Raw genomic sequence first — 54,309 nt, forward strand, 5'->3', positions numbered from 1 at the left:
GGCCCTGCCTGATCTGCGCCAGCAGCGGAGCGTCATCCAGGTTGAGCACCTTCACAGCGATACCGGTCTCCTGCGTGAACGGCGTGTAGATCGCCCTCTGCAGAGCCGCACCGTAGGAACCACCACTGTCACGGACAACCACCGTCTTGCTGTCCTTCCCACCGGTGCCGGTGGAAGCGGTGCGGCTGGTGCCGGTGCCGCAGGCGCTGAGGGCGGTCGCGGCGGCGAGACCCGCCGTCGCTCCGCCGACGCCGCGCAGGAAGAGCCTGCGATCAATACGGGCGTCTCTCATGGTGTGCCTCCTGGGGGTGGTGCTAAGGGGAAAGAGGGACGGCTGGGCTGGGGGTCTGAGGGTTGGGGGTCCGCCTCGCCGGATCCGAGGCCCGCGCCGGGGTTCGGGAGGGTGTCGATTCGCGTGGCCGTGTCGCGGGTCCTACGGGACGGCCAGGGCGGCCGGTTCCGCGCCGGGGACGACGGTGAGGGCCGTGCATGCTGGGGAAGATCCGCCCCTCGGCCGGGGCGTGGACCGTGTGTTCAATGCGTCGGCCGGGTCGATGACGTGGGCGGGGCGAACGCCCTCGGCCGGGTACTTCGAGTTCTGCGCTGGAGTCGCCGACAAGCTCGGCGGTGGTTCTTCGGGGCTGTCCGTGCGCAACGATGTGCGTCGCGAGTCAGATGCCGAGCATGGTGTTGAGCTCGTCCAGGGACTTCACGGTCACGTAGTCGTAGCCGTGGGTCACGGGGTCGTAGCCGCGGTCGAGGAGAATGAGGTTGCGGAAGCCCATGTCGTGCATCGGCATGTGGTCGTAGCGGGTGTGCGAGGCGACGTGCACGAAGTCCTCGGGGGCGGCGTCGAGCTGGTCGAGCATGTACTCGAACGCGGCGTAGCGGGGCTTGTAGTAGCCGGCCTGCTCCGCGGTGAAGACCGCGTGGAAGTCCGCGCCGAGCTTGGGCACGCTCTCCGCGAGGAAGGAGTCGTCCGCGTTGGAGAGGATCACCAGCTTGTAGTTCTCGCCCATCTTCTTCAGCGGCTCGGGCACGTCGGCGTGGGGGCCCCAGCTGCGGACGCCGTCGGCGAACCGCTTGCCCGCGTCCGGGGCGGCCTTCACGCCCCACTTGCGGCAGACCCGCTCGAAGGAGTCCTGCAGCACCTGCTCGTAGGGGTAGTACTCGCCGCGGACCTGGTCGTAGCGGTAACCGCGGAACTCCCGGACGAACTGGTCCCAGTGCTCGGCGGGGATCTGGTCGCCGACGAGCTCCCGCGTGATGGGCGTGATCGGGTACTCGATCAACGTGCCGTAACAGTCGAACGAGACGTACTTCGGGCGGAACTGAAGCGAGGGAATGGGCATGAGGGTGCTCCGCTTTCTTGTTTTACAGAGGTGGATGGGCGGTCGTGTGCCGTGGATCAGGCGGCGCCGGCTCCGGCCGGTGCGAGGAAGCCGACGGGATGGTCCGTGGTGCCGTCGAGTGCCAGATCGGCGGCGATCTCTCCCATGGCGGGCGAGAGTTTGAAGCCGCTGCCGGAGAAACCGGCCATGACGACGATGTCGTCCTCGCCGGGGAGATGACCGACGAGCGGGTTTCCGGACTCCGTGTAGCCCTCCATGTAGACCGACAGCCTGATGGGGTCGGGATTCAGATCGGGCATCAGCTCGGCGATGAGCTCGCGGAAGGTGGCGAGTTCCTCCGGGCGGACCGTGCGGTCCACCCGTTCGGGGTCGGGTACCGGCAGATAACGGGCGAGGGAGAGGCCCAGCTTGACGGAGATGCCGTCCGGTGACGGGAGCCCGTAGCAGTCGTGCGGTGCGCTGCGCACGAAGGCGGGGGCGCCGCCCGCGAACCAGTCGTGGCGGGTGGGGATGTGCCAGGAGCTGATCAGCCGGCGGATGTCCACGGACCGTGGGAGGTCGGGGAGCAGGGTGTTGATCCAGGGGCCCGCGGTCACCACGGCGGTGTCGACGTGGTCCGTGCCCTGGTCGGTGATGATGTGCACCCCGCCCCCCGCCGCGGGGACGATCTCCCGCACCGGGGTGTAGCGGTGCAGCCGGGCGCCCAGCTGTTCGGCGCGGGCGGCCGCCGCCTGGACCGACGCCTCGGGCCTGATGATGGCGCCCTCGCGGTCGAGGACGGCGGTGTGCCCGTCCGGGAGACGGTGCTGCGGATAGCGGCGGGCGAGTTCGTCGCGGTCCAGTACCTCGTGATCCAGCCGGTGGGTGGAGCTGGCGGAGAGGAGGAGACGCATCGACGGCGAGGCGGTCTCACCCATCACCAGGCATCCGCTGCGGCGTCGCAGCGAGAGGCCGGTTTCGCGCTGGAGCCGGTCCCACATCCGGTCGGCGAGTCGCAGCAGGGGAATGTAGCCGGGTTCACCGAGGTGGACGGCGCGGAAGATGCGGCTCTCGCCCCCGGCCGCGCCGCGGTCGTGACCCGGCGCGTACCGGTCGTAGCCGATGACCTCGGCTCCGCGGGCGGCCAGTCGCCACATGGCCTGGCTGCCCATGCTGCCGGCGCCGATCACGGCGACGCGCTTCGGGATGCGCATGAGGTCGCTCCTTTCGCCGGGCGGCCTGGGTGTCAGTGGTGCCCCGGCACGGTGGGGACACCGTGCGGATCCCTTCGATTCGGGTCCCTTGGGGATGGCGTTCACTCTCGACCCAGGCGAACACGCAGGTCAAGCCACACTGTGTTCCGCCTCGGGACCTTATCGAGACGATGTGTCACGGCGAGCTCGCCGGCCACGGAAAGTGCCTTGCCCCTCTTGCCACGATGATGCGCCGGTGCGAAGGTGACCCCCGATACCTCGGACGAAAGCACTCCCTATGCCGGCCAAACGTCCCGCAACCGGGCAGTTCCCGACCATCACGGAGGTTCTGAGCCTCCCCGTGCTGGCCGAAGGGATGCCGCGCGTGCTGGCCGGCGAGTCACAGCTGAACCGTGCGGTGCGCTGGGTGCACGTCACCGAACTGCTCAACCCCGCCGATTTCCTCGAGGGCGGCGAGCTGGTGCTGACGACCGGCATGCCCCATCCCGAGGACCCCTCCGAGCTGCGTGGCTACGTCGACCAGCTCGCCGACGTCGGCGCGGCCGGCCTGATCGTGGAGCTCGGTTACCGGTACCAGAGGGTCCCCGACGAGCTGGTGGCTGCCTGCCGCGCCCGTGAAGTGCCGCTGGTCGAGCTGGCCCGCGGCGTCCGCTTCATCGACGTCACGCAGACGGTGCACGCGCTCATCCTCGACGCCCATGGGGCGCTGCTGCGCCGCGGCCGGGACATCCAGGACATCTTCACTGCCCTGACGCTGCGGGGCGCGGACCCCGAGGAACTGGTGCACACCACCGCCGAGCTCACCGGGGCCCCCGTGGTGCTGGAGGACCTCACCCACCGGGTCCTGATGTGCGAACTGCTCGGCCGGCCGTACGAGCCGGTGGTGTCGGCCTGGTCCCGGCGTTCCCGGGCCACCCCGACCCCGGAGAAGATCACGCCGAGCGGCCCGGAGGGGTGGCTGATCGCGCCCGTGCAGGACCACCAGGGGCCTTGGGGGCGACTGGTCCTGCTGGAGGGCCGGCTGAACCCGGAGCCCGACCCGGAACACGTCCTGGTCCTGGAGCGCGCGGCGGTCGCCCTGAGCATGGCGCGTCTGGCCGGGCCGGCCTGGTGGGAGCGCCGGGCCCACCGCTCGGTGCTGCGGGACCTGTACGAACGGCGTTTCCGCTCCCCCGCGGACGCCCGCGCACGCGCCGAGGCACTGGGGCTGCCGACCCTCGGGCACCGCCTCTTCGCCGTGGTCATCCGCCATACGCACACCGGTACCGGGGAACACCTCGACGAGCGGATCGCGAAGGCGATGACGCAGACCGGTATTCGCGCCCTCGTCGGCGAGACGGCCCCGGGCCGGATCGGCGTCCTCCTCGCCCTGGCGCAGGCCAGTGCCTGGCAGCCGGTCGCCGAGCGGATGGGCCGTCTGTGTCGCGAGGAGCTCGGCCCCGAGGCCGTCGTCGCCGTCGGACCGGGCGTGACCGACCTCTCCGGGATCGCCCGGTCGTGGCAGGAGGCCGAGCAGACGGCCGAGGCCATCACGCCCGACTCACCCGACCGCTGGTTCTACGTCCCCGCCGACGTCCGGCTGCCGGAGCTCCTGGGCGTGCTGCGGGAGGACGTCCGCCTCCAGCGGTACGCGGAACGCCAGCTCACGCGTCTCATCGAGCACGACGACCGCAACGGCGGCGACCTGCTCCCGGCACTGCGCGCGTATCTGACGGCGGCCGGGAACAAGTCGGTCGCGGCGAAACAGGCCGGCATGTCCCGGCAGGCGTACTACCAGCGCCTCCACACCATCGAACGACTCCTCGGCTGCGATCTGGAGTCGGGCCTGCAGTGCACGTCCCTGCACGTCGCGGTGCTGGTGCTGGACGCGCGGGCAGCGGCGCCCGGCGGGTGACGAGGTCAGGTGTCGCGCAGGGCCGCGTCGATCGCGCCGAGTGAGCCCGTCAGCCGTCCGTAGTCGTCGGGGTCCAGCGGCGCGACCAAGTACCGCTCGACGACCTGCGCGTGGGCGGCGGCGGCCCGGAGGAACACCGTACGGCCGTGATCGGTCGACTCGACCAGGACGCTCCTGCGGTCCCCCGGAGCCGGCACGCGTCGCACCAGCCCGGCTTCCTCCATGCGGTCGACGAGCCGGGTGATGCCGCTGCTGGTGAGCGTGAGGTCGTCGGCGAGCCGGCGCTGCGAGATCTCCTCGTCCGGCCGCCGGCACAGCCTGATGAGGACCTCGAACATCGTGTGGCTGATCCGGCACTCGCGCCGCAGGGCCGTGTCGATCCGCTGTTCCAGGCGGGTGGCGGTCTTGATCAGCAGTCCGAAGTCGTGAACGAGCCGGCTGTCGGCGGCTCGGGCGGCTTCGTCGTCGTCTCGGTGCACGGTGTCCACCCGCCCACTTTACTGCCTCCTCACCAACTGCCGTCTCAATTACTGAGCAATCAATTGCTGAGCAGTCAACGAAATTATAAGGTGAGCGCCGACGCAGGAGAGACAGGCGGCAGAAAGGGAGATCGGTGGACCTCAAGCACTGGCTCGGCAGAGCCAACGACGTGATACAGGAGTGGGCCGACGGCTTCGGGCCCTACGAGCGGCACCCGTCCCTGCTCGTCGAGGACGACCGCTTCGCCGCCACCTTCGAGGAGTTCACCGGGCGGCTGAAGGACAACTACCCCTTCTTCCACCCGCACTACGCGGGACAGATGCTCAAGCCCCCGCACCCGGCGGCCGTGGTCGGCTACCTCACCGCCATGCTGATCAACCCCAACAACCACGCCCTGGACGGCGGCCCCGCCACCGCCCGGATGGAACGCGAGGCCGTCGCACAGCTCGCCGCGATGTTCGGTTACGACACCCACCTCGGCCACCTCACCACCAGCGGCACCATCGCGAACCTCGAAGCCCTCTTCGTCGCCCGCGAGCTCCACCCGGGCCGTGGCATCGCCTACAGCGCCGACGCCCACTACACCCACGGCCGTATGTGCCGTGTGCTGGGCATGGAGGGACACGCGGTCCCCACGGACGACCGGGGACGCATGGACCTCGACGCGCTGGAGGGCCTGCTGCGCGGCGGCCGGGTGGGCACGGCCGTCCTGACCACCGGAACCACCGGGCTGGGGGCCGTCGACCCGGTCCACGAGGCCCTGCTCCTGAAAGAGCGCTACGGCGTCCGGCTCCACGTCGACGCCGCCTACGGCGGTTTCTTCACCCTGCTGGCCGGTGCCGAAGGGCCCGAGAGCCTCGCCCCCGAACCCTGGCGGGCGATAGCACGGTGCGACTCGGTCGTCGTCGACCCGCACAAGCACGGACTCCAGCCCTACGGCTGCGGCGCCGTCCTCTTCCGCGACCCCGAGGTGGGCCGCTTCTACCTCCACGACTCGCCGTACACCTACTTCACCTCCACCGAGCTCCACCTCGGTGAAATCAGCCTGGAGTGCTCCCGTGCCGGCGCCTCGGCCGCCGCCCTGTGGCTCACCTTCCAGCTCCTCCCGCCCACGCCCGACGGTCTCGGCCGCGTCCTCGGGGCCGGCCGCCGGGCCGCCCTGCGATGGTCCGAGCTGATCAGCGCGTCCGACGCCCTGGAGCTGTACCAGGAGCCGGAGTTGGACATCGTCAGCTACTTCCCGGCAGTCGAACCCGCGACCCTGACCGGCGTCGACGCGGCGTCGGCACGCGTGCTGGCGGACGGCATGGCCGATCCCGAGCCCGTGTACCTGAGCACCCTCAAGGCAGACCGTGAGGCGTTCACCGCACGCCACCCGAAGGTCACGGCCGACGCCGACGGCGCACGCATCCTCCGCAGCGTCCTGATGAAGCCGGAGTCCGAACACCACGTGGAGCACCTCCACGACCGGGTCGAACAACTCATGCGGCCGCGCCCCGTGTGACCAGGATCGACAGTGGGCGCAAGGCACGTTCGGCCCTCCCCGCTCCCCCGTACCGCCGCCACTCCTCCCGGCTCTTTGCGGGGTCACCGGACGTGCCCCCTTGCCAACGGTCCACGACAGCCGTATTGTCGTATGAACGTAAGGCTTACGTTCGTAATATAAAGGTAAGGGAGCTCGTGATGGCGACAACTCAGCCGGTGGCGCTCGTGACAGGTGCCTCATCGGGGATCGGCAAGGAAACGGCCCGCGCCTTCGTCGCGGCGGGTTTCGAGGTGATCGGCACCGGCCGCAAGACCTCCGGGCTCACCCCGCCCGCCGGCGTGACGTACCTCGATCTCGACGTGGCCGACGACGACTCCGCCTCCGCCGCCGTCGCACAGGTGATCGACCGGTTCGGACGCATCGACGTCCTGGTCAACAACGCAGGCGTCGGCGCGGCGGGCGCGGTCGAGGAGAACTCCCTCACTCAGGCCCAGAGCATCCTGAACATCAACGTCCTGGGTGTCATCCGCATGACGAAGGCCGTCCTGCCGTACATGCGCGCCCAGGGCGGCGGACGCATCATCAACATCTCGTCCGTCCTCGGCGTCGCCCCTCAGCCCTTCATGGCCCTCTACGTCGCGTCCAAGCACGCCGTCGAGGGCTACTCCGAGTCGCTGGACCACGAGGTCCGCGAGCACGGCGTCCGGGTCCTCCTCGTCCAGCCCGCCTACACCAAGACCAGTTTCGACACCAACGCCACGCAGCCCGACACCCCGCTGCCCCTCTACGCGGAGCGACGACGCATCTTCGACGAGGTGATCGCGCAGGCGATGAAGGACGGCGACGACCCCGCCGTCGTCGCCAAGGTGATCGTCACCGCGGCCACCGACAAGAAGCCGAAGCTGCGCTACACCGCCGGCCCGCTGGCCTCACGCGTGACCACGGCGCGCCGCCTCGTCCCCGCCGGAGCGTTCGACAAGCAGATCCGCAAGAACAACCGCATGCCCGCCTGACCGATGTAGTCACGCAGCAGCAACGTCAGCAAACCGTCCGGCCAAGTCGGACCCCGCCGACATCGCGCGGATCGCCATCGACGGCATCGCCGCCGGCGCCTACGAGATCCTCGCGGACAACGCCGCCCGCCAGGCGCAGGCCGCGTTGGCCGGAGGCTTCTCCGCGCTCGACAACCTGATCGTCACCACCGCCCTCCCCTCCATCCGCGAGGACCTCGGCGGCGGTCTCGAAGACCTCGAATGGACAGTGAGCGCCCACACCCTCACCTTCGCGGTCCTGCTCATGTTCGACGAGTCCCTCGGTAACCGCTACGGCCCCCGAAGACTGTTCGTCATCGGGCTCGGGATCTTCATCGCGGCCTCGGCCGCGCTCGCACCGGGGATGGGTGTACCGCGCGTGCGGCGCAGGGCGTCAGGGCCGCGATAGTGACGCCGCTGACACTCACCCTGCTGTCGGCCGCCGTCCCCGCCGAGCTGCGCGGCACGTCCTTAGGCATCTGGGGCGCGGCCAGCGGCATCGCCGTCGCCGCCGGACCGCTCATCGGCGGCACGCTCACCGAGTCGGCACTGTTCTGGCCAGCGGCGGACTGTTCGGCATCGTGGTCCGAAGGCATCGGCGGCGCTCCGGTCGTCACGGTGGGCATGACCCTGAACGCGGCGTGAGGTCAGCATGGCCGTCGGCGTCGCGTCGCCGGCCTTCGCTGCCCGTAGTTGGACCACTCCCCCGCCGGCAACGGCTCCTGGTGCTCAGCTCACTCGGGCGACCTCATGCGAAAGCCCGGCCCGGGGACGCTCTCGATGTCCTTCGCTTCCACCGGGTGCCCTCGTTCGCAGCGAATCCGGACGTCGACGTGCGCGCCGCACTCGCGGTGTCGCGCCAGTATCGCCGGCCCCTCCGGGTCGGCGCGGTAACGGTCACCCCACTGCAGCAGCCCCATCACGGCCGGCACCAGATCCATACCCTTGGAGGTGATCACATACTTCGGCCGGCTCCGCGAACCGGGCTCCTTGTACGTCTCGGTCGCCAGGATCCCTTCCTGCACCAGCATCCGGAGCCGCGTCGCGAGGAGGTTGCGAGGACAGCCGAGGACGCGTTCGAACTCGCTGAAGCGGGACGAGCCGTACCAGACCTCACGCAGGATCAGGATCGTCCACTTCTCGCCCACGATTTCGAGAGTCCGCGCGATCGAGCAGTTGGACGTGTCCCGGTCGAGTCGGGGGTCCATGCCGGTGTGCTGAAGCACTTCGGTCCACGCATCCATGGGAGCGATGCTAACCGGGTTTTAGTTTACTTTCAGATACTCAGCTATCCAGCGATCAAGCCCCCGGCACCCACTACCGCTCCAGGAAGTCGAGGGCTTCCGCCACGAACCGCTCATGGAACTGGAAGAGACCTCCGTGACCGGCGTCGGGATAGACGACCAGGTCGGCGTTCGGCAGTCGCCGGGCCAGGTCGTAGGAGTTCTTCGTCGGCACCATCCTGTCGCTCTCACCGTTGGCGACGAGCACGGGCTGACGGATGACCGAGAGGTCCCGGGGCCGCGCGAGCCCCCAGCGGTGGATGGCCTTGAGCTGGGCGAAGTACGACGTGAGGGAGATCGCCTTGTCCCGGTCATGGGTGCGCTCCTTGAGGCGGGCCAGGAACTGCTTTCCGGCTCGGCGCCCACCCGCGGTGCGGGTGAAGAAGAGGAACTGCTTCGGGCCCTGAAGGGTGAACGGGGCCCGGACGGTGTCCAGATGGGACAGTCGGGTCACGTTCTCGATGCCCTCGCCACCCGCGGGGCCGGCGCCCGTGAGGATCGGCTTGCGGACGAGCTGCGGTTCGTCCTGCGCGATCACCTGGGCGATCATGCCGCCCATCGAGAAGCCGTGGATGTCGACCTGCTTGAGCCCGAGTCCCCGGATGAAGGTGCCCCTCACACACTGAGCACACCGCACCTACCACCCTGCGGCGGCTTCGCGGACACCGGCCAGGGAGCTGGTGCGTCAGACGCGCTGGTCGGCGGCGTCCAGCAGGGTGAGGGCGTTACTGATCCCCTGATCGAGGAGCTCCTCGGCGAGTCGACGGTCCGTCAGGGCCCGGGAGAGCTGCAACGTCCCGGCGAGCAGGCCGAGGAGACTGAGCGCCTTCACGCGCGCGGAGGGCGGGTCCTCGGGCGCCATGCGGGAGGCGATGCCGTCGATGAGGATCAGCACGCCGTCGGTGTATGCCTGCCTGGTCGCGTCGGTGCAACGCCCGATCTCGTCGAGCAGAGCGGCGTTGGGGCAGCCGTCGCCGAGGCTCTCGCGATGCTGGGGCGAAAGGTACCCCCGCACGATCTGCTCGACTCCGGCACGACCGGGCGCAGCCTGCGCGACGACATTCTCGGCCTGCACCTTCAACTGGTCGGCGAGTGCCGTGGTGACGAGGTCGTCTTTGGACGCGAAGTGGGCGTAGAAGGCCCCATTGGTCAGCCCCGCGTCCTTCATGAGCGTCGAGACTCCGGAGCCGTCGATACCGTCTTGCTTGAACCGGCGGCCCGCCGTCTCGATGATCCGCCGCCTCGTCTCCGCCTTGTGCTCTTTCCCGTACCGCACCACAGCACACGCTCCTTCACCGGCTTCGCCAGTCTATGATATTGCGAGCGTAATCCAAAGAGTCGACAGCGGTGACGGCCTGCCGTCCCTCCCCCGTGCCTGCGGAGTCACACCCGAGGGGCGGGTACCGGGAAGAGCATGCAGCTGCTGGTGGCGTGAGCGAGGATACGATCCTTCGCGTCGAGCAGCTGGGCCTGCGCGAGAGCGGTTTGGCGGCCCTTGCTGACGACCGTGCCGACGGCCCGCACGGGGCCCGTGTCCACGGTGATCGGCCGCAGGAACTTCACCGTCAGGTCGAGCGAGGTGTATGCCACGCCCTGCGGGAGGGTGGACTGGACGGCGCAGCCCGCCGCCGAGTCGAGCAGGGTGGCGAAGACGCCGCCGTGGACGCTGCCGATCGGGTTGTAGTGCTCCTCCCCCGGCGTCAGGGAGAAGACCGCCCTGCCGGGCTCCACCTCGTCCAGGGCGAAGTCGACGGTGTGACTGATCGGCGCCCTCGGCAGCCGCCCCGCCTGCACCTCGCGCAGGAAGTCGATGCCCGCCATGCGTCCGGCAGCTTCCGCCGAGATCGCGGGATCGTCCCAGTGATATGTACGCGTTCGCCCCACGGTCCGGCGCCCTTCGCTCCGACTGTCAGCTGACTTTTCCAAGTGAAGCTAGGCTTCTGCACAGCTGACTGTCAATGCTGAAGTCAGCCCCATACGATGGCGGGATGGAGTGGCTTGAGGCGAGCACGGAGAACTGCCCCGTCCAGCGCACGCTCGAAGTGATCGGGGAGAAATGGACGCTGCTGATCCTGCGTGACGCCGTCAACGGCGTCCGCCGCTTCGACGACTTCCACCGCCACATCGGCCTGTCGGAAGCCGTCCTCAGTGACCGCCTCCGCAAGCTGACCTCGGCCGGCATCCTGAAGACCGCCCCCTACCGGGAGCCCGGCAGCCGCTCCCGCAACGAATACCGCCTGACCCGCAAGGGCTGGGACCTGTGGCCCGTTCTGATGGCGCTGAGCCAGTGGGGCGAGGCCTACACCCTCGGATCCGAGGATCCTGTACTGGACGTCCGCCACACCGAGTGCGACGCCCCGGTCCGCGTCGTCGTCGAGTGCTCTGCGGAGCACTCCGCCCTCACTCCCCGCGAAGTCACCGCCCGGCTGGGAACGGGTGCCCGCCTTCGGTCGTGAGCTGATGAAGTCCATCGACCGCGCAGCCATCACTGCACCGCACAGGCCTTGACGGCTCCCCGCATCCAGCGACGTCACCACGCCTGGCCGAGCAGCAGCCGAGACCCCGGCTCAGGTGGGACCAACACCCCAACTCCTGAGTTTACTTTCCTATACTCAGGGGCTAGCGTCATGGCCATCAAGATGACCACCGGGACCCCCACACACAGAAAGCCGGTCGGCATGAAGGCATTCGTCGTCGAGAAGTACGGCAAGGACGGCGCCCGCGCCGCAGAGCTGCCCGAGCCCACGGTCGGAGACCGAGACGTCCTGGTCCGAGTGAGCGCGGCCAGTATCAACCCGCTGGACAAGCTGGTCCGCGACGGGGAGTTCAAGCAGGTCCTGAAGTACAAGCCTCCGTTCGTGCTCGGCCACGACGTGGCCGGTGTCGTGACGCGGGTCGGCTCCGCCGTACGCGGCTTCGAGGTCGGGGACGAGATCTTTGCCCGTCCGCGCGACCTGCGGATCGGAGGCTTCGCGGAGTTCATCGCGATCGACATGGACGATGTCGCGCCCAAGCCGGCCTCCCTCAGCCTGCAAGAGGCAGCCGCGGTGCCGTTGGTGGCCCTCGCCGCCTGGCAGATCCTCGTCGACCGTGCCCATGTCCAGCCGGGCCAGAAGGTGCTCATCCACGCCGGGGCCGGCGGCCTCGGCTCGACGGTCATCCAGCTCGCCAAGCACCTCGGCGCCACGGTGGCGACAACCACGAACACCGAGACCGAGAAGCTGGTCAGGGACCTCGGCGCCGACGTCGTCGTCGACTACACCAAGGAGGACTTCTCGAGGGTGCTGTCCGGCTACGACCTGGTGCTGGACTCCGTGGGCGGCGCGAACCTCGAGAAGACGCTGACCGTGCTCAAGCCCGGCGGCCTGGCCGTCAGTGTCGTGGGCCCGCCGGACGCCGACTTCGCCAAGCAGCTCGGCGCCCCCTCCTTCCTGGGCCTGATCATGAACGCGCTCAGCCGCAAGGTGCGTAAGAAGGCGAAGGCGCTGGGCGTGCGCTACGAGTTCTTCTTCATGCAGGCCAACGGCTCCCAGCTGCGCGAGCTCGGCGCCCTCTACGACAGCGGGCAGCTCCGCCCGGTCATCGACAGCACCTTCCCGTTCGACCGGACGCTCGAGGCGATGGCGCACGTCGAGCAGGGCCGCACCAAGTCCGGCAAGGTCGTGGTCTCGATGGTGCCCGACAACGGCTGAGACCGTGCCGGCCACCGCCCCTCCGTCCGGCAAGGGGCACGCATGCTCAGGAGGGCAACGTCCGTCCGCCGGACGACGCACCCTGCCAGTGGGGAGTGCGGTCCTTGTCGACCAGGGCCGCACGCACGCCCTCCAGGAAGTCCGGTGTGCGGATGGTCGTGCGCGTGAGGGCAAGTTCGGCGGCAAGGCACTCGCGCAGCGTGCGCTGCCTGCCCCGGGCCAGCAGTGCGTGAGTGATCTCCAGACTCTGCGGCGAGGCCGACTCCAGGGCGGCCAGCGCGGATGCGGCCCAGGGCGTGTCGAGGTGGCGCAGGCGCTTCTCGATCTCACCGAGGGACGGCGCGCCGAACGCCCAGTCCACGTCCCCGCGTACCTCCGCCAGCCCGCTCTGCGCCACCGGGGAGCGGCCGGCGAGGCGGTTCAGGATCACCTCCACCGGGTCGTCGGGGTGGTCGGCCAGAGCATGCCCGACCGCATCGAGCCCCTCCGCGGGGACGAAGTGCGTGGCCAGCCCCGAGTACAGGGCGTCGGCCGCGTCGAGCCGGTGCCCCGTCAGTCCCAGGTACATGCCGATCGCGCCGGGCAACCGCGGCAGAAAATAGCTGGCCCCGATGTCCGGGAAGAAGCCGATCCCGGTCTCGGGCATCGCCAGCACCGCGCGCTCGGTGACGACGCGGAAGCCGCCGTGAACGGACAGACCGAGACCACCGCCCATGCACACGCCGTCGATGAGCGACACGACCGGCACGGGATACTCGGCGATCCGGGCGTTGAGCCGGTACTCGGAGGCGAAGAACCGCTCACTGGCCTCGGCGTCCCCGGCGAGGCTGTGCTCGCGGATCGTGCGAATGTCTCCACCGGCACAGAACGCCTTCGTGCTGGTACTCGCGAGCACCACGGCGGACAGCGGCGTGTGCTCCCACTCGGCGAGCACCCGGTCGATGGCGGCGACCATGCCGGTCGTCAGGGCGTTGAGCGCCTTGGGCCGGTTCAGGAGGATGCGGCCTACGCCCCGGTGGACGTCGGCGAGTATCTCGGCCGCAGCGGTGTCAGTCATGGGTCGTCATCTCGTTTCCGCGCGGGGTGGGCACCTCGAGATCCTGACACAGGGCTGCGCCGACGCCCCGGAACGGCCGACCATGCCGTCCGGCCTACGGTAGTTGTGTCCGACGCGGTTCCACACGCAGCCACCACCGTCCCTCGATGCCACAAACAAGTGCGCGACGGGAACGTACGAGGATGTCTTCCGCGCCAGCACCGCGGACCCGGAGAGTTTCTGGCTGAAGGCGGCAGAGGCCATCGACTGGGATGTCACTCCGCGACAAGCCCTGGACTCCTCGGGCACACCGTTCCACCGCTGGTTTCCCGACGGGCGGCTCAACGTCTGCTTCAACGCGCTCGACCGGCACGTCGAAGCCGGCCGAGGCGAACAACCCGCGCTCGTCTACGACTCCCCCGTGACCGACACCCGCCGCACCTACACCTACGCGCAGCTCAGGGACGAGGTGGCGGCCTTCGCCGGAGCGCTCGCACAGCCCCCCCCCCGGAAGCCGGACGGTAGGAAGCGTTCTGGAGGGGCGATGCGTCAGCGCACGCCTGCCGCGTCGAGCAAGGTGATCACCGTGGGCGCGATGAGACCCGTCAGCTCGTCCGCTCCGATGCCCGCGCGGGCGCTGGCACCATCGAAGACCAGGCTGAGCTGCCGGGCCAGCAGGCCGGAATCGCTCGCCCCGGCCCGCTCGGCCTCGGCGCGGAAGAAGGCGGTCAGGTTCGCCTTGACCCCATGGGCGACCCGGCTCGCGGGATGACTCTGGTCCTTGAGCTCGATCTGCGCGGCCAGGTAGGGACAGCCGTGGAACTCGGGCGCGCGCGACAGCGCTTCCACCTGCTCGAAAACGTGCAGGATCCGCTCCCGGGGTGAACGGTCGTCGTCCGCCGCGGGCAGGAGTGCCGCCACGTAGGCGGAGGTGCGCCGCTCCAGACTCGCCGCCAGCAGTTCGTCCTTGCTCTGGAACAGCTGGTACATGGAGCGCTTCGACACCCCTGCCGCCTTGCACAGCGCCTCGACGCCGATGCCGACGCCTTCTCGGTAGGTGAGTGTGGCCGCCGCCTCCAGCAGCCGCTCCCTGGGGCTTTGTCTCACTTCGGTGGTCATACCGCGAGGTTAACCCAAAGGAAAGCAAATGAAAACCGATCGGTTTCCAAGGTGGCGGCCGTGCGGAGGCTCGGCGAGTGATGGCCCCGTCCTGGGGGAGGTGGAGGGTGGCCTGCGCTATGCCGGGGTCACCGTCTTCTCGGGCGTCGCCTCCACCGGGATGCGGTGCAGCCCCTTGCGGTCGTACCACCCCAGTACGCCGAAGCCGAACAGTGCCGCCGCCACGAGGCCGGCCGCCATCATGACCCAGCCCCGGGTCAGGCCCGCGTCGCCCTGGGCGTCGTAGCAGAGGATCGAGCGGATCCCGCCGGTGATCTGCCGCAGCGGCTCGAATTCCGCGAGGAAGCGGTAGAAGCCGGGCAGCGCCTCGATGGGGGTGGTGGCCCCGGCGGTCGGCACCGCCATCCCGATGAAGACCAGCGTGACCACCAGCATGCCGGGCGTGCCGAAGACCGCGAGGAGGCTGAGCGCGCCGATCCCGGCGACCGCGATGGCGCACACCGAGTACAGCCACAGCAGCGGCAGATGCGAGGCGTCCATGCCCATGATGCCGACCGCACCCGCCATGACCAGGGTGCCCATCAGCAGGGACAGTGCAGCCATGAGGGTGCCGCTGATGGCGAGGGTCTGCGCCCGGGTCGCCCGGATCAACGGGCGGTGCAGGCGCAGCGGGCCAAGTCGTTGTGGGTGTAGCCGAGGGTGTGGTCGACCTGGCAACTGATGACGTTGGCGGAGAGCATGCCGACCACCACGAGGGTGAGTGCGTAGTAGACGCCGTCAGGCCCAGACCGCTGTGCGGGTCGAGCGGATGGCCGTCCTCGACGGTGACGGCGGCCGGGTCGGCGAGTAGGAGGCGTGCCGCGGCGGGCAGTTCCCCCTGCTGGGCGCCGGTCCGCGCGGTCAGGTCGGCGGGGACGACGAGCGCGCCGTACAGCCGCCCTCGCCGAGCTCCTCCTTCAACTCCTTCTCGTCCATCACCTTTCAGTCGATCTTGCCCCCTCCCGCGGTGGACTTCGCGATCGACTCGGTGATCCGAGCTCCCAGGTTGACCTGGCCCACTCCCTCGTCCACGTTGACCAGGCCGACGGGCAGCTTGGTCATGTGATCGACCGGATCGATGTTGGCGCCGACATAGAACACGGCGAACAGGAGCGCGAGTACGCCGTGTTGACGCCGTTGGCGATCCACAGAGGTGTGGCGCACAGGACGCGGAAGGGGGGACCGCCACTTATGACGTACGCGTCTCCCGTTCGGTGGACGCGGCACGCTTCGCCGGGGGCTGCCAGCCGCCGGTGACTTCCTTGACGGGCTTGTGGGGGAATCGGCGCCGGGCGTACTCCTGCGCGGGCGAGCCCGGCAGGACGTAGAGCGTTTCCTTCTTGTCCTGGAGCGGTCGCAGCACGGTGTCCATGAACGACTTGCGGTCGTCCAGGTACGGACCCAGGACGTCCTCGCCGGCGGGGCAGACGGCGAGGCAGTAGCCGGACTTGTAGCCGGGAGGAGAGCTCAGGCTCTGCCACATGGAGGCGCTCTCGGAATCGGTGACCCGGGAGCGGTAGTCGGCGGCGTCCTCGCTGTCGGCCACGGTCTGCGCCCAGTCGGTGAACCCGCTCATGAACTCGCGGTAGTTGTGCGTGGTGCAGGCCAGCGCGTCGAAGGCGCCGTCCTTGGCGATGGCGCCGACCGGGCAGGCCGCGACGCACAACTTGCAGTCGATACAGGGGTTGTAGTCCAGCGCCTGCCCGTACTCGCTCACCTCCGCGTCCACCAGCACGGTGACCAGCAGGACGAAGCTGCCGAACTTCGGGTGGATGACGTTGCGGTGCAGCCCCATCACGCCGAGCCCCGCGGCCACCGCGACGGTCTTGTGCGCCACGACCCAGATCCGCTCGCTGGGAAAGTGGTCCATCTCCTGGGGGAAGCCGACCGACGGATTGAGCGCGCGGTAGCCGGCGTCCTGCAGCGCCTGGGTGACGCCGCGCGCGGCATGGTTGGCCTGCTCGTCGGCCTGGTGGAACTCCTGGTTGGCCACGCTGCGGGCCGGGGAACGGCAGTTGTCGCGGTTCATCCGGACCGCCATCGCGATCAGAGTGCGGGTGCCGGGCAGCGCGGACTGCGCGTACTCGCGCTCGCCGGCCAGGTCGGGGTGGTCCAGGCTCACCGCGGCCGCGTCGTCGGCACCGGCCGCCAGGCACAGCTCGCGCAGCCAAGCCGCGTCGATCACCTCCGGTGGGCGCACCGCGTCACCGGCCCTGCGTCGAGCGAGTACGGCCTGGACCGAGGGGTGGGCGGCCAGCTTCGCCGGAAGCCGGGGACTCGGCGGTTGTCCCTCGGCGTCGCGCGCGGCAGTCATCGGTGCTCCTAGTGACTCGGGTCCGGAACTCGCCCGCCTGCACGACGAGAAACCGATCAGTTTTCACCACCGTAAACTGATCGGTTTCCGCACGCAAGCCCGAGCTACAGGCCGCCCCGAGCCGCCTAACGGGAGCACCGACGGAACAGGGGCGACGAGTGACCAGGCACCGCCTCCGTTTATGTTTGCTTGCGTTCGGAAACCGATCGGTTTATTGTGAGGGAAACCGATCGGTTTCCTATTTCTTGTGGAGGCGGTCATGACCGCTCTGAAGGGCGCAAACGTCTTCGTCACCGGTGGCAGCCGGGGCATCGGCAAGGCGCTGGTGGAAGAGCTGTACGCGCGTGGGGCCGCCAAGGTCTACGCCACGGCCCGCGACCCGCGCAGCGTGACGCACCCCGACGCGGTCCCGGTGGCGCTGGAGGTCACCGATCCGGCCTCCGTGGCCGCGGCCGCCGCACAGGCCGAAGACGTCACCGTACTGATCAACAACGCCGGTGCCGCGGTCGGTGCCTCCTTCCTCGACTCCCCGGTCGACGACGTGCGCCGGGAGTTCGAGACCAACTTCTACGGCCCCCTTCTGCTCACCCGGGCCTTCGTGCCGATCATCGAGCGCAACGGCGGCGGCCACATCCTCAACGTGCACTCCGTGCTCTCCTGGCTGGCCCTCGGCAACTCCTACAGCGCGTCCAAGGCCGCCCTGTGGTCGCAGACCAACTCCCTGCGCCTGGAGCTTCAGCCGCGCGGCATCTCCGTCACCGGACTGCACGTCGGATACGTCGACACGGACCTGGCAGCCGGCGTCGACGCGCCCAAGTCCGCCCCGAGGGACATCGCCGCACTCGCCCTCGACGGGGTCCAGACAGGCGCGTACGAGGTGCTCGCCGACGACATCACACGGCAGGTCAAGGCGGGCCTGGCCGGCGACCTGACCGGGCTGTACCCCCAGCTGGCCAAGTGATCCCCTCACTGAACAGGAGTCAACGAGATGCCCAGCACCAGCCAGGACCCCAGTCCCACGATTCACGTCCCCGGGACCACCAGTCACACCATCGCCCCGCGGGCGGGACACAGCCACGAGGGAACGCTGCGCTACCTCAAGGCGGGCAGCGGCGCGCCCCTGGTCCTGCTGCACACCGTGCGCACCCAGGCGGAGCACTACCGCCTCCTCATCCCGTTGATCGCGGACCGGTACACCGTGTACGCGCTCGATCTGCCGGGGATGGGCTACTCCGAGATCGTGCCCGGGGCGTCGTACGACGAGCCGGCCATGCGCGCGGCCGTCGAGCGGCTCCTCACCGAACTCGACCTCCATGACGTGACGTTGGTCGGAGAGTCCATGGGCGCGGTGCTCGCCCTGACCACCGCGGCCGATCTGCCGGAGCGGGTCCGGCGCGTCGTCGCGGTCAACACCTACGACTTCCGCGGCGGGATCGCCCGCTCCAGCCTCCTCGCCCGCGTGGTGATCAGCGGTGTCCTCACGCCCGGGTTGGGCCCGGTGATCGCCGGGGTGGAGCCCAAGCCCGCGCTCACCAAGATCCTTCAGGGCGGCCTGGGCGACAAGAGCGCACTGCGCGAGGACTACGTGGACGAGCTGCTCCAGGTGGGCCGTCGCCCCGGCTACCCGACCGTCGCCCGGGGCGTGTACCAGGCCCTGCCCAGTCTCATCGCGGCCCGCCCGCGCTACCCCGAGGTCAAGGCCCCCGTCCACCTCGTCTACGGCGAGAACGACTGGTCCCGGCCCTCGGACCGGGAGGCCAACAAGAAGCTGCTGCCCGCCGCCGACTTCACCCAGGTGCCGAAGGCCGGCCACTTCATCGCCCTGGAACGGCCCGATGTGCTGGCCGACTTGCTGAACGCGGTGGCGTAAGCGTCCCGAGACCGCCGTGGTCACCCCCCCTTTCGGGGTGTCGCGTGGGTGGAGACCCGATCAACCATGTCTCGCGAAGGTGCCGTCGCAGGCAATGGAGCAGCACATGGCGGAGATCCAGATCGAGTGCGACGTACCCGCGGAGATGCGTGACGGCACGGTGCTGCGCGCGGATGTCCACCGGCCCGGCAGCAGCGGACCGTGGCCGGTCCTGCTGAGCAGGCTGCCGTACGGGAAGCAGATGGCCCTGGCGCTCGCACTCCCAGATCCCCGGCGGCGGCTCGGCGTGGCTTCATGGTGGTGCTCCAGGACACCCGCGGCCGATTCGCCTTTGAGGGCGAGTGGGAGCCGTGGACGCACGAGGAGAGCGACGGGTACGACACCGTACGGTGGGCTGCCGCCCTTCCCGGGGCGAACGGCTCCGTCGGCATGATCGGCGCAGCTATTTCGGCAACACGCAGTGGATGGCGGCGCTGTCCAACCCGCCGGAGCTGAAGGCGATCGCACCGACGGTCACGTGGTCCGATCCGGACGACGGACCGTGGACGCGCGGCGGCGCGATCGAACTCGGTATCACCGCGCCGTGGACCCTCATGATGGGTGCCGACGCGCTGATGCGCCGGCGGGGTCCTCGATCCCGAGCTTGGACGTACCGCGGGGTGTCCACCGGGCCGGGCTGACCGCGTTGAACCGGTCGATCCACTTACCGTCGGCGGCACGGCCCATCCACGCCGTGGATGGGCCGGATACGGGATTCGGATCGCGCGGAGCATGGCGATGCGGCCCCCGGCGGCCCATAGTCGCAGCTACCCGCACGCCGCTGTCCGGACCAGCCGCCGACGTGCGGTCGTCCCCAGCATGCCGTGTGCCGTCGGCGCCCGAGAAGGCATGCCCACCCTCGTACGCCTGCCCCTGGAGTCGCCATGCCCGGTTCCGTGTCCCCGACCCCGCCCTCCGCCGTGGTCGACGACGGTGCTCCTTCGCCCGTCGCCGTGTCGGGCCCCGCTCATGCGGTGCGCCTGACGCTGCTGATGGTGGGCAGCTGTCTGCCGATCCTGGGCGCGGTGCTGATCGCCCCGGTGCTGCCGAGGATGCAGGACCACTTCGCCTCGACGCCGGGTGCGAAGGCGTTGGTGCCCCTCGCGCTGACCGTTCCGGCGCTGTCGCTGGCGCTGCTGGCACCGTTCGCCGGGGTGATCGTGGACCGGCTCGGCCGCAAGCGCCTGCTGATCGTGGCGACCGTCCTGTACGCCGTGTTCGGAACGGCGCCGCTCTGGCTGGACTCGCTGGGCGCGATCATAGCCAGCCGCGCCCTGGTCGGCGTCGCCGAGGCCGCCATCATGACCTGCTGCACCACACTGATCGGCGACTACTACAGCGGCCGGCAGCGGGTGAAGTACCTGGCGCTGCAGGCCGTGTGCACCTCCGCGTCGGCCACCGCCTTCTTCGTGGTCGGCGGCGCCGTCGGAGCGGCGGGCTGGCGCGTGCCCTTCTGGATCTACGCCGTGGCCCTGGTGATCGCCCCGCTGATGGCCGCCGCTCTGCCCCACCCGGCGGCCCGCGCGGCCACCCACGAGGCCCCGGCCGTGGCCACGACCGGGCGTCCGTTCCCCTGGCGGCCGCTGGCGGGGATCTGCGCCCTCACCTTCTTCGGAGCGATGGTCTTCTACACGGTCCCGGTGGAGATGGCGTACCTGCTCGACGACATCGGTGTGGAGGACCCCGGCGTCATCGGTCCGGCCACGGCGATCGCGAGTGCCGCCACCGTGGCCGGAGCGGTGATCTTCGCCCGGCTGAAGCGCTCCCCGGACCCGATGCTGCCCGCAGTCTTCGCGGTCTGCGCGGCCGGTTTCGGGGTGATGTTCCTCGCCGGCAACGCCCCGCTGCTGGTCGTCGGGGCGGTGGTCAACTGTCTGGGCACGGGCATGCTGCTGCCCGCCCTCCTCACCAGTGCCATGTCCCGCCTGGCGTTCGAGGACCGCGGCCGGGGCACGGGGCTGTGGACGGCGGCCTTCTTCGGCGGTGCGTTCGTCTGCCCGCTGGTGCTGCTGGGCCTGGAGTCGGCGGTCGGTTCTCTCGCCGGTGCGGTGGGCATGCTGGGGCTGGCCGCGGCCCTCGTCGCGGCGGGACTGCCGGCGGCTCGCCGCCGCGCGGACGCCGTCGCCCCCCAGCCGCTGCCGGAGCAGGCGGCCTGAACACAGCAGACGCTGCAGACGTAGCGAACGCGGCAGCGGACCGGCCGCACGCCCTGGAACCCGTCCCCACGGCGACCCGTGGGGACGGCTCGTGCCGGTCCCGGGCCGTGATTCAGAGCCGGCCCGGCGCCGGCCCGGCGCCCTGTCCGGCGGACGGTGCCTCCGCCGTGCCGTGGCCCGTCAGCGTCGCGCCCACCTCCGCGGCCTTCTGCCGCAGCCAGATGTGGGCCGCGTCCTGGGTGTGCACCCGGTGCCACCACATCGCCTCCTGCACCGGCACCGCCTCGAACGGGCAGGGCAGGACCCGCACCGCGGCGGAACGGACCGCCCGGCGCGCCAGACGCTCCTGGATCATCGCGACCCGGCGGGTGCCCTCGACCATGTGCGGCAGCAACTGGAAGGTCTGGACGGACACCTCCACGTGGGGGCTGATGCCGAGCATGCTCAGCTGGCGGGCGGCCGGGGCGTCGTAGGGGCGCTGGTAGACGGCCCAGGGCAGGCGGGCCAGCTGGTCGAGGGTGAGTTCGTGGCCGATCTCGGGGTGGTCGTCGGCGATCATGCACAGCCAGCGGTCCTGGTGGAGGTCGACGAAGGGGAAGCCGTCGATGACGCCGTGCGGCATCAGCAGTCCGTCGACCGTGCTCAGCACGGCGGCGGTGTTCTCCACGACGGAGGGCGCCGGGTGCTGGAAGGTGAGCCGGATGCCGGGTGCCTCCTGGTGCAGGACGCGGGCGAGCGCGGCTCCGAACACGGCCGCGCCGTAGTCGGCGGCGAGCAGGGTGAACTCGCGGGTCTCGGCGGCCGGGTCGAAGTCGGCCTGGCTGGAGAAGACACGCTCCAGCAGGTCGCACGCGGTGGCACTGCGGTCCCGCAGGGCCACACCGAGCGGTGTCAGCTCGTAGCTGTTGCCGGTGCGGGCGAGCAATTCGTCGTCGAAATGGCGGCGCAGTCGGGACAGCGCCGCGCTCATGGCTGGCTGGCTCAGCCCGACGCGCTCGCCGGCCCGGGTCACATTGCGCTCCTCCAGCAGCGCGCGCAGGGCGAGGACCAGATTGAGGTCGAGTCGGGACAGGTTCATCGGGCACCGCCTATGCGAGCAAGAGCCATCCACGTCATGGATTCGACGCATCCATAGGAGCGATTTCCGTGATCCGCCGATCGCGGTCACAGTAGACCGCAACCCAGCAGGAGGAAATCCGATGGCAACGCTCGTGCAACCTGCCGGCCCATTCGCGCTCGGCACGGTCTCCGCTGCGGACGGGGAACCGTTTCCCGGTCTCCTGGCCAAGGAGCGGGTGCTCGACCTGGGCAGAGCCCTGGACTGGGCACCGTCCGACGTGCGTGCCGTACTGGAACGCTGGGAGGAGACACTCCCCGTCCTGCACGCCCTGGCGGACGACGACGCTCTGGGCTGGCGGCCGCTGGACGGCCTGCGCGTGCACGCCCCGCTGGAGCCCCGCCAGATCTTCCAGTCCGGCGCCAACTACCGCCGGCACGTGATCGACCTCGAGGTCGCCCACCGCTCCCCCGACGACCCGCGCACCGTGGAGGAGGCCCGCGCGGAGATCGCCGCGGTCATGGACCGCCGGGCCGCCGAGGACCTGCCGTACGTGTTCATCGGGCTGCCCACCACCATCGCGGGTCCGTACGACGACGTCGTACTCCCCGCATGGGCCGAAAAGCCGGACTGGGAGCTGGAGTTGGCGGCCGTGATCGCCAGGCCCGCCTACCGGGTCTCCGTCGAGGAGGCCCTGGAGTACGTCGCCGGCTACACGATCGCCAACGACCTCACCGACCGCGCGACCGTCTTCCGGCGGGACATGCCCGCGATCGGCACCGACTGGCTGCGCTGCAAGAACGCCCCCGGCTTCACCCCGCTCGGGCCCTGGATCGTCCCCGCCGAGTCCATCGCCGACCCGGGTGACCTGCGGGTCACGCTGAAGCTGAACGGCGAGACCATGCAGGACGAGTCCACCAAGGACATGCTCTTCGGCGTCGCGCGGTTGGTGTCGTACATCTCGCAGACCTCCCGGCTCCTGCCCGGCGACCTGGTGCTGACCGGAAGCCCGGCCGGCAACGGCATCCACTGGGGGCGGCTGCTGCGCGACGGTGACGTCATGGAGGGGTCCATCACCGGGCTGGGTAGGCAGCGCACCCGCTGTGTGGAGGAGAAGTCATGAGCCTGGACCGCCACGACCCGGAGGGTGCGGTCGCCGAGGCCGCCAAGGCGTACTCCAACTGGGGACGTTGGGGCGAGGACGACGTGCTCGGCACGCTGAACTTCCTCGACGAGGCCAAGCGGCGAGAAGGCGCGGCACTGGTGCGCCGGGGCGTGAGCTTCTCCCTCTCGCAGCGGTTCGACATGGACGGCCCGCAGAAGGGCTGGCGCAGGCGCACCAACCCGGTGCACACCATGCTCGACACCGGCACCGACGCGGCGCTGGGCAACCAGGGCTTCCCGCACGGTATCGGCGGCGCGGACGACGTGATCGCGATGCCGCTGCAGTGCTCCACCCAGTGGGACGGGCTCGGGCACATCTTCGACCACGGCAAGGCGTGGAACGGGCGGGCGGCCGAGAAGGTGGTCACCTCCGACGGTGACCTTGTCACCGGCATCGAGCACATGGCCCCGTACGTGGCCGGTCGGGGCGTACTCCTGGACGTGGCCCGGGTCATCGGCGACGACGACGGCAGGCCGGAACTGCCCGACGGTTTCGCGATCACCACGGAGCACCTGACCGCGACCGCCGAGGCCCACGGCGTGAGCGTCGGACGCGGCGACATCGTCCTCGTCCGCACCGGGCGCCTCGCCCGCGCCCGGCGTGACGGCTGGGGCGACTACGCGGGCGGCCCCGCGCCCGGTCTGTCGTTCACCACCGCCGGCTGGCTGCACCGTACCGAGACCGCCGCGATCGCCACCGACACCTGGGGCTTCGAGGTACGGCCGAACGAGTTCGACAACGCCTTCCAGCCGCTGCACCAGGTCGTCATCCCCAACATGGGCCTGCTGATCGGCGAGATGTGGGACCTGGACGCCCTCGCCGAGGACTGCGCGGCGGACGGCGTGTACGAGTTCTGGCTGACCGCCGCACCGCTGCCCATCACCGGAGCCGTCGGCTCCCCGGTCAACCCCATCGCCGTCAAGTAACCCGCCCGGCCGACGACGCGCTCAGCCGCCCAGCGACCGGCCGCCAACCCGGTGCTCGCCGACCGCCCCGGCACCCGGCCGCCGACCCGCTCGGCCGCCGGCCATCGGCGCCGACCCGCCGCGTGCGGCGCCACCCTCCCCTGACAGCAGCGGCGCACCCGGTCCCGCACACCGTCCCGACCTCGCACCCCGTCCCCACCCCCGGCCCGCGCTCCCAGCGGGCGAGCCGCACACCGCCGCCCGAAGCCGCGCGGCCCAACCTCGGGAGGTTCCCCGACATGGCTGACACCCTCACCCACTCCCGACCTCGCTCGAGCGGGGGGAGCCCCACCGTCCTCGTCATCGGCGGGGGCGCCTCCGGCAACGCCGTCACCATCCTGCTGCGCCGTGCCGGTGTCAGCGTGGACCTGATCGAGGCCAAGCCCGACTGGAACGCCACCACCGGCTCCGGTATCACCCTCCAGGGCAACGCCCTGCGCGTCCTGCGCGAACTGGGCGTGTGGGAGCAGGTGAGCGCCTCGGGATTCGCCTTCGGCTCGCTGGGCATGACCGCCCCCGACGGCACCGTCCTCTTCGTGGCCGAGGACCTCCAGACCGGCGGCGACGACCTGCCCGCCACCCTCGGCATGCAGCGCCCGCGGCTCCAGCAGATCCTCATCGACGCGGTCCGCGCCTCCGGCGCCGACGTCCGCCTGGGCACCACCGTCGACACCCTGGAACAGGACGCCGACGGCGTCTCGGTCCGCTTCAGCGACGGCACCGAGGGCCGCTACGACCTGGTGATCGCCGCGGACGGCCTGAACTCCGCCACCCGCGCCGCGGTCGGCATCACCGACAGACCCGAGCCCACCGGCATGGCGATCTGGCGCATCGCGGCCCCCCGCCCCGAGGGCCTGACCCGCACGGACCTGGCGTACGGCGGCCCCGCCTACATCGCGGGCTACTGCCCCACCAGCGAGAACACCATCTACGCGTACGTCGTCGAGGCCAGCCGCGACCGGGCCTCCATCGACCCGGCCACGTACGCGGACGAGATGCGTCGGCTGGCCCAGGCCTACGGCGGTTTCTGGCCCGAGATCACGAAACACATCGACGACCCGGCCAAGGTCAACTACACCTGGTTCCACCGCCACCTCGTGGAGGGCCCGTGGCACCGCGGCCGGGTCGTGCTGGTCGGGGACGCCGCCCACTGCTGCCCGCCCACCTTCGCCCAGGGCGCGGCGATGTCCCTGGAGGACGCCTCCGTCCTCGCCGAGCTGCTCACCACCCGCGACGACTGGGACGACCGGCTCTTCACCGACTACCACGCACGGCGCCTGCCCCGCGTACGCATGGTCGTCGACGCCTCCGTCCAGATCGGCCAGTGGCTTCTCGACAGGGTGCGCGACGCGGACGTGCCCGGACTGGTGGGCCGCACCATGAACGCGCTGAAGGAACTCCCGTGACGGAACACCTGCCGACACCGACGATCGACGTCCACGCCCACCTCCTGCTCCCGGAGGTGGATGAGGCCGTCGCCGGTCACCCCGGCCTCGCCGAGGCCCGCGACCTCGACGCCCGCCGCAACGGGCCGGCGGCCCTGGCCGTGAACGGTCCCATGGTCGGCGCGCGCGTGCCGAAGCTGACGGACGTCACCGTGCGCCTCGCTGCCATGGACGCGGTCGGCGTGGACGTGCAGCTGGTGAGCCCCTCGCCGTCGCACTACCACTACTGGGCCGAGCCCCGGCCGGCCGAGCGGGTCTGCCGGCTGGCCAACGAGGGGACCGCGGCACACTGCGCCAAGGCCCCCGACCGGCTTCACGGCCTCGGGCTGGTCCCCCTCCAACACCCCGACCTCGCCGTCGCCCTGCTCGACCACGCACTGGACCAGGGCCTGAGGGGCGTGGAGCTGTCCTCGCACGCGCCAGGGCGGGGCGGAACACGAGCGGTGGAACTCTCCGACCCGCGGCTCACACCCTTCTGGGCTCGCGCGGAGGAGGCCGGCGCCCTGGTCTTCCTGCACCCGTTCGGCTGCACGCTCGACGAGCGACTGGACCAGTGGTACCTGTCCAACACCGTCGGCCAGCCCACCGAGAACGCCGTCGCCCTCTCCCACCTGATCTTCTCCGGCGTCCTGGACCGCCATCCGGGCCTGAAGCTGATCGCGGCGCACGGCGGCGGCTACTTGCCCACCCACATCGGCCGCTCCGACCACGCCTGGCGGGTCCGCCCCGACGCCCGGGACTGCGCCCGTGAGCCGAGCAGCTACCTGAAGCAGCTGTACTTCGACACCCTCGTCCACGACCCGCACGTTCTGCGGGAGTTGGTGCGCGCCGCGGGCGCGGACCGGGTACTGCTCGGCTCCGACTTCCCCTTCGACATGGGCATCGAGGACCCGTTGGGCGCGCTGGGCGCCGCGGACCTGCCCGACCCCGACTTCCACGCCATCCGCGGCGAAAACGCCGCCGCACTGCTCAACCTCGCCTGAGGAGGACCCCCATGAGCAACCGCCTGCTCACCCACCTGCGGCACGTCGACCTCGCCGTGCCCGACTACGACAAGCAGCTCGACTTCTACGCCGGCGTCTGGGGCCTGACCAAGGTCGCCGAGGACTCAGGGATCTCCTTCCTCGCCGCCGAGGGCAGCCCCGAACAGTACGTCGTACGACTGCGCCAGGCCGACGAGAAGCGCCTCGACCTGGTCTCCTACGGGGCGGGCAGCCCGGCCGACGTCGACACGCTGGCCGAGCAACTCCTCTCGCAGGGCGTGCAGTTGATCTCCCAGCCGGGAAAGGTGGACACCCCCGGTGGTGGCTACGGCTTCCGCTTCTTCGACGTCGACGGTCGCACCATCGAGGTCTCCGCCGACGTCGAGGCCAGGCAGCACCGCAGGGTGGAGGAGAAGGAGTCGATCCCGGTCCGTCTGTCGCACGTGGTGCTCAACTCCCCCGACCTGAACAAGACCCGTGAGTGGTACGAGCGCCACCTCGGCTTCCGTCTCTCCGACACGCTGGGCTCGCCGCACATGGGCGAGGTCATGCACTTCATGCGGATCAGCAACCAGCACCACTCGATGGCCATCGCCAAGGGCCCGCACACCTCCCTGCACCACGTCTCCTTCGAGATGCGCGGCCTGGACGAGTACATGCGCGGCTCGGGCCGTGTGATGCGCTCCGGCGCCCGCAAGCTCTGGGGCCCGGGCCGGCACATGGCGGGCGACAACACCTTCACCTACTTCCTCGACCCGCACGGCAACACCGTCGAGTACACCACCGAGCTGGAGGAACTGGACGAGGACACCTGGCACCCCCACGTCTACGACTTCTCGCAGCCCGAGGTCACCGACCAGTGGGGCACCGCGAACCCGATGAACGAACTCATCGTCAAGGAGTCGTTCAACGACGTCGACCGCGGCGTGTTCGTCGCGCCGCCGGTCTGACCGCCCGGCCGGCAGAGTCCTCCAGCCACCAGGGGCGCGGTGATCCGCTGTCCTGCCGTGACCGAACTCCGCGCCCCCGGCGCCTCCGTGCCTGCCCGCCCGCCCCACGCCGACTGGACCCCTCCCATGCGCTTCGCCACGTACGAACACCGCGACCAACACCAGGTGGCCGTCGTCGACAAGGACGGCACACTCCGCCCCCTGTCCGGTGTCCACTCCCTGACCGGACTGCTCACCGAGGCGGGCAGCATGCCGGAACTGCTCGACGCGGGCACCAGGCTGCTCGACGCCCAGGCCGGTCCCCACATCTCCGAAGTGCGGCTGCTGCCGCCGCTCCAGCCGCCCACCGTGCGGGACTTCGTCACCTTCGAGGAACACGTCGAGGGCGTACGGCGCTCCGTGGACGGGGCCGCCGGGATGCCGGAGCGGTGGTACGCGGCGCCGACCTTCTACTTCACCAACCCCTACGCGGTGTACGGCGCGCACGACGACATCCCCGTGCCCCCTGGGTCGAGCCTGCTCGACTTCGAGCTCGAGGTCGCCGCCGTGATCGGCAAGGAGGGCCGCGACCTCACCCCCGAGCAGGCCCGCGACCACATCGTCGGCTACACCGTCTTCAACGACTGGACGGCCCGTGACCTGCAGTCCGCCGAGATGAAGGTCGGCCTCGGCCCCTGCAAGGGCAAGGACACCGCCACCACGCTGGGCCCCTACCTGGTCACCGCCGACGAGCTGGAGCGGTACCGGGACGCGGACGACTTCCTGCGCCTGGCACTGACGGCGGAGGTCAACGGCGAGGTCGTGGGAAGGGACCTGCTGTCCAACATGAGCTGGACCTTCGAGGAGCTGGTCGCCTACGCCTCGCGCGGCACCGTCGTCCGCCCCGGGGACGTCCTCGGTTCCGGCACCTGCGGCAACGGAGGCTGCCTCGCCGAACTGTGGGGCGTACGAGGCAAGCAGGACCCGCCGCCGCTGAAACCCGGCGACACGGTCACGCTCACCGTCGAGGGCATCGGATCCGTCGCCAACACCGTGGTGCCCGGCCCCGACCCGCTGCCGGTTCCCGTCGCCCGGCGCCGCCCCCGGGAGCGGCCGTGACCAACCTCCACCCCAAGAGGCTCGCCGGCAAGGTCGTCGTGGTCACGGGCGCGGCCGGCGGCCAGGGCGCCGCGGAGGCCGAGGCACTCACATGCGAGGGCGCCCGGGTGATCGCCGCCGACGTGACGGAGGCCCCCGGCTGCCGCCGCCTCGACGTCACCAGTGAGACGGACTGGGCGGAACTGGCCGCCGAACTGCGCGAGGCGTACGGGCTAGTGCACGGCCTGGTCAACAACGCGGGCATCACCTGGCGCGCCGGTTTGGACGCCGTGCGCCCCGAGGACATGGCCCGCGTCCACGCCGTCAACGTCACCGGGCCGCTGCTGGGCATCCAGCACCTGGTGCCGCTGATGCGCGCGGGGTCGTCGATCGTGAACGTCGGTTCGTCGGCGGCGCTGACCGCCCACTACCCGGTCGCGTACACGGCCAGCAAGTGGGCGCTGCGCGGCCTGTCGAGGACCGCCGCCATGGAACTGGGGCCCCGTGGCATCCGCGTGAACATCATCCATCCCGGATTCATCGAGACGGAGATGACCGCCTCCGCCGCTCCCGCGTTCCGCGAGGCGAACATCCGCGAGACACCGCTCGGCCGCACGGGAACCGTCGACGAGATCACCCCGCTCGTCACCTTCCTCCTCTCCGACGAAGCGTCCTTCATCACCGGAGCCGAGATCCCCGTGGACGGCGGCCTCACCGCGCACGGCGGTGCCAAGCCGATCTCGGACGCCCTGCGCCGGTACGTCTGAACCGCTGGTGGCACCCGAGCAGGCCGAGGGGCTGCATACTGAACCTCGCCAGCAGGCCCGCCCGGAGTCCATCCCCGGCTCCAACGGCAGCAGCCGGCATCTGTCGCCGTTTGCAGAGCACGTACAGGATGCCCTGCCCCGCAGGCACAGCCGGTCGTCCGCCGGCTGCGGCCACGGCGGCAGCAGTACGCAGTCGATTTACCCAATCACGTCACCGGATGACGCGCTCGCCCGGCGGGCCGCCAGGAGCGCCGCGCGGATGTCCGCCGCCGCTCGCGGATCGGACAGGGAGCGGCCCGTCAGCTCCTCGACGCGGCGCAGCCGGTAGCGGACGGTGTTGGGATGGACGAAGAGACTTCGCGCCGCGTCAGCGGCGGAGCCGGCGGCGGCGTACCAGTGCTCCACGGTCTCCAGGAGACGAGCCCGCTCCGCGGCCGGCAGATCGAGCAGGGGCTGAAGGACCGCCTCCACCAGGTGCGCCGCCTCGGCCGGGGCCGCGGCGACGACCATCGCCAGCGGGTCGTCGTCGAACCGCGCGACGCCGGGGCCTGTGCCCTGGAGGCCGGCCAGAGCAAGCCGGGCGAAGCGAAGAGCTTGGGGGGTGTCCCGCAGCGAGTGAAAGCACGGGCTGATGCCTACGCGGGCGCCGGAGCGGCGCAGGATGCGCAGGCAGGTTCTGTCCATGGTCGCCGTTGGCACGGCGGCCAGGCCGATCTGCTGATCGGGCAGCAGCCGCCAGGCGAAGTGGACCTGGGCCTGACGCAGTGCCGCCTCCGTCCCGGCCAGCGGCTCCTCGCCGGGTGCGTCGGCCGCCGCAGCGACGACGACGTAGGGGCCGCGGTCCGGCAGGCCCAGCTCACGAGCGGCCTCCCACAGCGTGCGGTCGGCGATGACTCCGGTGAACAGCGCCTCCACCAGTGCCGAGCGGCGCGCCTGACGCCGCGAGGTCAGCTCGGCGGTCGTCTCCCGGTAGGCCGCCGCCACCGCCTCGGCGTAACGGCCGAACAGGGCCCAGATCTCCGCGGACTGGGACACCAGCTGGGCGTCATCGACCTCGGGACGGTTGCGTGCCTCGGCGAGGATCTCCGTCCACACCAGCTCGAAGCCGATCCGGTACGCGTGCAGGGTGTCCGCCAGCGGCACGCCCTGCTCGGCGCGGACGCGGCCGGTCTCCCTGGCCGGGCTCGGGTCCTGCGCGTCCGCGCGGCCGAGCTGGTTCAGGAGCAGGTCCGCGTTGGCGGTGCACGAGCGGCGCAGGGAGTCGAAGGGGATCAGCGACTCGTTCTGGTAGGCATCGACGTCCGAGCGGATGATCTGCGCCATCCGCTCGCCCAGTTCCGGCAGTCTCGCCTGCAGCGCCGAGACCACCCCTGAGAGGTTCATTCCCGCAGCGTAACGCCGCTGCTTTGTACTCGGGAACAATCCGGGAGGGCAGACGCTGTCATAGCACACATAGGCCGTCGCCACGGACATCTGCACGATGTCGTCAACGTGAACAGCGGATTTCGACGGCGACGTTCGTGGAGGCGGTCATGGCCAATCTGGCTGAGTTCCTGGTGGAGACGGCACGGCGGCAGCCGGAACGCCCCGCACTGCGGCTGGGGGGCCAGCTCACCAGTTACGCGGAGCTCGACGAGCGCAGCGCCCGCGCCGCCGCACTGCTGCGGGCCGAGGGTGTACGACCGGGAGACCGGGTCGCTCTGATGCTGCCCAACGTTCCCGAGTTCGTCGTCCTGTACTACGGCGTGCTGCGCGCCGGAGCGGTCGTCGTGCCGATGAACCCGCTGCTGAAGACCCGGGAGACCGAGTACCACCTGAACGACTCCGGCGCGGTGCTGCTCTTGGAGTGGCATCAGGCTCCTGGCGAGGGCGCATTGGGCGCGGCCGCCGCCGGGGTGCGGCACATGGCCGTCGAGCCCGCCGCTTTCGCGGACCTGCTGGCCGGTCACGAACCGCTGCCTGAGGTGAGCGAGCCGGACGGCGAGGACGTTGCCGTGCTGCTGTACACCTCCGGCACCACCGGCCGGCCCAAGGGCGCCACCCTCACGCACGCCGGACTGCGGCACAACACCGAGGTCAACGCGGTCCATGTGCAGCAGATGACGGCGGACGACGTGGTCGTGGGCTGTCTGCCGCTGTTCCACATCTTCGGCCAGATCTGCACGATGAGTGTGACGATCCGCGCCGGTGCCTCGCTCACCCTGATCCCCCGCTTCGACCCGCAGACCGTACTGGACGCCATCGCCCGCGACCGGGCGACGATCTTCGAGGGCGTACCGACCATGTACGCCGCACTCCTCCAGCACCCCTCGGAAGCCGACGTGTCCACACTGCGGATGTGCGTCTCCGGCGGGGCCTCGCTGCCGGTGGAGATCCTGCACGGGTTCGAGCGGCGCTTCGGGTGCATGGTGCTGGAGGGCTTCGGCATGTCCGAGACCAGTCCCGTCGTCACCTTCAACCACCCCGACCGGCCGCGCAAGGCCGGATCCATCGGCACCCCGATCAAGGACGTGGAGGTGCGGCTCCTCGACGACAAGGGCCAGGACGTGGCTCCCGGCGAGATCGGCGAACTGGCCGTCCGCGGGCCGAACGTGATGAAGGGCTACTGGAACCGCCCGGAGGAGACGGCGGCCACCATCCCGGACGGCTGGCTGCGCAGCGGCGACCTCGCGCGCCAGGACGAGGACGGCTACCTGTACATCGTCGACCGCAAGAAGGACATGATCATCCGTGGCGGCTACAACGTCTACCCGCGCGAGATCGAGGAGGTGCTCCACGAGCACCCGGCCGTCGCGCTGGCCGCGGTGGTGGGCGTGGCCGACGCGCATCTGGGCGAGGAGATCGCAGCCGCGGTAGTGCTGCGACCGAAGGCCCAGGCCACGCCCGCCGAGCTCCAGCAGTTCGTCAAGGAGCGCGTGGCGGCGTACAAGTACCCGCGCCAGGTGTGGCTCGTGGACACGCTGCCGACCGGCCCCAGTGGCAAGATCCTCAAAAGGGAGATCACCGCGCCCGCGCACCCGAAGAGCTCTGGCACGTCGACCGTCCGGGCGAGATGATCTTCTCGTTGATCAAGGCGGGAGGGCAGGGCAGCTCCCGGCTGCCCTTGTCCGGGCGATCCGTGTCCATCCGCTGCGGCCTGCCGGTCGCGGCTCTTGGCGTCCGCGACCGGCCTGCGGGCGTGTTCGCCCAGTGGAGATTCCCGCTAGCTGGTTAGGTGCCGACTTCGGTGGCGTTGCTCGTGCCTTCGCGGTAGGCGTCCAGGCACTTCGTGCCCCCGTAGACGGTGAGCTGCCCGGAGGGCGTCAGGGTCCACTGCTGGTTGGCGCCGCCCGAGCACTGGTCGTAGACCTGGACCTGGACGTTGTCGTGACTGGCATAGGGGACGTCGAGGCAGCCGTTGCCGTCGGCGTTGCGCAGGATGCTCGTGTGTGAGCCGGGGTCGGCACCCCAGGCACGCTTGACGGCGTCGATACCGCTGATGTTGCGGATGCCCAGCGTCAGGTCGGCACCGCTGCCCTCGAGGTCGAAGAGCGAGTAGTAGTCGTGGTCGGGGTACTCCTGGTACTTGCCGCCGATGGCAGGCCAGTAGACCGCGCCCATGCCGAGTTCGTGGGCGGCGTCGGTGTCCGCGCGCAGGTACCACACGAAGTTGTCGGTGCTGCTGGCGTTGTTGTAGTCCTTGCCGGCGTCCGCGCCTGCGCCGCCCATCGGTGCGCCGAACTCGTCCAGGACGGTGCGCTTGGCGCAGCTGCCGAGGCTGGCCTGACGTAGCAGGGCGCAGGCAGGCGGGTGAGGCCGTGCCCTCATGCACCCGATGGCTGCGGCCCCGGGTCTACGCGCGTCATGCCGCGCCCGGATGTGCCCCGTGAACGCGGCACATCCCACGGGATGCAATCAGGCAGTCCGGGGCCGCCGTGCGCCCTGTCAGCGTCGCACCCGCGGCATCCCCAGCCCGATCCACGAGATGATCTCCCGCTGGATCTCGTTGTTGCCGCCGCCGAAGGTGAAGATGACCGCCGAGCGGTAGCCGCGTTCCAGCTCGCCGTGCAGCACCGCGCCCGCCGAGCCCTCCTTCAGCGCGCCGGGGGCGGCGACGATCTCCAGGAGCCAGGCGTAGGCGTCGCGGCGGGCCTCGGAGCCGTAGACCTTGACGGCGGAGGCGTCCTGCGGGGTGAGGGTGCCGTCCTGCACCGCGCCGACCATCCGCCAGTTGAGCAGCTTCAGCGCGTCCAGCCGGACGTGGGTCCGGGCCAGCAGGCGGCGTACCCAGGACAGGTCGGCGACGCGGCGGCCGTCGGCGAGCTTGGTCTCCATCGCCCAGCGCTGCACGTCGCGCAGGGCGCGGATCGCCATGGTGCCGTGGGCGGCCAGGGTCACGCGCTCGTGGTTGAGCTGGTTGGTGATCAGCCGCCAGCCCTGGTTCTCGGCGCCGACCCGGTGGGAGACGGGGACGCGGACGTTCTCGTAGTAGCTGGCCGTGGTGTCGTGCGAGGCGAGGGTGTTGATGAGGGTGCAGGAGTAGCCGGGGTCGGTGGTCGGCACCAGGAGCATGGTGATGCCCTTGTGCGGCGGGGCGGCGGGATCCGTACGGACCGCCAGCCACACCCAGTCGGCCGTGTCGCCGTTGGTCGTCCAGATCTTCTGGCCGTTGACGACGTATTCTCCCCCGCTCTCGGCTTCGCTCGAGCGGGGGGTGCCCCCATCCTCCCTCACCGCCCGGGTGCGCAGGGACGCGAGGTCGGTGCCCGCGCCGGGCTCGCTGTAGCCGATGGCGAAGTCGATCTCGCCGGAGAGGATCCGCGGCAGGAAGTACGCCTTCTGCTCCTCGGTGCCGTACTGCATGATCGTCGGGCCGACGGTGTTCAGCGCCATGAGCGGCAGCGGGACGCCGGCCTGGGCGGCCTCGTCGAAGAAGATGAACTGCTCCATCGCGGTCAGGCCGCGCCCGCCGTACTCCTTGGGCCAGCCCACGCCGAGCCAGCCGTCCGCGCCGAGCCGCCGGATGGTCTCTCGGTAGAACCGCTTCTGGGTGGCCGGGTCGCCGTGCCGGGCGTACGCGTGGTCCGGGACCAGTTCGGCGAAGTAGGCGCGCAGTTCGGTGCGCAGCCGCTGCTGCTCGGGCGTGTATTCGAGGTGCACGGCGCCTCCAGGCTCCCAAGGCCGGTCCTGTCGGCGCACACGGTAGAACGTGTTACAGAAATTGGGAATGGCGCGGGACGGCGGAAACGCCTCAGTCCAGCACGGCCTCGTCAGTACACGGCCTCGTCAGTTCAGCACGGCCTCCTCAGTTCAGCGTGGCGAGGAAGTCGGTGCACGCCCGCGCGCACGCACGGCACGCCGCCGCCGAGTCCTCCGCCCCGGCCTGCCGGTCGAAGGCGTGTGCCGCCTCCAGGCACACGGTCCGGCACCACTCCACCTGGACGCGGATGGTGGTCTCGTCCACCTGGTTCTGCTCGGACAGCACACGGCAGGTCGCGTCACAGACCTCCGCGCACATGATGCCCTTGCGTCGTACGAGTTCCTGGTTCTCGGTGCCGTCGGGATCCACGAGGCTCGCGCGCAACGCGCACGCCCGGGCGCACTCGGTGCACGCCTGGGCACAGGCGAAGCGGTCCTCCAGGAACCGGAACAGCTCCTGCTGGGATGTCGTCACACCGCGCGGGTAGCCCCGCCGATGCCGGTCAAACCCGGTGCCGCCAAGGGTTCCGTACGGTTTTCCGGCCCCGGCGACCGGGCACCCGGCAGGCCCGGGAACGACGACGCACGGAGGTGAGTCACATGCCCGGGCGAGAGGAACTCCCGTCGACCCTGGAGCGGTCCTCCAAGGAAGCGCAGCGCACCTGGATCAAGGCGCACGACTCGGCCGTGGAGCAGTACGGCGAGGGCGAGCGCGCGCACCGCGTGGCCTTCGGGGCGCTGAAGCACACCCACGAGAAGGTCGGCGACCACTGGGAGCGCAAGGAGGGCGGCCGAAAGGGCCCGTCGGACCCGCGCTCGGCCCGGCCCCGGCAGCAGGGCGGCCGCAGCGGCGAGGGCGTCGACGAGCGTGCCTCGAAGGAGCACCTGTACGACCTCGCGAAGCGGCTCGGTGTCGAGGGGCGGTCGCGGATGTCGAAGGCGGAGCTGCTGGACGCCGTCCGCAAGGAGAACCGGTCGAAGACCCGGTCCGCCCGGTCGGGGTGAGCAGGTTCATGGTGAGGCCCAGGGGTACTCGCGTGCCATGACTAGCGCATGGATGGAGATGGCCGCGGGCCGTGGGGCCCTCGGCATCGGGCTGATCGTGGCGGGTGTGGTGGTCGTGGCCCTGCTGCTGGGGGCCTTCGTCCTCGGCGTGCGCGTCAAGCGCAGGGAGCTGCCCACGCCGCGGCCCGACGAGCAGCCGCGACTGCCCGACGGCGGCCCGGTCCGTGAGACGAGTGAGCGCCGGGAGCCCGAGGAGGTGCCGAGAAGCCAGGAGCGTCTGACGCCGCACGAGCTGAAGGCGCACGGCAACCAGAGCGACCGCAGGAGCGCGACCCAGGAGCGTCCCCGCTGGAACGAGGGCAGCAGCGGCTCGTTCGGCAGCGGCGGCCCGGGCGGCCGCTGATCCCCGCTCCCCGCACTCCGCTCCGCACCCCACGTCGTACACGTCGTACACAGGGAAGTGAGAACCATGGCTGATCCCGCCCGCAACACGCTGCCGCTGCCGGACTACGACCATCTGCCGATCGGCGGCCTGGAGAGCCGTGTGCGGTCGCTGTCCGCGGACGAGGTGGAGGAACTGCTGGCGTACGAGCGGTCGCACGCCGACCGGCTGCCGGTGACCGAGCTGCTGGGGTCCCGCCTGGAGCAGCTGCGCGAGGGCGCCGAGCCGACGTCCGGCGATCCGGGCGCGCTGCGTCCCGAGACGGGTGAGGGGCACGGGGGCTCTCCGGTGTCACCGGCCACGTCCCCGCAGCCCTTCAGCCCGCCGCCGCACGGCACGCCCGACCAGCGGGGCAAGCCGAAGGGTGACCGCACGTAGCGTCGTCGCCGGACAGAGCTGACCAGAAGGGCCCGTGCCTGTGCACGGGCCCTTTTTGCGCGCCCACCGCTCAGGGTGAGGTGGATCGCATGCAGACTCGGCGCCTCCCCCGCGGCCTGGAGGGCAACTCGGCAGCGTTCTTCCCGCTGTACCCCACGCTGATGCGGCTGGTCTCGGAGTGCACCGGACTCGGCCTGTACGGCGCCGGCATGACGGTCTCCGTCATCGCGTCGACCGCCGCCGGCCTCGGCATCCACACGGTGACGCAACGGCTGGGCGGCCACCGGGCCGGGCTGGTCGCGGCCGGGCTGTAGGCGGTCTGCCCGGTTCGGGCACGGAGTGGTCGGGCTCCTCCGAGTCCCTCTACACGGCCCTCGCCGCATGGGCCTGTCACGCCGTCATGTCCCGCCGCTGGCTCACCGCCGGGCTGCTGACCTGCGCGGCCGGGCTCTGCCGGCCCACCGCCGCCGCGCTGGTCACCGCGCTCGCGGTCGCCGCGCTGCTGTACTTGCGCCGGCGTGCGGACGGGGTCCTGCGTCCGCTGGGCGCCGTGGCGATCGCGCCGTTCATTCCGCTCGGCCTCACCCTGCGCCGGCTCCGATGGCCCTCCCTGGCCGCGGTGCTCGGCACGGCCGCGCTGCCCCCGGGTCGTACGCGGGTTTGTGCTGTTCGAGCTCGGGGTGCCGTAGAACAGCCCCCCGGCCCTGGCGCGTTGGCTCCGAAACACTCCCTTCACGCTGGAAGTATTTAGGGGTAACGACCGCTGCCTACCGTGCCTGCCTTGTCAGTCCCCAACCCGCAGCAAGGAGGCGTGGCATGAGTACCGAGCCACGACTGGCCGAGGTCACCGAGCCGGAACCCGCGCGGAAGGCAGCACCGGGCGCCGACCAGGCCGTCAAGGAGACCCTCGAGGACTACACGCTCCGCTTCGCGCCACGCAGTTACCGGCGCTGGACCCCGATGGTGGTGGCGACGACCGCGCTCGGCGGCATCGCCTACATGGCAGACTTCTCCATCGGCGCCGGCATCGGTCTGGCCCACGGGACGGGCAACGCGCTGCTCGCTGTCGCCGTCGCCGCCGTCGTCATCTTCGTGACCGGCTTCCCGCTGGCCTACTACGGGGCCCGCTACAACATCGACCTGGACCTGATCACGCGCGGCTCGGGCTTCGGCTACTTCGGCTCGGTCCTCACCAGCGTCATCTTCGCCAGCTTCACCTTCATCTTCTTCGCCCTCGAAGGCTCGATCATGGCCCAGGGCCTGAAGCTGGGCCTCGGACTGCCGCTGTGGCTGGGCTACTTGGTATCCACGCTCATGGTGATCCCGCTGGTCGTCTACGGCATGACGGCGCTGAGCAAGCTCCAGGTGTGGACCACCCCCATCTGGCTGCTGCTGATGGTCGGCCCGCTGGTCTACCTGGTCGCCACCGACCCGGGGACCGTCGACCGCTTCCTCGCCTACGCGGGCACCGAAGGGGAAGGCGGCGTCAACACCGCCTCCGTGCTGCTGGGCGCGGGCGTGTGTCTGTCGCTGATCGCGCAGATCGGCGAGCAGATCGACTACCTGCGCTTCATGCCGCCCAAGACCGAGGCCAACAAGCGCAGTTGGTGGACGGCCGTGGTGATGGCCGGCCCAGGCTGGGTGGTGCTGGGCGCGCTGAAGCAGGCGATCGGCGTGTTCCTCGCGGTGTACATCATCGCCGAGGTCGGCCCCACCGCCGCGCCCGAGCCGATCCAGCAGTTCACGCACGCCTTCGACGCCATGATGCCGTCCTGGCTCGTCCTTCCGCTGGCCGTGGCCCTGGTCGTGATCAGCCAGATCAAGATCAACGTGACGAACGCGTACTCCGGCTCCCTCGCCTGGACCAACTCCTTCACCCGCGTCACGCGGCGCTACCCGGGCCGGCTGGTCTTCGTCCTGGTCAACCTGGGCTTCGCGCTCGTTCTGATGGAGGCCGACATGTTCAGCTTCCTCAACAGCATCCTGGGCTTCTACTCGAACTGCGCGATCGCCTGGGTGGTCACCGTGGCCACCGACATCGGCATCAACAAGTACGTGCTGAAGCTGTCCCCGCACGCCCCCGAGTTCCGCCGCGGCATGCTCTACGCCGTCAACCCGGTGGGGGTCGTGTCCTTCGTCGCCGCCTCCGCGCTGTCCATCGCCATGTACTTCCACGGACTGGGCGACACGCTCCAGCCGTACTCCCCCGTCGCCGCCGCCGTCATCGCGTTCGTCGTCACCCCGCTGATGGCCGTGGTCACCAAGGGCAGGTACTACCTGCGCCGCACCGACGACGGCATCGCCGAGCCGCTGCTCGACGAGGACGGCAACCCCAGCGCCGTCACCTACGCATGCCACGTGTGCCGACAGCGGTTCGAGCGGCCGGACGTGGCCGCCTGTCTGACGCACGACGCGGTCGTCTGCTCGCTCTGCCTGAGCACCGACAAGGTCGGCGACCACGTCCTGCCGGAGGCACCCGCCGTCGTCTGACCGGTGTGGGGCGGAGGCCGCGAGGCGCCTCCGCCCCCCTGCCGCGCTCCCACGGCGACTGCGCTGCTCTCGGTCGACGGCGGCTCCACCCCGCGCTCGGCGGTGCCAAGTCGGCCTCGGACTCCCTTCACCGGACCCCGCGAAGGGGCGCTCTCCCGCACCGGACGGCATACTGATCTTGCGTTGCGCCCTGATGCGGGCCGAGGGTCGGAGAGGAGATGACGGGACGTGACCAGCGAAGGACCGGGCGGACGGGGAACGCCCGACGAGCCGGACGGCACTCCCCCGATCCCGGACGACGTGTGGCAGAGGTTCCTCACGGACAGCGAGCAGGCCATACGCGCCTTTGCCCCCAGGGAACCTTCCGCGCGGGAGCGGGCGGCCGGACGGCGGCTCCAACCCCCGTACACCGTCGGCGACCTGTGGCAACCGGAGGACCTGTGGGTCCGCGTGGCCTGGGGCGACCTGGACCGCCGTGCGAAGGTCCGGCGTGCGGGACGGGTCGTCGCCACTGCTGCCGCCGTGGCTCTGGCTCTGGGAGCCTGGTCCCAGTTGTCCAGCGGCACGGGCACCCGGCCCGGGACGGGCACCGTGCGGCAGGTGGAGGGGGCGACCGCGAGGCTGCCCACGGCCACTCCTTTCCCGTCCGGATCCCCTGTCCCGGCCCCCTCCAGGTAGCCCACGCAGGACGGGTGCGGTCGCGCACAGCCGCCTAGGATGAGCTCACCGGCCGGGATCTGGACGCTCGTCCGGGCGCGGCCCCCCACACGCGGAGTCATCGAAGAACACGCACGCCGACGGAAGGGGGACAGACATGAGCGCGCCACGCCTGAGCAGTACGCCGTTGCCGGGCATAGGTGTCCGCTACGACCTGACGATCCGCAACAGCCGCCGGCTGTCCGTGGTCGCCCACCGCGACGGCCACCGGACGATCAGCGCCTACCGCGAGGACGACCCGGACGCCTGCGACCTGTCGGTGCGTCTGACGGCGGAGGAGGCGGCGACGCTCATCGACGCGCTGATGCCCGCGCACCACACGCCGAACCTGCTGTCCACGACCGACCTGGGGCTCGTCGCCGAGCGGATCGAACTGTCCGGCACCTCGCACTGGAACGGCCGGCTGCTGGGCGAGTCCCGGATCCGCACCGACACGGGTGCGTCCATCGTGGCGGTGCTGCGCCGGGCCGAGGCGATCCCCTCCCCCACGCCGGACTTCCGGCTCTCCGGCGGTGACACGCTCATCGTCATCGGGACCCGCGAGGGCGTGGAGGCCGCCGCCGCGATACTCGGGCGGGAGTGACCCGCCATGCACTCCTCCGCGGTGTTCCTGATCGAGTTCGGCTCCCTCATCCTCGGGCTCGGGCTGCTCGGCCGCCTCGCCGGGCGCTTCAGCTTCTCGCCGATCCCCCTCTACCTGCTGGCCGGGCTGGCCTTCGGCGAGGGCGGACTGCTGCCGCTCGTCGCCAGCGAGGACTTCGTCGCCATCGGTGCCGAGATCGGTGTCATCCTGCTGCTGCTCATGCTGGGCCTGGAGTACACGGCCACGGACCTCGTCTCCAACCTCAGGACCCACTACCCGGCCGGGGTCGTCGACGCCGTCCTCAACGCCCTGCCCGGTGCGGTGCTCGCCCTGCTCCTCGGCTGGGGACCGGTCGCGGCCGTCGTGCTGGCCGGTGTCACCTGGGTCTCCTCCTCCGGGGTCATCGCCAGGGTCCTGGGCGAGCTGGGGCGGCTCGGCAACCGCGAGACCCCGGCCATCCTGAGCATCCTGGTGCTCGAGGACCTCTCCATGGCGGTCTACCTGCCGATCGTCACCGCCCTGCTGGCCGGGGTGGGCCTGGCCGCGGGCGCCGTCACGCTGGCCATCGCCCTGGGCGTGGCCACGCTCGTGCTCGTCCTCGCCGTGCGCTACGGCCGCCATGTCTCCCGCTTCGTCTCCAGCGACGACCCCGAGAAACTGCTGCTGGTGGTGCTCGGCGTGACGCTGGTGGTCGCCGGGCTCGCGCAGCAACTCCAGGTGTCCGCGGCCGTGGGCGCCTTCCTGGTGGGCATCGCGCTGTCCGGCGAGGTCGCCGAGGGCGCGGCGAGCCTGCTCGCGCCGCTGCGGGACCTGTTCGCCGCGGTGTTCTTCGTCTTCTTCGGCCTGCACACCGATCCCGCCAGCATCCCGCCCGTACTGCTGCCCGCGCTCGCCTTGGCAGCCGTCACCACCGCGACGAAGATCGCCACCGGCTACTGGGCCGCGCGCCGCGCCGGGATCGGGCCCAAGGGCCGCTGGCGCGCCGGCGGCACGCTCGTGGCCCGCGGCGAGTTCTCCATCGTCATCGCCGGGCTGGCCGTCACGTCCGGCATCGAGCCCTCCCTCGGCCCGCTGGCCACGGCGTACGTCCTCATCCTGGTCCTGCTCGGCCCCCTGACCGCGCGCTACACCGAGCCCCTGGCGACCGTCCTGACCGGCCGACCGCGCCGGAAGAGGACGACGTCCGGCACAGCGTCGGCCCCTGTCCCACCGGGTGCCCACGAGACCCTCGACGACCAGGACATCGTCGGCCGCACGTAACCGGCCGGGGTTGGGGGACGAGCAGACGACGATATACGGCCGCACTCCGGTGCCACCGTGCGAAGGCCCGACACGCGGCGGCCCGCGCGGGCCGCCGGGGTACGGCTGCGCTGTCGTACCCACCACGCCAAGGCCCGGCAGACGGCAGCCTCTGCGAGCCAACGCGGCAGCCCCCGTCGCTCAACGACGCGCGCCCGCGTCTTTCCCGTCCGCCCCGCGGAAGCGCCCCGTCGGTGTCGCTGTCGTGGTGTGGTCAGCCCGTCTTCCAGCCGCGGCGTGTGTCGATCCGTTCCCATTCCGCGTCCCACTGCGCCATGCGCCGCCGGTCCAGGGACAGCCGGGTCAGCCAGGCGGCGCCCAGCACCATCCCGCCGGCGAGGACTCCTGCCAGGCCGCCGCCCACGGTCGTGTGCAGCCAGGCCTCGCCCGCGGACACCGGTGAGGTCGTGATGTCACCGCTCCTGTTCACCCACAGGGGAATCGTGCTCCCGGCGGGAGTCCTGGGCGGCACCCGCGCCTGCTCCGTGTGCGTGGAGCCGTCCGGCGCGGTCCACCGCACCTTGGCCCACACCCGGTGGTCGCTCGCCGCGCGGGCCGGTGACGGGCCCGGCGCGTCCTCGACGGCGACCGCGGAGACCTGACGGCTCTCCGCCCGCTGCCGTTCGACGGCCTGCTCGACCGCGCCCGCCGCCATCAGCCCCGCGCACACGCCGCCGAACAGGGCGAACAGCCACCCGGCAAGCACGACCCAGGCTTCGACGACGTCGATACGCCGTTTGAGCGCGTTGCGCCGCCACCGCCACCACCGCACGGTCATACGCTCTGAGGTTCCCATCGGCCGACACCCCTTCGTGAGCACCGGCAGCACCCTTCCAGTGTGCGCCTGAACCGTGTCCCTGTCGGCGTGGCGCTCAGCCGGAAGGCGCGGCGATCCGTACCCGGTCGCTCGCGTCACCGGACAGGAAGCACGCCATGGCGCGCCCTTCCTCGGCCACGGCCTCGCGGTCGGCCCGGGAGAAGCGGCGCAGCGGGGCGACCAGCACGGTGTCCGCCTCGACGGTCCAGGTCGCGGCGACCCGGCCGTCGACCAGGACGACGCGGGCGCCCGCTACCGACAGGCCGCGGTGGGCATCGTCGATGATGCGGCCGCGGTCGTGGTAGCCGAGGATCGCGTTGTCGAACGCCGGCAGGAACCGCACCGGCGCGGGGGTGCCCGGGTCGGGGCGCGGCGCGTCGGGGAGGTCCAGCAGTTCCCGGCCGCGCTCGTCGCGGAAGACGACCAGTTCCTCGCGCAGGGCGGAGACCGCGGCCGGCAGTCCCGCCAGTCCGCACCAGGCGCGCAGATCGGCCGAGGCGGCGGGCCCGAACGCGGCGAGGTAGCGCCGTACCAGTGTCTGTCCCACGGGATCGGAGTCGTCCGGGACCGGTGGGTCGATCTCGCGGCCCAGCCAGGAGGAGACCAGCGCGTAGCGCACTCCCGTCGTCGTACGCCACAGTCCGCGCGGCGGCACCTGCACCATCGGGAGCAGTGCGGCGACCAGCATTTCGCCCAGTGGCCGGGGCCCCGCTGACGGCCAGCGGCCGACGACGGCTCGCGCCAGGTCGCCCGTCGAGCGGGGTTCGCCGTCGGCCATCACCTCCCGCCCCGCCGCCGCGAGTTCGCCGAGGTCCACTCCCTCCAGCTCGCGGCGGTACGTACCGAGCACCCGCTGGCGCAGCATCGCGTCGTGTCGGGCCCGCCAGGCCACGAGGTCGTCGGCGGTGACGAGGTGGACCGTGCGGCGCATGAGATGGGTCCGCACCACGCGTCGCCCTGTGAGCAGTTCCGACAGCACCGCCGGGTCGAACGCCCGCAGCCGGGACCACAGCCCGATGAACGGTTCCTGAGGTTCCTGCGCCTGGAGACCGCACAGGTGCGAGACGGCGTCGAGGACCGGCAGGTCGGCGCGGTCGAGGAGCAACTGCCGCGCGAGGGTGGCGCGGTTGAGCGCCCGGGCGTCGAGAACCGTCAAGGGAGCACCTCGGCCTTCGAGTCGTGTGCCGACCCGTGGTTCGAAAGGCCCGGGCGGCTTGCCCGATCACCGTGACACGCGATGCGGTCAGGCTGTGACCGCAATCCGCCGGCTCCCCCCACCCCGCCATGACAACACCGAGGTAACCGCGCCCGGTTCGGCCGCCGGGACGTCGTTCTGCGCGGGATGGCGACGAACACGCCCGCCATCAGTCCCGACGTCGTCACGGGCGTCGAAGCAGGTGCCCCTCCGTCATGGTTGCGTAACGCAAAGACGCAGTCTCTGCAAGAAATGGGCCCAGCACCAGACGGCACACGAAGCCGGGAGGGTTGGGCCGGGCCAGGCCGGGAACGCGGTGCGCTGAACGACCCCGAGGCGAGGCCGGTGCCGCGATGACCGAGTACGAACGTTCACGCACGATGCCCGCACAGCCCGAACATGTCTTCGACCAGGCCGCGAACATCGGCCAGTTGGACACCTGGCTGCCGGAGGCCCTGCATGTCGAGGCCGGGGAGCTGCCCGCGGTCACCGTGCACGAGGACCGCACCGACGAGGACACCTCCGCCCTGCTGCGTGCCCAGCGCGACCAGATGCGGCTTGAATGGGGCACCCGCGACCAGGGCAGCTACACGGGCTGGCTCCAGGTCGCCGGGATCGGCGGTGGAGCCAGTGAGGTGACGGTGCACCTGTCGTTCTTCGACGACAGCCACGACCCCGGCGAGACGACGGTCCGTGACGCCCTGGACACCAGCCTGCGGCGCCTGGAGGAGCAGGTGCGGCTGCGCGTCGACCAGGCCGCCGGCTGATCCGGGACCACACGCCATGGCACGCGTCAAGCAGTACGCCGTCGCGGCGTCCGGACAGTGGACCGACGAGGAGGAAGGCCGGCGCCGCCTGCCGTCGGGAGAGGTGCACGCCTGGGAGCCGGGGCTGAACCAGACGGTCTGCGGACTGTCCCTCAGCCGCTCCCGGCTGGTCCGCTTCCCGCATGTCACCTGGCTGGACACCTTCCCGGAATCGGGCGGTGCGGCGGACCGGGTGCGGCGCCAGTGCCCGCGCTGCGCCTCGGCCGCCGGGCGCCGCGGCCAGGACGCACGCCCTCGGTGGCAGCGCACGAACCCGCGGCCGTGACGCCGTACAGGCCCGGACGTGCCGTACGGGCGCAGACGTTGCGGGTGGCGGGCGCCGGTTGAGCCGGGCAGCGTTTCCGGGCGGGGCCGGCGGGCACTCGCCGCGCCATGAATCAGAGTCGTCGTCCACCGATCGCCGACAGCTCGCTCGCCCTCCTGGCCAAGGGGTACACCTGGCTGCCCGACCGAAGGCGCCGCACCACCGCTCCGCTCGTGCGCGCCCGGCTGATGGGACGGCACGCAGTCGCCCTGCACGGCCTGGAGGCGGTGCGGTTCTTCTACGACGAGAGGCATGTGGAGCGCCGCACCGCCCTGCCCGGTCCGGTGCTGAACACGCTGTTCGGGCACGGAGCCGTGCACACCCTGGACGGGCAGGACCACCGCGTACGCAAGGACATGTTCCTGTCCCTGCTCACCGGGGCGGGGGCGGTCGCCGAGCTGGTGGACCGCGTCACCGCGGAGTGGGACGAGGCGGTGGAGTCCTGGTCCGGCCGCCGGGTCGTGCTGTTCGACGAGACGAGCCGCGTGCTCACCCGGGGCGTGTGCCGGTGGGCCGGGATCCCCCTCGGCGACGACGGCCCGGTAGCGCGAGACCTGATCGCCATGGTCGACGGTTTCGCCACGCCGGGGCCGCGTCACTGGCGGGCCCGGCGTGCCCGTTCCCGCAGCGAGGCGTGGCTGGGGCGTTTGGTCGAGGACGTGCGGGCGGGCTCCGTCACCGCGCCGGACGGGTCGGCACTGGACGTGGTCGTCCGGCACCGGGACGCGGACGGCCGGCTCCTCGACGCGCACACCGCCGCGGTCGAGCTGCTCAACGTCATCCGCCCGACCGTCGCGGTGTCCTGGTTCGTCGCCTACGCCGGTCACGCGCTGCGTCTGCGGCCCGGCCTCCGGGAACGCCTGGTAGAGGACGACCCCGCCTACGCCGTGGCGTTCGCCCACGAACTGCGGCGCTTCTACCCCTTCGCTCCCTTCGTCGGCGGCCGGGCCGTCACCGACCTGGAGTGGCGGGGGGAACCGATTCCGTCCGGCACGCTGGTCCTGCTCGACCTGTACGGGCAGAACCACGACCCAGCCCTCTGGGACGATCCGTACATCTTCGAACCGCAGCGCTTCCTCGACCGGCCGCCCGCGCGCGACGAACTGATCCCCCAGGGCGGCGGCGACCGCTCCGCCGGTCACCGCTGCCCCGGCGAGGACGTCACGGTCGCCCTGCTGCGGGCTCTCGGCCCACGGCTGGCCCGGCTGGAGTACGACGTGCCCCATCAGGACCTGCGCATCCCGCTGACCCGCGTCCCGGCACGCGTACGCAGCGGGTTCGTCATGGAAAACGTCCGTACTCCGGCGACCGCGCAGGGGGCCCGGGCAGACGGCATGGCGAGGACGACGTCCTGAGGACGCCCTGAGGGCGTCTCGTGAGCGCCCACCCATGCCGCCCCGGGGGTACCTCCCAGGTCCTCAAGGCACCGCCCAGCGCCAGCTCGCGTGCTGGGTGAACAGCCCGCCGAGCAGCGGCCCGAGCTGCCGCTCCCCAACGTCACGAGATCGTCGGGCTTACAGACCCGGGGCCGGAGGCACGACTGCCGGCAGCTCTGGCCTGCACACGGCGGCCGCGCTGCCCCTCAGGCGCCCGCCGGGCCGTGGGCCGCACGCCGCCCGGCGGCCACGGCCGCTCCCGCGAGCGCCGCGGCGACGGCCGTCCTGCGCAGCGCGGTGCGTCGTCGGCCGCCCCAGCCGCCGTGCACCGACCCCTCGCCCTCGGCCGGTACGTGCAGCGTTCCGTGCGTGGCCGGGGCCTCCTCGTCGTGGGACAGGTGGGTCTTGTCCGTCTGCCGTGCCATGGCCCGCTCCGTGAGGCCGGGTGCCATCCGGGCCTGGCGTACCAGTGCGCGGCCCGCGGGGCCGACCACCACTTCGCGACGAGGCCGGCTGACGAGTCGCACGACTGCCCGGGCGACGCGCTCGGGGCTGTACACGGGTGGCATGGCCACGACCTTGCGCCCGGTGTAGTTGGCCGCCTGCTGGAAATGCGGCGTGTCGATGGTCGCGGGCAGCACCGTGCACACCTCGATGCCCTTCACGCCCTCCACCCGGAGCTGCTGCCGAAGGCTGGAGCCGAGCGCGCGGACGGCGTGCTTGGACATGCCGTACGGGTGGCTGTACGGCTGCGCCACGGCACCCACGATGGACGCGATGTCGATCAGCGTGCCGCCGCCCTGCTCCCGCATCACCCGCAGAGCCGCCCGGGCCCCGTGCACGTAGCCCATCACGTTGACGTCCAGGACCTTGCGGAAGTCCTCCAGAGGTACGTCCTCGAAGCGGCCGAAGGCGTTGACGGCGGCGTTGTTGACCCAGACGTCGATGCGGCCGAACTCCTCGACGGCCCGCCGCGCCAGGTCGTCGACCGCCTTGGCGTCCGTCGTGTCGGTCGGCACGACCAGTGTCCGTGCCCCGCGGTGCTTCGCACACGCGTGGGCCGTCGCCTCCAGCGCCTCCTCGCGCCGCGCGGCAAGCACCACGGCACACCCCTTGCGCGCGAACGCCTCGGCCGTGGCCCGTCCGATCCCGCTGGACGCTCCCGTCACCACCACCACGTGATTGCGCAGGCCCATCGCATACCTCCTCACGTCTGCCCGAACCGGGCGCTTCCTGCCCGGCTCCGCGGCGGAACGAGTACCCGGCACCGCCGAGTCACCCCGGCATCATGGTTTGCCATGGTTTGTCATCCCGTGGCCGCGGCACTCGGGGCACGCGCGAGCGTCCAGTCGGCAGCGTCCGGCCGACGCCGCGCGATCCGGCCCCGGTGACGGGGCAGAACAGAGGGTGACCGATGACGACGATCGGTGTGGAAGAGGAGTACCTGCTCCTCGACCCGGTTACCGGGCTGCCGGTACCTCTGGCCGACAAGGTGCGTGCGGCGGCGGGCCTGGCGCATCTCGTGGCGGACCAGGAGGTGCAGTGCGAGCTGCTGCAGGCGCAGGTCGAGGTGGCCACGCCGGTGTGCGGCACGCTGGAGGAGGCAGGGGGACATCTCCTGAGGCTGCGGCACGCCATCGGGGCGGCGGCCGAAGCGCACGGCTGCCGGATCGCGGCCTGCGGAACGCCCCCGCTGCGCCATCGTCACCCGGTGGCCGTCACCGACCAGGCCCGCTACCGGGCCATGCTCACCCAGGCGCCCCAGCTGGTGGCGGAGCAGCTGGTCAACGGCATGCACGTGCACGTGGCCGTGCCCAGCCGGGAGACGGGCGTGGAGGTCCTGAACCGGATCCGGGTCTGGCTGCCGACCCTGACGGCCATGTCGGCGAACTCCCCGCTGTGGGACGGCCACGACACCGGCTTCGCCAGTTGGCGTACGGTGATCTTCGGCCGCTGGCCGGTCAGCGGCGGGCCCCCGTTCTTCCGTGACGTCGCCGACTACGACCGGCGCGTGACACAGCTGCTGGAGACCGGTGTGATCTCGGACAGCGGGCAGTTGTACTGGCAGGCCCGCCTGTCGGCCCGGTATCCCACCGTCGAGGTGCGGTGCCTGGACGTTCAACTGCGCGCGGACGACGCGGTCATGCTCGCGGGGATGACCCACGCTCTCGTGGACACGGCCATCAGGGAAACGGCCGCCGGGGCGCCGGTGCCCGACTGCGAACCGGAGCTTCTCCAGATCTCCCTGTGGCATGCCGCCCGTCACGGTCTGAGCGACACCTTGATCTGCCCGAACGGCCGGCCGCGCCGAGCCGGGGACGTGCTGTATCAGCTCCTGCGGCACGTCGCTCCGGCCCTCGAAGCGTCCGGCGCGACCCGGCAGGTGACGGCCTTGGTCCACCGGCTCCTCCAGAACGGGACCGGAGCGGACAGACAGCGCGCCGCTCTCGCCGAGGGCGGAATCCGGGCCGTCACCGACCTGATCGGCTCGGAGAGCAGCATGGTGTGACTGACCCGCGGCCCGTCACACCGCGGCGATGCCCACTCCGTCGGTCAGGCTCAGCGTGCCGTGCTTGTCCCTGCGGTAGCCGGTGACGGTGGAGTTGCCGGTGTTGCCGCCGTAGAAGCAGTAGCCCGCGCGCTCAAGCCAGCACAGGGTTGGGCGGGCCGGCGGCCGCTGCCAGAAGGGTGCGCATCCCGTGGTGCCTCTCTCCCCCGCGGCGCGTCCCGGTCGTGTCCGGCGAGGCACGGCCGTTCCGGGCCTTGGTGCCGGGCACCTGCCGGTGTCCGGCACCAAGGCGATCCGCCGTGCTCCCCGCGAGCCATGCTGCACGATCCGGCCCTGGCCGCGCATCGGCGGTTCCCGGCAGTGTTCCTCGGGGCTGCGTGCCGGGACCGTAAAGAAGCCGTCAAGGCAGGAGGCCGGCATCCGTACCTGACGATCTGTCGGCATGATCGGCGCCGGGTCGGCGTCACCACCCCCGCGGCCCGCCGCCGACGGCCGGGAAACGCCAAGATCGACAGGTGGTCAAGCCTGAACGGGCCTGCGAGGATGAAGGCCAGAGGCGCACGTACCAGGCTCACCAGGAGGTACCCGTGAAGATGCTGATCAACGTCCCGGAGACCGTGGTCGCGGACGCGCTGCGTGGTCTGGCGGCTGCCCACCCGGAGCTGACCGTGGACGTGGAGAACCGGGTGATCGTGCGGCGGGACGCTCCCGTGGCCGGAAAAGTGGGGCTGGTCTCGGGCGGTGGCTCGGGGCACGAGCCGTTGCACGGGGGTTTCGTAGGGCCCGGCATGCTGTCGGCCGCCTGTCCGGGCGAGGTGTTCACCTCGCCGGTGCCCGACCAGATGCTGCGCGCGGCCGCCGCCGTGGACAGCGGGGCCGGGGTTCTGTTCATCGTGAAGAACTACACCGGTGACGTGCTCAACTTCGACATGGCCGCCGAGCTGGCCGAGGACGAGGGCATTCAGGTCGCGAAAGTGCTGGTCAACGACGATGTGGCGGTGACCGACAGCCTGTACACGGCCGGGCGGCGCGGTACCGGCGCGACCCTGTTCGTGGAGAAGATCGCGGGCGCCGCCGCCGAGGAGGGCATGCCGCTGGAGCGGGTGGAGGCCATCGCCCGGCAGGTCAACGAGAACTCCCGCAGCTTCGGTGTCGCGCTGAGCGCGTGCAGCACGCCGGCCAAGGGCAGCCCCACCTTCGATCTGCCGCCCGGCGAGCTGGAGTTGGGCATCGGCATCCATGGCGAACCCGGCCGGGAGCGGCGGGCGATGATGACCTCCGGCGAGATCGCCGAGGCCGCCGTCGAGGCGGTGGTGGAGGACCTGAGGCCGCGCAACCCCGTGCTGGTCCTCGTCAACGGCATGGGGGCGACGCCCCTGCTCGAGCTGTACGGCTTCAACGCCGAGGTGCACCGCGTGCTCGCCGCCCGCGGTGTCCCCGTGGCCCGCGTGCTCGTGGGCAACTACGTCACCTCCCTGGACATGGCGGGCGCCTCCCTCACCCTGTGCCAGGTCGACGAGGACATGCTGCGGCTGTGGGACGCGCCGGTGAAGACGCCCGGCCTGCGCTGGGGCATGTGACGCGGAAGGCACAGAGGATCACCACGTACCCACCAGGCAAGGAGACCCAGTGCTCGACGCCGATTTCTTCCGCCGTTGGATGACGGCGACCGCCGCGTCCGTCGACCGTGAGGCGGAACGGCTCACCGCCCTCGACTCGCCCATCGGGGACGCGGACCACGGCAGCAACCTGCAGCGCGGCTTCACGGCTGTGCGGGCGGCCCTCGAGAAGGAGGCTCCCGGTACGCCCGGCGGTGTCCTGACGCTGGCCGGACGCCAGCTGATCTCGACGGTCGGCGGCGCCTCGGGGCCGCTGTACGGGACGCTGCTGCGCCGTACCGGCAAGGCGCTCGGGGACGCCGCCGAGGTCAGCGCGGAACAGCTGGCCGAGGCGCTGCGGGCCGGGGTGGACGCGGTCAGGACGCTGGGCGGCGCCGCGCCCGGCGACAAGACCATGATCGACGCGCTGGTGCCCGCGGTGGACGCGCTGGGCGACTCGTTCACGGCGGCCCGGACCGCCGCGGAGGAGGGCGCCGTGGCGACGACGCCCTTGCAGGCGCGCAAGGGCCGGGCGAGCTATCTGGGCGAGCGCAGCATCGGGCACCAGGACCCGGGTGCCACCTCGGCAGCGCTGCTCGTCGCCGGACTCGCGGAGGCCGCCGGTGAGTGACGAGCGGCTCGTGGGAATCGTGCTGGTGTCGCACAGCGCGGAGGTGGCCGCGTCGGTCGCCGAGCTGGCGAAGGGACTCGCGGGCGGTGGCCCGGAGGTGCCCGTCGCCCCGGCGGGCGGCACCGAGGGCGGTGGGCTCGGCACCAGCGCCGCACTGATCGCCGCGGCGGCCGCGTCCGTCGACCAGGGTGCCGGCGTCGCCGTCCTGGCCGACCTGGGCAGTGCGGTGCTCACCGTGAAGGCGCTGCTCGCGGAGGGTGACGAACTCCCGGAGCAGACACGGCTGGTGGACGCTCCGTTCGTGGAGGGAGCCGTCGCCGCGGTCGTCACGGCGGCCACCGGGGCCGATCTGGCGGCGGTGGAGTCGGCCGCCGCGGAGGCGTACACGTACCGGAAGGTGTGAGACCCGGGCCGGGCGCGCCGGAGAACGGCGCGCCCGGCGACCGTCACCGTCGACCGCCGGGCGGCAGGGGTTTACCTGGCGTCGCCCCTGACCCCCCGTCAATCACTCAGCGGGGCTGCCGACGAGCCGCCTCGCCAGCCGCTCCCCCGTCGCCACAGCCGCTGCCTGGTCCTCGATGCGCGACACGCGGACGTTCTTGAAGACGATGTAGGTGACGCCGGACGGCGTGCCGCCGCCGTGCGGGTCTGCGCGGATACCGAGGCCCTTGGCGGTCCCGTAGGACGCCTCTCCGATGATGTTCCGCGGGCCCGTGTCGCCGACGACCGCGTACTGCACCCGGTCGCGGTGGACGACGGCCACGACGGAACCACCGCCCACACCGTACTCCCGGTAGTCCCAGATGCGGCTCGGGGCGGGCACGACGATGAAGGGGAGGCGTTCGGCGCTGAGGGGGCGGCCGTCGGACTGCACGTAGGCGGTGCTGTCGTAGAAGTAGGGGTCCGTGCGGCGATTGCAGCGGGGCCCGGGCCGGCCGTCGCAGTCGATGTCCATGTCGGCCTTCCAGAACACGGCGCCTCGCGTGCCGCAGACCGGGATGTCCGCGGGTGCGCCGCTGTCGCTGCGGTACCGGCCACGGGAGACCGGAGCGCAGTCCCGCACCTTGGCCAGCAGGTCGGCGGCGCGGACGGGGGGCTCGCGCCACGCCGCCGGCTGGGGCGGGAAGGCGTGGGCTGTCGTCGGGGCGAGCAGGGCGGCGCTGGCCGCGGCCAGTGTGAGCGACTGGACACGCACGATAGTGAAGCCTCTCCTGGGGAACCTGACGGGCACTCAGCCAATCTGGCCCCGGGCCGATCACCCGGCCACCGCTGGGGGGCCGGACGGTGCACGGCCCCAACCTCCGACAGGGGCCGGGGGCCTGAATCCGTGTGAGAGCTCAGGCCGGCCCGGCCACCCGCGCCGGCGCGGCGTCTGCGACGACAGCGATCCGCGCGACAGGCCCGAACTCCGCCGGTTCCACAAGGAGTTCGGCCGTGAGGACCTTCAGCATACGTAACTCACCCGGGTGGTCACCAACGGCGGGAGGTGACGCCCCGACAGAGGGCTTCCTCACCCGCCCACTTGATGTGTTCCCGCCAGCCGCGCCATATTGGTCCGGACCATTCCCGAGTGCCGCCCCGGGAGGCAGTGTCGTGCGAGGCCTTTCCCTGCTCCCCTCCCACCTCCTTCGCATCGCGCTCTGCGCGGCTCTCGTTCTGGTCGCCTCCTGCGACTGGACCGGCACGGGCGAAGGGTCAGTCGGCTCTCCGCCCGGCGCGCCGACAGGCGTCACCGCGGCGGCGGGCACGGCGACGAGCGTGCACGTCATGTGGAACACGACCGCCCGGGCCCATGTCTATGAGGTGTATCGCGGCACCACGAAGGTCAGACAAGTGCCGGGCTCCAGGCACATGGTGGACGTCACCAGGCTCCGGCCCTCCACCCTGTATGTCTTCACCGTGCGGGCGCGGGACGCCGAAGGACGGCTGGGACCGCGCAGCCGGGCGGTCCGGGCGAGGACACCCGCGGCCGTCGCGGACGACCACTCCGCCCCCACCCGCCCGTCGGCGCCGCGAGGCCGGGCGGTCGGCAGCCGGGCGGTCCAGCTGTCCTGGTCCGCCTCGACGGACGACCGGGGCGTGGCGTCGTACGACATACATCAGGGGGACACGAAGATCCACAGCGTGGGCGGGTCCCAGACGGCCGCGGTGGTCACGGGGCTGCGGCCCGGCACGGCCTACTCGTTCACCGTCCGGGCCAGGGACGCGGCAGGGAACGTCTCCCCCGCCGCTCCCGCCGTCCGTGTCACCACGCCGGGCACGGACGACGGCCGTGCGACGGCCCCCACCGGCTTCCGGGCGACGAGCCACCGCGCGGACGGGGCGTACTACGTCGACCTGAGCTGGGTGCCGCCGCGCGTGGACGGTGAGGTCACCGAGTACCAGATCCATCTGGACGGCCGGCCCGCCACCTCTCTGGTGTACGGCGGGCACGCACCGCGTGACCGGGCCACGTACAGCTTCTACGTGGGACGGGACGCCGGTGCCGACCACCGGGTCCGGGTCCGGGCGATGCTGCCGGACGGCACCTGGGGAGGCTTCTCGGCGGAGCGGACGGTGACGACGGGTCCGGGGCGCTGACGCGCTCCGCGGCATGGTCCGGCCGTGGGAACCCGTCACCTGCCCGGCGGCACCCGGCGTGCGGCCGGGGCCGGGGGCGTCTTGGCTGACCCTGAGGCAGCACGGGCGTTCCCCGACCCTCGGCGGCGCAAGGGATGTACCGCCAACCGTGCCGCCGGAGGGCAGTCCACATGCGCAACTCATCGCCACTTCTCCGCTCCGGCCTGACCGTGGCAGCCGCTGCCGCGCTGCCCCTCGCCCTGGCCGCGGTGCCCGCCGCCGCCGGCCCGGGCATCTCCGTGAGCACCACGGGTTCCACGGTGTCGGTCACGACCAGCGCGTGCACCCAGATCAACGGCAGCTGGGGCACCGCCTCGCTTCTCACCAGCAGTCAGGGCAGCTTCGCCCAGGGCCGCCAGGTGACCCTGTCGGGGACGTCGACCAGTCAGTCCGCCGCCTGGTCGAACGTCTCCTCGGGGACGTACACCGTCATCGTCATCTGCTCGGACGGCACCACCGCGGGAACGCAGTCGGTCGTCGTCTCCCCCACCAGGTCGCCGTCCCCCACGGCCTCGCCGTCCCGCGGTGTCATGGGCGGGGTCGGCGGGAGTGCCACGGACTACGGCACCGTCACGCTCGTGGCGGGCGGCGCGCTGGTCGGGACCGGCCTCCTCGCGACGGCCTGGTACCTGCGCCGGCGCAACAGGCCGTACCGGCTCTGATCCGGTACGAACGACGGCCCGCCCTTCCGAAGCGCTCCGGCCGGGCGGGCCGCCGTCACACGCATGTCAGGCCGGGCGCTCCGCTGTCACGTCCCCGCCAGGCCGGGCGCTCCGCCGTCACATACCGGTCAGGCCGGGCGGCCAGCCGCCGCATACCGGTCAGGCCAGGCGGACCGCCGTCACATACCAGTCAGGCCGGGCGGCCAGCCGCCGCATACCGGTCAGGCCAGGCGGACCGCCGTCACATACCAGTCAGGCCGGGCGGCCAGCCGCCGCATACCGGTCA

Annotated in this window: 52 protein-coding genes and 6 pseudogenes; 36 read left to right on the forward strand and 22 right to left on the reverse strand. The window is 71.3% G+C overall.

The window, feature by feature from the left end:
- The 3 genes and pseudogenes from AC07F0_RS37455 to solA all read right to left on the reverse strand — a co-directional run.
- Window positions 1-292, reverse strand: a pseudogene (locus AC07F0_RS37455) (ABC transporter substrate-binding protein); the annotation flags it as partial.
- A gap of 379 nt (window positions 293-671) precedes the next feature.
- A complete protein-coding gene (locus AC07F0_RS37460; protein ID WP_478984560.1) occupies window positions 672-1,352 on the reverse strand; it encodes a haloacid dehalogenase type II in 681 nt (226 codons plus the stop codon).
- 56 nt (window positions 1,353-1,408) lie between these two features.
- A complete protein-coding gene (gene solA, locus AC07F0_RS37465) occupies window positions 1,409-2,545 on the reverse strand; it encodes an N-methyl-L-tryptophan oxidase (RefSeq protein ID WP_478984562.1) in 1,137 nt (378 codons plus the stop codon).
- A gap of 277 nt (window positions 2,546-2,822) precedes the next feature.
- Between solA and AC07F0_RS37470 the strand changes: the two genes are divergently transcribed.
- Window positions 2,823-4,439, forward strand: a complete 1,617-nt coding sequence (locus AC07F0_RS37470) for a PucR family transcriptional regulator (protein WP_478984563.1) — start codon at window positions 2,823-2,825, stop codon at window positions 4,437-4,439.
- Window positions 4,440-4,444: 5 nt separating this feature from the next.
- On the opposite strand, the gene AC07F0_RS37475 is transcribed toward AC07F0_RS37470, so the two are convergent.
- Window positions 4,445-4,927 carry a MarR family winged helix-turn-helix transcriptional regulator gene (locus tag AC07F0_RS37475; protein WP_478984565.1) on the reverse strand — a complete coding sequence of 161 codons (483 nt, stop codon included), beginning with the start codon at window positions 4,925-4,927 and terminating at the stop codon, window positions 4,445-4,447.
- Between the two features lie 125 nt (window positions 4,928-5,052).
- On the opposite strand from AC07F0_RS37475, the gene AC07F0_RS37480 reads away from it, so the two are divergent.
- From AC07F0_RS37480 to AC07F0_RS37490, 3 genes and pseudogenes are all read left to right on the forward strand, one after another.
- Window positions 5,053-6,423, forward strand: a complete 1,371-nt coding sequence (locus AC07F0_RS37480) for a pyridoxal phosphate-dependent decarboxylase family protein (protein WP_478984567.1) — start codon at window positions 5,053-5,055, stop codon at window positions 6,421-6,423.
- A 179-nt stretch (window positions 6,424-6,602) separates the two neighbouring features.
- Complete coding sequence (locus AC07F0_RS37485; RefSeq protein ID WP_478984569.1) at window positions 6,603-7,418, forward strand: oxidoreductase; 816 nt, start codon at window positions 6,603-6,605, stop codon at window positions 7,416-7,418.
- An 85-nt stretch (window positions 7,419-7,503) separates the two neighbouring features.
- Window positions 7,504-7,994 (forward strand): annotated as a pseudogene (locus AC07F0_RS37490) (MFS transporter); the annotation flags it as partial.
- Window positions 7,995-8,170: 176 nt separating this feature from the next.
- On the opposite strand, the gene AC07F0_RS37495 reads toward AC07F0_RS37490, so the two are convergent.
- The 4 genes from AC07F0_RS37495 to AC07F0_RS37510 form a co-directional block, all read right to left on the reverse strand.
- Window positions 8,171-8,644: a winged helix-turn-helix transcriptional regulator gene (locus AC07F0_RS37495; protein ID WP_478984671.1), complete on the reverse strand. Its 474-nt coding sequence runs from the start codon at window positions 8,642-8,644 to the stop codon at window positions 8,171-8,173.
- 109 nt (window positions 8,645-8,753) lie between these two features.
- The gene (locus AC07F0_RS37500; protein ID WP_478984570.1) at window positions 8,754-9,338 is read right to left on the reverse strand and encodes an alpha/beta fold hydrolase; all 585 of its coding nucleotides are present in this window, start codon (window positions 9,336-9,338) and stop codon (window positions 8,754-8,756) included.
- Window positions 9,339-9,404: 66 nt separating this feature from the next.
- Window positions 9,405-9,998: a TetR/AcrR family transcriptional regulator gene (locus AC07F0_RS37505; protein WP_478984572.1), complete on the reverse strand. Its 594-nt coding sequence runs from the start codon at window positions 9,996-9,998 to the stop codon at window positions 9,405-9,407.
- A gap of 104 nt (window positions 9,999-10,102) precedes the next feature.
- Entirely contained in the window at window positions 10,103-10,603 is a 501-nt protein-coding gene (locus AC07F0_RS37510) for a PaaI family thioesterase (RefSeq protein WP_478984574.1), read from the reverse strand.
- 104 nt (window positions 10,604-10,707) lie between these two features.
- On the opposite strand from AC07F0_RS37510, the gene AC07F0_RS37515 reads away from it, so the two are divergent.
- Both AC07F0_RS37515 and AC07F0_RS37520 read left to right on the forward strand, forming a co-directional pair.
- Window positions 10,708-11,175, forward strand: coding sequence for a winged helix-turn-helix transcriptional regulator (locus tag AC07F0_RS37515; protein ID WP_478984576.1), 468 nt, complete (start codon window positions 10,708-10,710; stop codon window positions 11,173-11,175).
- 222 nt (window positions 11,176-11,397) lie between these two features.
- Window positions 11,398-12,411: an NADP-dependent oxidoreductase gene (locus AC07F0_RS37520; protein WP_478984673.1), complete on the forward strand. Its 1,014-nt coding sequence runs from the start codon at window positions 11,398-11,400 to the stop codon at window positions 12,409-12,411.
- Window positions 12,412-12,457: 46 nt separating this feature from the next.
- Here the strand turns inward: AC07F0_RS37520 and AC07F0_RS37525 are convergent, their stop codons facing one another.
- Window positions 12,458-13,468 carry an enoyl-CoA hydratase/isomerase family protein gene (locus AC07F0_RS37525; RefSeq protein WP_478984577.1) on the reverse strand — a complete coding sequence of 337 codons (1,011 nt, stop codon included), beginning with the start codon at window positions 13,466-13,468 and terminating at the stop codon, window positions 12,458-12,460.
- Between the two features lie 103 nt (window positions 13,469-13,571).
- On the opposite strand from AC07F0_RS37525, the pseudogene AC07F0_RS37530 reads away from it, so the two are divergent.
- Window positions 13,572-13,748, forward strand: a pseudogene (locus tag AC07F0_RS37530) (acetyl-coenzyme A synthetase N-terminal domain-containing protein); the annotation flags it as partial.
- Window positions 13,749-13,996: 248 nt separating this feature from the next.
- On the opposite strand, the gene AC07F0_RS37535 reads toward AC07F0_RS37530, so the two are convergent.
- The 3 genes and pseudogenes from AC07F0_RS37535 to AC07F0_RS37545 form a co-directional block, all read right to left on the reverse strand.
- On the reverse strand, window positions 13,997-14,566 hold the full coding sequence (locus AC07F0_RS37535) for a TetR/AcrR family transcriptional regulator (protein WP_478984579.1): 570 nt from the start codon (window positions 14,564-14,566) through the stop codon (window positions 13,997-13,999).
- A 117-nt stretch (window positions 14,567-14,683) separates the two neighbouring features.
- Window positions 14,684-15,798 (reverse strand): annotated as a pseudogene (locus AC07F0_RS37540) (DUF3533 domain-containing protein).
- Window positions 15,795-16,919 carry a 4Fe-4S binding protein gene (locus tag AC07F0_RS37545; RefSeq protein ID WP_478984581.1) on the reverse strand — a complete coding sequence of 375 codons (1,125 nt, stop codon included), beginning with the start codon at window positions 16,917-16,919 and terminating at the stop codon, window positions 15,795-15,797. Before AC07F0_RS37545 ends, AC07F0_RS37540 begins: the two are co-directional and overlap by 4 nt.
- Before the next feature lie 259 nt (window positions 16,920-17,178).
- Between AC07F0_RS37545 and AC07F0_RS37550 the strand changes: the two genes are divergently transcribed.
- The 4 genes and pseudogenes from AC07F0_RS37550 to AC07F0_RS37565 all read left to right on the forward strand — a co-directional run bounded on the left by AC07F0_RS37550 (window position 17,179) and on the right by AC07F0_RS37565 (window position 20,984).
- Window positions 17,179-17,880 carry an SDR family oxidoreductase gene (locus tag AC07F0_RS37550; protein WP_478984583.1) on the forward strand — a complete coding sequence of 234 codons (702 nt, stop codon included), beginning with the start codon at window positions 17,179-17,181 and terminating at the stop codon, window positions 17,878-17,880.
- A 27-nt stretch (window positions 17,881-17,907) separates the two neighbouring features.
- Window positions 17,908-18,789, forward strand: a complete 882-nt coding sequence (locus AC07F0_RS37555; RefSeq protein WP_478984585.1) for an alpha/beta fold hydrolase — start codon at window positions 17,908-17,910, stop codon at window positions 18,787-18,789.
- Between the two features lie 145 nt (window positions 18,790-18,934).
- Window positions 18,935-19,469, forward strand: a pseudogene (locus AC07F0_RS37560) (CocE/NonD family hydrolase).
- A 243-nt stretch (window positions 19,470-19,712) separates the two neighbouring features.
- Window positions 19,713-20,984, forward strand: coding sequence for an MFS transporter (locus AC07F0_RS37565; protein WP_478984587.1), 1,272 nt, complete (start codon window positions 19,713-19,715; stop codon window positions 20,982-20,984).
- Between the two features lie 112 nt (window positions 20,985-21,096).
- Here AC07F0_RS37565 and AC07F0_RS37570 read toward each other — a convergent pair whose 3' ends face one another.
- The gene (locus tag AC07F0_RS37570) at window positions 21,097-22,062 is read right to left on the reverse strand and encodes a LysR family transcriptional regulator (RefSeq protein WP_478984588.1); all 966 of its coding nucleotides are present in this window, start codon (window positions 22,060-22,062) and stop codon (window positions 21,097-21,099) included.
- Between the two features lie 121 nt (window positions 22,063-22,183).
- Here AC07F0_RS37570 and AC07F0_RS37575 point away from each other — a divergent pair, with 121 nt between their 5' ends.
- From AC07F0_RS37575 to AC07F0_RS37605, 7 genes are all read left to right on the forward strand, one after another.
- Window positions 22,184-23,164, forward strand: coding sequence for a fumarylacetoacetate hydrolase family protein (locus AC07F0_RS37575; RefSeq protein WP_478984590.1), 981 nt, complete (start codon window positions 22,184-22,186; stop codon window positions 23,162-23,164).
- Window positions 23,161-24,132: a cyclase family protein gene (locus tag AC07F0_RS37580; protein WP_478984592.1), complete on the forward strand. Its 972-nt coding sequence runs from the start codon at window positions 23,161-23,163 to the stop codon at window positions 24,130-24,132. The genes AC07F0_RS37575 and AC07F0_RS37580 overlap by 4 nt, the downstream gene beginning before the upstream one ends.
- Before the next feature lie 278 nt (window positions 24,133-24,410).
- On the forward strand, window positions 24,411-25,577 hold the full coding sequence (locus AC07F0_RS37585) for an FAD-dependent oxidoreductase (protein ID WP_478984594.1): 1,167 nt from the start codon (window positions 24,411-24,413) through the stop codon (window positions 25,575-25,577).
- Window positions 25,574-26,599, forward strand: a complete 1,026-nt coding sequence (locus AC07F0_RS37590) for an amidohydrolase family protein (protein WP_478984596.1) — start codon at window positions 25,574-25,576, stop codon at window positions 26,597-26,599. The genes AC07F0_RS37585 and AC07F0_RS37590 overlap by 4 nt, the downstream gene beginning before the upstream one ends.
- Window positions 26,600-26,610: 11 nt before the next feature.
- Window positions 26,611-27,549, forward strand: coding sequence for a VOC family protein (locus tag AC07F0_RS37595; RefSeq protein ID WP_478984598.1), 939 nt, complete (start codon window positions 26,611-26,613; stop codon window positions 27,547-27,549).
- A 126-nt stretch (window positions 27,550-27,675) separates the two neighbouring features.
- On the forward strand, window positions 27,676-28,647 hold the full coding sequence (locus tag AC07F0_RS37600) for a fumarylacetoacetate hydrolase family protein (protein ID WP_478984675.1): 972 nt from the start codon (window positions 27,676-27,678) through the stop codon (window positions 28,645-28,647).
- The gene (locus tag AC07F0_RS37605; protein ID WP_478984599.1) at window positions 28,644-29,393 is read left to right on the forward strand and encodes an SDR family NAD(P)-dependent oxidoreductase; all 750 of its coding nucleotides are present in this window, start codon (window positions 28,644-28,646) and stop codon (window positions 29,391-29,393) included. Before AC07F0_RS37600 ends, AC07F0_RS37605 begins: the two co-directional genes overlap by 4 nt.
- A gap of 198 nt (window positions 29,394-29,591) precedes the next feature.
- Here the strand turns inward: AC07F0_RS37605 and AC07F0_RS37610 are convergent, their stop codons facing one another.
- Window positions 29,592-30,776: a PucR family transcriptional regulator gene (locus AC07F0_RS37610; RefSeq protein ID WP_478984600.1), complete on the reverse strand. Its 1,185-nt coding sequence runs from the start codon at window positions 30,774-30,776 to the stop codon at window positions 29,592-29,594.
- 149 nt (window positions 30,777-30,925) lie between these two features.
- On the opposite strand from AC07F0_RS37610, the gene AC07F0_RS37615 reads away from it, so the two are divergent.
- Complete coding sequence (locus AC07F0_RS37615) at window positions 30,926-32,449, forward strand: long-chain-fatty-acid--CoA ligase (RefSeq protein WP_478984602.1); 1,524 nt, start codon at window positions 30,926-30,928, stop codon at window positions 32,447-32,449.
- 154 nt (window positions 32,450-32,603) lie between these two features.
- On the opposite strand, the gene AC07F0_RS37620 is transcribed toward AC07F0_RS37615, so the two are convergent.
- The 3 genes from AC07F0_RS37620 to AC07F0_RS37630 all read right to left on the reverse strand — a co-directional run bounded on the left by AC07F0_RS37620 (window position 32,604) and on the right by AC07F0_RS37630 (window position 35,046).
- The gene (locus AC07F0_RS37620; RefSeq protein WP_478984603.1) at window positions 32,604-33,200 is read right to left on the reverse strand and encodes an RICIN domain-containing protein; all 597 of its coding nucleotides are present in this window, start codon (window positions 33,198-33,200) and stop codon (window positions 32,604-32,606) included.
- A 117-nt stretch (window positions 33,201-33,317) separates the two neighbouring features.
- The gene (locus tag AC07F0_RS37625) at window positions 33,318-34,532 is read right to left on the reverse strand and encodes an acyl-CoA dehydrogenase family protein (RefSeq protein WP_478984605.1); all 1,215 of its coding nucleotides are present in this window, start codon (window positions 34,530-34,532) and stop codon (window positions 33,318-33,320) included.
- A 145-nt stretch (window positions 34,533-34,677) separates the two neighbouring features.
- The gene (locus AC07F0_RS37630; protein WP_478984606.1) at window positions 34,678-35,046 is read right to left on the reverse strand and encodes a four-helix bundle copper-binding protein; all 369 of its coding nucleotides are present in this window, start codon (window positions 35,044-35,046) and stop codon (window positions 34,678-34,680) included.
- A gap of 125 nt (window positions 35,047-35,171) precedes the next feature.
- On the opposite strand from AC07F0_RS37630, the gene AC07F0_RS37635 reads away from it, so the two are divergent.
- The 8 genes and pseudogenes from AC07F0_RS37635 (at window position 35,172) to AC07F0_RS37670 (ending at window position 41,446) form a co-directional block, all read left to right on the forward strand.
- On the forward strand, window positions 35,172-35,576 hold the full coding sequence (locus AC07F0_RS37635; RefSeq protein ID WP_478984608.1) for a ChaB family protein: 405 nt from the start codon (window positions 35,172-35,174) through the stop codon (window positions 35,574-35,576).
- A gap of 37 nt (window positions 35,577-35,613) precedes the next feature.
- Complete coding sequence (locus AC07F0_RS37640) at window positions 35,614-35,979, forward strand: DUF6479 family protein (protein WP_478984609.1); 366 nt, start codon at window positions 35,614-35,616, stop codon at window positions 35,977-35,979.
- Window positions 35,980-36,045: 66 nt separating this feature from the next.
- Window positions 36,046-36,396: a DUF8129 domain-containing protein gene (locus tag AC07F0_RS37645; protein WP_184992264.1), complete on the forward strand. Its 351-nt coding sequence runs from the start codon at window positions 36,046-36,048 to the stop codon at window positions 36,394-36,396.
- A gap of 116 nt (window positions 36,397-36,512) precedes the next feature.
- Window positions 36,513-36,961 (forward strand): annotated as a pseudogene (locus AC07F0_RS37650) (hypothetical protein); the annotation flags it as partial.
- A gap of 251 nt (window positions 36,962-37,212) precedes the next feature.
- Window positions 37,213-38,886: a purine-cytosine permease family protein gene (locus AC07F0_RS37655; RefSeq protein WP_478984611.1), complete on the forward strand. Its 1,674-nt coding sequence runs from the start codon at window positions 37,213-37,215 to the stop codon at window positions 38,884-38,886.
- 228 nt (window positions 38,887-39,114) lie between these two features.
- On the forward strand, window positions 39,115-39,564 hold the full coding sequence (locus AC07F0_RS37660) for a hypothetical protein (RefSeq protein ID WP_478984612.1): 450 nt from the start codon (window positions 39,115-39,117) through the stop codon (window positions 39,562-39,564).
- 136 nt (window positions 39,565-39,700) lie between these two features.
- Window positions 39,701-40,186, forward strand: a complete 486-nt coding sequence (locus tag AC07F0_RS37665) for a cation:proton antiporter regulatory subunit (protein WP_478984614.1) — start codon at window positions 39,701-39,703, stop codon at window positions 40,184-40,186.
- Window positions 40,187-40,192: 6 nt separating this feature from the next.
- On the forward strand, window positions 40,193-41,446 hold the full coding sequence (locus tag AC07F0_RS37670) for a cation:proton antiporter (RefSeq protein WP_478984616.1): 1,254 nt from the start codon (window positions 40,193-40,195) through the stop codon (window positions 41,444-41,446).
- A gap of 253 nt (window positions 41,447-41,699) precedes the next feature.
- On the opposite strand, the gene AC07F0_RS37675 is transcribed toward AC07F0_RS37670, so the two are convergent.
- Window positions 41,700-42,281: an Rv1733c family protein gene (locus AC07F0_RS37675; protein ID WP_478984618.1), complete on the reverse strand. Its 582-nt coding sequence runs from the start codon at window positions 42,279-42,281 to the stop codon at window positions 41,700-41,702.
- A 76-nt stretch (window positions 42,282-42,357) separates the two neighbouring features.
- The gene (locus AC07F0_RS37680) at window positions 42,358-43,458 is read right to left on the reverse strand and encodes a winged helix DNA-binding domain-containing protein (protein WP_478984620.1); all 1,101 of its coding nucleotides are present in this window, start codon (window positions 43,456-43,458) and stop codon (window positions 42,358-42,360) included.
- 392 nt (window positions 43,459-43,850) lie between these two features.
- Here AC07F0_RS37680 and AC07F0_RS37685 point away from each other — a divergent pair, with 392 nt between their 5' ends.
- The 3 genes from AC07F0_RS37685 (at window position 43,851) to AC07F0_RS37695 (ending at window position 45,983) form a co-directional block, all read left to right on the forward strand.
- Entirely contained in the window at window positions 43,851-44,264 is a 414-nt protein-coding gene (locus tag AC07F0_RS37685; RefSeq protein WP_478984622.1) for an SRPBCC family protein, read from the forward strand.
- Window positions 44,265-44,280: 16 nt separating this feature from the next.
- Window positions 44,281-44,589 (forward strand): hypothetical protein, encoded by a 309-nt coding sequence (locus tag AC07F0_RS37690; RefSeq protein ID WP_478984623.1) that lies wholly within the window; start codon window positions 44,281-44,283, stop codon window positions 44,587-44,589.
- Between the two features lie 107 nt (window positions 44,590-44,696).
- Entirely contained in the window at window positions 44,697-45,983 is a 1,287-nt protein-coding gene (locus AC07F0_RS37695; RefSeq protein WP_478984624.1) for a cytochrome P450, read from the forward strand.
- Between the two features lie 227 nt (window positions 45,984-46,210).
- On the opposite strand, the gene AC07F0_RS37700 is transcribed toward AC07F0_RS37695, so the two are convergent.
- The gene (locus AC07F0_RS37700) at window positions 46,211-47,200 is read right to left on the reverse strand and encodes an SDR family oxidoreductase (protein WP_478984626.1); all 990 of its coding nucleotides are present in this window, start codon (window positions 47,198-47,200) and stop codon (window positions 46,211-46,213) included.
- Window positions 47,201-47,418: 218 nt separating this feature from the next.
- Here AC07F0_RS37700 and AC07F0_RS37705 point away from each other — a divergent pair, with 218 nt between their 5' ends.
- Entirely contained in the window at window positions 47,419-48,513 is a 1,095-nt protein-coding gene (locus AC07F0_RS37705) for a carboxylate-amine ligase (RefSeq protein ID WP_478984627.1), read from the forward strand.
- 15 nt (window positions 48,514-48,528) lie between these two features.
- On the opposite strand, the gene AC07F0_RS37710 is transcribed toward AC07F0_RS37705, so the two are convergent.
- On the reverse strand, window positions 48,529-48,753 hold the full coding sequence (locus AC07F0_RS37710) for a hypothetical protein (RefSeq protein ID WP_478984629.1): 225 nt from the start codon (window positions 48,751-48,753) through the stop codon (window positions 48,529-48,531).
- Between the two features lie 347 nt (window positions 48,754-49,100).
- Between AC07F0_RS37710 and dhaK the strand changes: the two genes are divergently transcribed.
- The 3 genes from dhaK to AC07F0_RS37725 are packed head-to-tail and all read left to right on the forward strand — an operon-like array spanning window position 49,101 to window position 51,145.
- Entirely contained in the window at window positions 49,101-50,093 is a 993-nt protein-coding gene (gene dhaK / locus AC07F0_RS37715) for a dihydroxyacetone kinase subunit DhaK (protein ID WP_478984631.1), read from the forward strand.
- Between the two features lie 49 nt (window positions 50,094-50,142).
- Window positions 50,143-50,742 carry a dihydroxyacetone kinase subunit DhaL gene (gene dhaL / locus AC07F0_RS37720; protein ID WP_467371220.1) on the forward strand — a complete coding sequence of 200 codons (600 nt, stop codon included), beginning with the start codon at window positions 50,143-50,145 and terminating at the stop codon, window positions 50,740-50,742.
- Entirely contained in the window at window positions 50,735-51,145 is a 411-nt protein-coding gene (locus AC07F0_RS37725) for a PTS-dependent dihydroxyacetone kinase phosphotransferase subunit DhaM (RefSeq protein ID WP_478984633.1), read from the forward strand. Before dhaL ends, AC07F0_RS37725 begins: the two co-directional genes overlap by 8 nt.
- A gap of 102 nt (window positions 51,146-51,247) precedes the next feature.
- Here the strand turns inward: AC07F0_RS37725 and AC07F0_RS37730 are convergent, their stop codons facing one another.
- Window positions 51,248-51,937 (reverse strand): glycoside hydrolase family 75 protein, encoded by a 690-nt coding sequence (locus tag AC07F0_RS37730; protein WP_478984635.1) that lies wholly within the window; start codon window positions 51,935-51,937, stop codon window positions 51,248-51,250.
- Window positions 51,938-52,335: 398 nt separating this feature from the next.
- Between AC07F0_RS37730 and AC07F0_RS37735 the strand changes: the two genes are divergently transcribed.
- Together AC07F0_RS37735 and AC07F0_RS37740 are read left to right on the forward strand one after the other, a co-directional pair.
- The gene (locus AC07F0_RS37735) at window positions 52,336-53,322 is read left to right on the forward strand and encodes a fibronectin type III domain-containing protein (protein ID WP_478984637.1); all 987 of its coding nucleotides are present in this window, start codon (window positions 52,336-52,338) and stop codon (window positions 53,320-53,322) included.
- 170 nt (window positions 53,323-53,492) lie between these two features.
- The gene (locus tag AC07F0_RS37740) at window positions 53,493-54,023 is read left to right on the forward strand and encodes a hypothetical protein (protein WP_478984639.1); all 531 of its coding nucleotides are present in this window, start codon (window positions 53,493-53,495) and stop codon (window positions 54,021-54,023) included.
- The last annotated feature ends 286 nt before the right edge of the window (window positions 54,024-54,309 follow it).

It is taken from the genome of Streptomyces sp. NPDC045955 (genome assembly GCF_056430805.1).

Coding starts and splice junctions, on each gene's coding strand:
- AC07F0_RS37740 (WP_478984639.1), top strand. CDS start 53,493: ATGCGCAACTCATCGCCACTTCTCCGCTCCGGCCTGACCGTGGCAGCC.
- AC07F0_RS37670 (WP_478984616.1), top strand. CDS start 40,193: ATGCACTCCTCCGCGGTGTTCCTGATCGAGTTCGGCTCCCTCATCCTC.
- AC07F0_RS37570 (WP_478984588.1), bottom strand. CDS start 22,062: ATGAACCTGTCCCGACTCGACCTCAATCTGGTCCTCGCCCTGCGCGCG.
- AC07F0_RS37545 (WP_478984581.1), bottom strand. CDS start 16,919: ATGACTGCCGCGCGCGACGCCGAGGGACAACCGCCGAGTCCCCGGCTT.
- AC07F0_RS37685 (WP_478984622.1), top strand. CDS start 43,851: ATGACCGAGTACGAACGTTCACGCACGATGCCCGCACAGCCCGAACAT.
- AC07F0_RS37575 (WP_478984590.1), top strand. CDS start 22,184: ATGGCAACGCTCGTGCAACCTGCCGGCCCATTCGCGCTCGGCACGGTC.
- AC07F0_RS37550 (WP_478984583.1), top strand. CDS start 17,179: ATGACCGCTCTGAAGGGCGCAAACGTCTTCGTCACCGGTGGCAGCCGG.
- AC07F0_RS37615 (WP_478984602.1), top strand. CDS start 30,926: ATGGCCAATCTGGCTGAGTTCCTGGTGGAGACGGCACGGCGGCAGCCG.
- AC07F0_RS37610 (WP_478984600.1), bottom strand. CDS start 30,776: ATGAACCTCTCAGGGGTGGTCTCGGCGCTGCAGGCGAGACTGCCGGAA.
- AC07F0_RS37520 (WP_478984673.1), top strand. CDS start 11,398: ATGAAGGCATTCGTCGTCGAGAAGTACGGCAAGGACGGCGCCCGCGCC.
- AC07F0_RS37700 (WP_478984626.1), bottom strand. CDS start 47,200: ATGGGCCTGCGCAATCACGTGGTGGTGGTGACGGGAGCGTCCAGCGGG.
- AC07F0_RS37595 (WP_478984598.1), top strand. CDS start 26,611: ATGAGCAACCGCCTGCTCACCCACCTGCGGCACGTCGACCTCGCCGTG.
- AC07F0_RS37665 (WP_478984614.1), top strand. CDS start 39,701: ATGAGCGCGCCACGCCTGAGCAGTACGCCGTTGCCGGGCATAGGTGTC.
- AC07F0_RS37655 (WP_478984611.1), top strand. CDS start 37,213: ATGAGTACCGAGCCACGACTGGCCGAGGTCACCGAGCCGGAACCCGCG.
- AC07F0_RS37470 (WP_478984563.1), top strand. CDS start 2,823: ATGCCGGCCAAACGTCCCGCAACCGGGCAGTTCCCGACCATCACGGAG.
- AC07F0_RS37580 (WP_478984592.1), top strand. CDS start 23,161: ATGAGCCTGGACCGCCACGACCCGGAGGGTGCGGTCGCCGAGGCCGCC.
- solA (WP_478984562.1), bottom strand. CDS start 2,545: ATGCGCATCCCGAAGCGCGTCGCCGTGATCGGCGCCGGCAGCATGGGC.
- AC07F0_RS37645 (WP_184992264.1), top strand. CDS start 36,046: ATGGCTGATCCCGCCCGCAACACGCTGCCGCTGCCGGACTACGACCAT.
- AC07F0_RS37705 (WP_478984627.1), top strand. CDS start 47,419: ATGACGACGATCGGTGTGGAAGAGGAGTACCTGCTCCTCGACCCGGTT.
- AC07F0_RS37600 (WP_478984675.1), top strand. CDS start 27,676: ATGCGCTTCGCCACGTACGAACACCGCGACCAACACCAGGTGGCCGTC.
- AC07F0_RS37635 (WP_478984608.1), top strand. CDS start 35,172: ATGCCCGGGCGAGAGGAACTCCCGTCGACCCTGGAGCGGTCCTCCAAG.
- AC07F0_RS37675 (WP_478984618.1), bottom strand. CDS start 42,281: ATGGGAACCTCAGAGCGTATGACCGTGCGGTGGTGGCGGTGGCGGCGC.
- AC07F0_RS37585 (WP_478984594.1), top strand. CDS start 24,411: ATGGCTGACACCCTCACCCACTCCCGACCTCGCTCGAGCGGGGGGAGC.
- AC07F0_RS37620 (WP_478984603.1), bottom strand. CDS start 33,200: ATGAGGGCACGGCCTCACCCGCCTGCCTGCGCCCTGCTACGTCAGGCC.
- AC07F0_RS37495 (WP_478984671.1), bottom strand. CDS start 8,644: ATGGACCCCCGACTCGACCGGGACACGTCCAACTGCTCGATCGCGCGG.
- AC07F0_RS37515 (WP_478984576.1), top strand. CDS start 10,708: ATGGAGTGGCTTGAGGCGAGCACGGAGAACTGCCCCGTCCAGCGCACG.
- AC07F0_RS37555 (WP_478984585.1), top strand. CDS start 17,908: ATGCCCAGCACCAGCCAGGACCCCAGTCCCACGATTCACGTCCCCGGG.
- AC07F0_RS37640 (WP_478984609.1), top strand. CDS start 35,614: ATGACTAGCGCATGGATGGAGATGGCCGCGGGCCGTGGGGCCCTCGGC.
- AC07F0_RS37485 (WP_478984569.1), top strand. CDS start 6,603: ATGGCGACAACTCAGCCGGTGGCGCTCGTGACAGGTGCCTCATCGGGG.
- AC07F0_RS37695 (WP_478984624.1), top strand. CDS start 44,697: ATGAATCAGAGTCGTCGTCCACCGATCGCCGACAGCTCGCTCGCCCTC.
- AC07F0_RS37535 (WP_478984579.1), bottom strand. CDS start 14,566: ATGACCACCGAAGTGAGACAAAGCCCCAGGGAGCGGCTGCTGGAGGCG.
- AC07F0_RS37690 (WP_478984623.1), top strand. CDS start 44,281: ATGGCACGCGTCAAGCAGTACGCCGTCGCGGCGTCCGGACAGTGGACC.
- AC07F0_RS37565 (WP_478984587.1), top strand. CDS start 19,713: ATGCCCGGTTCCGTGTCCCCGACCCCGCCCTCCGCCGTGGTCGACGAC.
- AC07F0_RS37460 (WP_478984560.1), bottom strand. CDS start 1,352: ATGCCCATTCCCTCGCTTCAGTTCCGCCCGAAGTACGTCTCGTTCGAC.
- AC07F0_RS37525 (WP_478984577.1), bottom strand. CDS start 13,468: ATGACTGACACCGCTGCGGCCGAGATACTCGCCGACGTCCACCGGGGC.